The 55,595-nt window shown below is 65.3% G+C and carries 60 protein-coding genes (1 of these 60 running past the window's edge); 20 read left to right on the top strand and 40 right to left on the bottom strand.

Features of this window, described 5'->3' with window-relative positions; translation table 11 throughout:
• A protein-coding gene (locus tag ACGFK1_RS29615) for a protein kinase (protein WP_393438192.1) crosses the window boundary here: on the top strand, positions 1-613 show its end. The gene continues 1,163 nt to the left of window position 1, outside the view; the window shows 613 of its 1,776 coding nt (coding positions 1,164-1,776); its start codon lies beyond the left edge, outside the window; it ends in the stop codon at positions 611-613.
• The gene (locus tag ACGFK1_RS29610; RefSeq protein ID WP_393438189.1) at positions 610-1,074 is read left to right on the top strand and encodes a nuclear transport factor 2 family protein; all 465 of its coding nucleotides are present in this window, start codon (positions 610-612) and stop codon (positions 1,072-1,074) included. The genes ACGFK1_RS29615 and ACGFK1_RS29610 overlap by 4 nt, the downstream gene beginning before the upstream one ends.
• On the opposite strand, the gene ACGFK1_RS29605 is transcribed toward ACGFK1_RS29610, so the two are convergent.
• From ACGFK1_RS29605 to ACGFK1_RS29545, 13 genes are read right to left on the bottom strand one after another with little or no spacing between them, the layout of a single operon-like run.
• Positions 1,031-1,516: an NUDIX domain-containing protein gene (locus ACGFK1_RS29605; protein WP_393438186.1), complete on the bottom strand. Its 486-nt coding sequence runs from the start codon at positions 1,514-1,516 to the stop codon at positions 1,031-1,033. The genes ACGFK1_RS29610 and ACGFK1_RS29605 overlap by 44 nt on opposite strands.
• Positions 1,516-2,535, bottom strand: a complete 1,020-nt coding sequence (locus ACGFK1_RS29600) for an NADP-dependent oxidoreductase (RefSeq protein ID WP_393438183.1) — start codon at positions 2,533-2,535, stop codon at positions 1,516-1,518. Before ACGFK1_RS29600 ends, ACGFK1_RS29605 begins: the two co-directional genes overlap by 1 nt.
• Before the next feature lie 19 nt (positions 2,536-2,554).
• Positions 2,555-3,592: an isopenicillin N synthase family dioxygenase gene (locus ACGFK1_RS29595; RefSeq protein WP_393438181.1), complete on the bottom strand. Its 1,038-nt coding sequence runs from the start codon at positions 3,590-3,592 to the stop codon at positions 2,555-2,557.
• Positions 3,589-4,110 (bottom strand): hypothetical protein, encoded by a 522-nt coding sequence (locus ACGFK1_RS29590; protein WP_393438178.1) that lies wholly within the window; start codon positions 4,108-4,110, stop codon positions 3,589-3,591. Before ACGFK1_RS29590 ends, ACGFK1_RS29595 begins: the two co-directional genes overlap by 4 nt.
• A complete protein-coding gene (gene alc, locus ACGFK1_RS29585; RefSeq protein WP_393438175.1) occupies positions 4,107-5,111 on the bottom strand; it encodes an allantoicase in 1,005 nt (334 codons plus the stop codon). Before alc ends, ACGFK1_RS29590 begins: the two co-directional genes overlap by 4 nt.
• Positions 5,108-5,860, bottom strand: a complete 753-nt coding sequence (locus ACGFK1_RS29580) for an aspartate/glutamate racemase family protein (protein ID WP_393438172.1) — start codon at positions 5,858-5,860, stop codon at positions 5,108-5,110. The genes alc and ACGFK1_RS29580 overlap by 4 nt, the downstream gene beginning before the upstream one ends.
• Positions 5,857-7,155, bottom strand: a complete 1,299-nt coding sequence (allB, locus tag ACGFK1_RS29575; RefSeq protein WP_393438169.1) for an allantoinase AllB — start codon at positions 7,153-7,155, stop codon at positions 5,857-5,859. The genes ACGFK1_RS29580 and allB overlap by 4 nt, the downstream gene beginning before the upstream one ends.
• On the bottom strand, positions 7,155-7,961 hold the full coding sequence (locus tag ACGFK1_RS29570; RefSeq protein ID WP_393438166.1) for an N-acyl homoserine lactonase family protein: 807 nt from the start codon (positions 7,959-7,961) through the stop codon (positions 7,155-7,157). The genes allB and ACGFK1_RS29570 overlap by 1 nt, the downstream gene beginning before the upstream one ends.
• Positions 7,962-7,965: 4 nt before the next feature.
• Complete coding sequence (locus ACGFK1_RS29565) at positions 7,966-9,543, bottom strand: ABC transporter substrate-binding protein (protein ID WP_393438163.1); 1,578 nt, start codon at positions 9,541-9,543, stop codon at positions 7,966-7,968.
• Positions 9,540-10,190 carry a cysteine hydrolase family protein gene (locus tag ACGFK1_RS29560; RefSeq protein ID WP_393438160.1) on the bottom strand — a complete coding sequence of 217 codons (651 nt, stop codon included), beginning with the start codon at positions 10,188-10,190 and terminating at the stop codon, positions 9,540-9,542. Before ACGFK1_RS29560 ends, ACGFK1_RS29565 begins: the two co-directional genes overlap by 4 nt.
• Complete coding sequence (locus tag ACGFK1_RS29555; RefSeq protein ID WP_393438288.1) at positions 10,190-11,194, bottom strand: ABC transporter permease; 1,005 nt, start codon at positions 11,192-11,194, stop codon at positions 10,190-10,192. The genes ACGFK1_RS29560 and ACGFK1_RS29555 overlap by 1 nt, the downstream gene beginning before the upstream one ends.
• Positions 11,195-11,202: 8 nt before the next feature.
• On the bottom strand, positions 11,203-12,069 hold the full coding sequence (locus tag ACGFK1_RS29550; RefSeq protein ID WP_393438157.1) for an ABC transporter permease: 867 nt from the start codon (positions 12,067-12,069) through the stop codon (positions 11,203-11,205).
• Between the two features lies 1 nt (position 12,070).
• A complete protein-coding gene (locus ACGFK1_RS29545; RefSeq protein WP_393438154.1) occupies positions 12,071-14,020 on the bottom strand; it encodes a dipeptide ABC transporter ATP-binding protein in 1,950 nt (649 codons plus the stop codon).
• A gap of 170 nt (positions 14,021-14,190) precedes the next feature.
• Here ACGFK1_RS29545 and ACGFK1_RS29540 point away from each other — a divergent pair, with 170 nt between their 5' ends.
• Positions 14,191-14,868, top strand: a complete 678-nt coding sequence (locus ACGFK1_RS29540; protein ID WP_393438151.1) for a TetR/AcrR family transcriptional regulator — start codon at positions 14,191-14,193, stop codon at positions 14,866-14,868.
• On the opposite strand, the gene ACGFK1_RS29535 is transcribed toward ACGFK1_RS29540, so the two are convergent.
• The 3 genes from ACGFK1_RS29535 to ACGFK1_RS29525 are packed head-to-tail and all read right to left on the bottom strand — an operon-like array spanning position 14,865 to position 17,275.
• On the bottom strand, positions 14,865-15,056 hold the full coding sequence (locus tag ACGFK1_RS29535; protein ID WP_393438148.1) for a hypothetical protein: 192 nt from the start codon (positions 15,054-15,056) through the stop codon (positions 14,865-14,867). The genes ACGFK1_RS29540 and ACGFK1_RS29535 overlap by 4 nt on opposite strands.
• A 33-nt stretch (positions 15,057-15,089) precedes the next feature.
• Positions 15,090-16,400, bottom strand: coding sequence for an NAD(P)/FAD-dependent oxidoreductase (locus tag ACGFK1_RS29530; protein ID WP_393438146.1), 1,311 nt, complete (start codon positions 16,398-16,400; stop codon positions 15,090-15,092).
• Between the two features lie 17 nt (positions 16,401-16,417).
• Positions 16,418-17,275, bottom strand: a complete 858-nt coding sequence (locus ACGFK1_RS29525; protein ID WP_393438143.1) for a hypothetical protein — start codon at positions 17,273-17,275, stop codon at positions 16,418-16,420.
• 68 nt (positions 17,276-17,343) lie between these two features.
• Here ACGFK1_RS29525 and ACGFK1_RS29520 point away from each other — a divergent pair, with 68 nt between their 5' ends.
• The 5 genes from ACGFK1_RS29520 (at position 17,344) to ACGFK1_RS29500 (ending at position 21,225) form a co-directional block, all read left to right on the top strand.
• The gene (locus ACGFK1_RS29520) at positions 17,344-17,952 is read left to right on the top strand and encodes a TetR/AcrR family transcriptional regulator (protein WP_393438140.1); all 609 of its coding nucleotides are present in this window, start codon (positions 17,344-17,346) and stop codon (positions 17,950-17,952) included.
• A gap of 14 nt (positions 17,953-17,966) precedes the next feature.
• Positions 17,967-18,773, top strand: coding sequence for a hypothetical protein (locus ACGFK1_RS29515; RefSeq protein WP_393438137.1), 807 nt, complete (start codon positions 17,967-17,969; stop codon positions 18,771-18,773).
• 307 nt (positions 18,774-19,080) lie between these two features.
• A complete protein-coding gene (locus ACGFK1_RS29510; RefSeq protein WP_393438135.1) occupies positions 19,081-19,386 on the top strand; it encodes a hypothetical protein in 306 nt (101 codons plus the stop codon).
• Between the two features lie 75 nt (positions 19,387-19,461).
• Entirely contained in the window at positions 19,462-20,412 is a 951-nt protein-coding gene (locus ACGFK1_RS29505; RefSeq protein ID WP_393438133.1) for an ankyrin repeat domain-containing protein, read from the top strand.
• A gap of 9 nt (positions 20,413-20,421) precedes the next feature.
• A complete protein-coding gene (locus tag ACGFK1_RS29500; protein WP_393438131.1) occupies positions 20,422-21,225 on the top strand; it encodes an SGNH/GDSL hydrolase family protein in 804 nt (267 codons plus the stop codon).
• On the opposite strand, the gene ACGFK1_RS29495 is transcribed toward ACGFK1_RS29500, so the two are convergent.
• The 4 genes from ACGFK1_RS29495 to ACGFK1_RS29480 all read right to left on the bottom strand — a co-directional run bounded on the left by ACGFK1_RS29495 (position 21,189) and on the right by ACGFK1_RS29480 (position 23,219).
• Entirely contained in the window at positions 21,189-21,554 is a 366-nt protein-coding gene (locus ACGFK1_RS29495) for a DUF732 domain-containing protein (RefSeq protein ID WP_393438129.1), read from the bottom strand. The genes ACGFK1_RS29500 and ACGFK1_RS29495 overlap by 37 nt on opposite strands.
• 11 nt (positions 21,555-21,565) lie before the next feature.
• The gene (locus ACGFK1_RS29490) at positions 21,566-22,129 is read right to left on the bottom strand and encodes a hypothetical protein (RefSeq protein WP_393438126.1); all 564 of its coding nucleotides are present in this window, start codon (positions 22,127-22,129) and stop codon (positions 21,566-21,568) included.
• Positions 22,130-22,196: 67 nt separating this feature from the next.
• The gene (locus tag ACGFK1_RS29485; protein WP_393438123.1) at positions 22,197-22,379 is read right to left on the bottom strand and encodes a hypothetical protein; all 183 of its coding nucleotides are present in this window, start codon (positions 22,377-22,379) and stop codon (positions 22,197-22,199) included.
• A 39-nt stretch (positions 22,380-22,418) separates the two neighbouring features.
• Positions 22,419-23,219, bottom strand: a complete 801-nt coding sequence (locus ACGFK1_RS29480; protein WP_393438121.1) for a nuclear transport factor 2 family protein — start codon at positions 23,217-23,219, stop codon at positions 22,419-22,421.
• A 107-nt stretch (positions 23,220-23,326) separates the two neighbouring features.
• Here ACGFK1_RS29480 and ACGFK1_RS29475 point away from each other — a divergent pair, with 107 nt between their 5' ends.
• On the top strand, positions 23,327-23,728 hold the full coding sequence (locus ACGFK1_RS29475; RefSeq protein WP_393438118.1) for a hypothetical protein: 402 nt from the start codon (positions 23,327-23,329) through the stop codon (positions 23,726-23,728).
• Positions 23,729-23,877: 149 nt separating this feature from the next.
• Here ACGFK1_RS29475 and ACGFK1_RS29470 read toward each other — a convergent pair whose 3' ends face one another.
• The gene (locus ACGFK1_RS29470; protein ID WP_393438115.1) at positions 23,878-24,876 is read right to left on the bottom strand and encodes an esterase family protein; all 999 of its coding nucleotides are present in this window, start codon (positions 24,874-24,876) and stop codon (positions 23,878-23,880) included.
• A gap of 158 nt (positions 24,877-25,034) precedes the next feature.
• Complete coding sequence (locus ACGFK1_RS29465) at positions 25,035-26,246, bottom strand: lipocalin-like domain-containing protein (RefSeq protein WP_393438112.1); 1,212 nt, start codon at positions 26,244-26,246, stop codon at positions 25,035-25,037.
• Positions 26,247-26,308: 62 nt separating this feature from the next.
• On the opposite strand from ACGFK1_RS29465, the gene ACGFK1_RS29460 reads away from it, so the two are divergent.
• Positions 26,309-27,766 (top strand): aldehyde dehydrogenase, encoded by a 1,458-nt coding sequence (locus tag ACGFK1_RS29460; protein WP_393438109.1) that lies wholly within the window; start codon positions 26,309-26,311, stop codon positions 27,764-27,766.
• On the opposite strand, the gene ACGFK1_RS29455 is transcribed toward ACGFK1_RS29460, so the two are convergent.
• From ACGFK1_RS29455 to ACGFK1_RS29435, 5 genes are read right to left on the bottom strand one after another with little or no spacing between them, the layout of a single operon-like run.
• Positions 27,763-28,188, bottom strand: coding sequence for a MaoC/PaaZ C-terminal domain-containing protein (locus ACGFK1_RS29455; RefSeq protein ID WP_393438107.1), 426 nt, complete (start codon positions 28,186-28,188; stop codon positions 27,763-27,765). The genes ACGFK1_RS29460 and ACGFK1_RS29455 overlap by 4 nt on opposite strands.
• The gene (locus ACGFK1_RS29450; RefSeq protein ID WP_393438285.1) at positions 28,185-28,658 is read right to left on the bottom strand and encodes a MaoC family dehydratase; all 474 of its coding nucleotides are present in this window, start codon (positions 28,656-28,658) and stop codon (positions 28,185-28,187) included. Before ACGFK1_RS29450 ends, ACGFK1_RS29455 begins: the two co-directional genes overlap by 4 nt.
• Positions 28,659-28,711: 53 nt before the next feature.
• Positions 28,712-29,125, bottom strand: coding sequence for a nuclear transport factor 2 family protein (locus ACGFK1_RS29445; RefSeq protein ID WP_393438104.1), 414 nt, complete (start codon positions 29,123-29,125; stop codon positions 28,712-28,714).
• Between the two features lie 15 nt (positions 29,126-29,140).
• Positions 29,141-30,700, bottom strand: a complete 1,560-nt coding sequence (locus ACGFK1_RS29440) for an AMP-binding protein (RefSeq protein ID WP_393438101.1) — start codon at positions 30,698-30,700, stop codon at positions 29,141-29,143.
• The gene (locus tag ACGFK1_RS29435) at positions 30,700-31,821 is read right to left on the bottom strand and encodes an aromatic ring-hydroxylating dioxygenase subunit alpha (protein ID WP_393438098.1); all 1,122 of its coding nucleotides are present in this window, start codon (positions 31,819-31,821) and stop codon (positions 30,700-30,702) included. The genes ACGFK1_RS29440 and ACGFK1_RS29435 overlap by 1 nt, the downstream gene beginning before the upstream one ends.
• Before the next feature lie 105 nt (positions 31,822-31,926).
• On the opposite strand from ACGFK1_RS29435, the gene ACGFK1_RS29430 reads away from it, so the two are divergent.
• Positions 31,927-33,168, top strand: coding sequence for a cytochrome P450 (locus tag ACGFK1_RS29430; RefSeq protein ID WP_393438096.1), 1,242 nt, complete (start codon positions 31,927-31,929; stop codon positions 33,166-33,168).
• Between the two features lie 83 nt (positions 33,169-33,251).
• On the opposite strand, the gene ACGFK1_RS29425 is transcribed toward ACGFK1_RS29430, so the two are convergent.
• Positions 33,252-35,522 (bottom strand): CoA transferase, encoded by a 2,271-nt coding sequence (locus tag ACGFK1_RS29425; protein WP_393438093.1) that lies wholly within the window; start codon positions 35,520-35,522, stop codon positions 33,252-33,254.
• Between the two features lie 88 nt (positions 35,523-35,610).
• Here ACGFK1_RS29425 and ACGFK1_RS29420 point away from each other — a divergent pair, with 88 nt between their 5' ends.
• Together ACGFK1_RS29420 and ACGFK1_RS29415 are read left to right on the top strand one after the other, a co-directional pair.
• On the top strand, positions 35,611-36,420 hold the full coding sequence (locus ACGFK1_RS29420; protein WP_393438090.1) for a FadR/GntR family transcriptional regulator: 810 nt from the start codon (positions 35,611-35,613) through the stop codon (positions 36,418-36,420).
• A gap of 10 nt (positions 36,421-36,430) precedes the next feature.
• Positions 36,431-37,159: an SDR family oxidoreductase gene (locus ACGFK1_RS29415; RefSeq protein WP_393438087.1), complete on the top strand. Its 729-nt coding sequence runs from the start codon at positions 36,431-36,433 to the stop codon at positions 37,157-37,159.
• Here ACGFK1_RS29415 and ACGFK1_RS29410 read toward each other — a convergent pair.
• The 4 genes from ACGFK1_RS29410 to ACGFK1_RS29395 are packed head-to-tail and all read right to left on the bottom strand — an operon-like array spanning position 37,137 to position 40,090.
• A complete protein-coding gene (locus tag ACGFK1_RS29410; RefSeq protein ID WP_393438084.1) occupies positions 37,137-37,562 on the bottom strand; it encodes a hypothetical protein in 426 nt (141 codons plus the stop codon). The genes ACGFK1_RS29415 and ACGFK1_RS29410 overlap by 23 nt on opposite strands.
• Positions 37,540-38,697, bottom strand: a complete 1,158-nt coding sequence (locus ACGFK1_RS29405) for an amidohydrolase family protein (RefSeq protein ID WP_393438081.1) — start codon at positions 38,695-38,697, stop codon at positions 37,540-37,542. Before ACGFK1_RS29405 ends, ACGFK1_RS29410 begins: the two co-directional genes overlap by 23 nt.
• Positions 38,694-39,737: an amidohydrolase family protein gene (locus ACGFK1_RS29400; protein WP_393438079.1), complete on the bottom strand. Its 1,044-nt coding sequence runs from the start codon at positions 39,735-39,737 to the stop codon at positions 38,694-38,696. The genes ACGFK1_RS29405 and ACGFK1_RS29400 overlap by 4 nt, the downstream gene beginning before the upstream one ends.
• A complete protein-coding gene (locus ACGFK1_RS29395) occupies positions 39,734-40,090 on the bottom strand; it encodes a Rieske (2Fe-2S) protein (RefSeq protein WP_393438282.1) in 357 nt (118 codons plus the stop codon). The genes ACGFK1_RS29400 and ACGFK1_RS29395 overlap by 4 nt, the downstream gene beginning before the upstream one ends.
• Positions 40,091-40,179: 89 nt before the next feature.
• On the opposite strand from ACGFK1_RS29395, the gene ACGFK1_RS29390 reads away from it, so the two are divergent.
• Positions 40,180-41,379, top strand: coding sequence for a cytochrome P450 (locus ACGFK1_RS29390; protein ID WP_393438076.1), 1,200 nt, complete (start codon positions 40,180-40,182; stop codon positions 41,377-41,379).
• A gap of 2 nt (positions 41,380-41,381) precedes the next feature.
• Positions 41,382-42,539, top strand: coding sequence for a Zn-dependent alcohol dehydrogenase (locus ACGFK1_RS29385; RefSeq protein WP_393438073.1), 1,158 nt, complete (start codon positions 41,382-41,384; stop codon positions 42,537-42,539).
• On the opposite strand, the gene ACGFK1_RS29380 is transcribed toward ACGFK1_RS29385, so the two are convergent.
• Positions 42,536-43,600 (bottom strand): amidohydrolase family protein, encoded by a 1,065-nt coding sequence (locus ACGFK1_RS29380; protein ID WP_393438070.1) that lies wholly within the window; start codon positions 43,598-43,600, stop codon positions 42,536-42,538. The genes ACGFK1_RS29385 and ACGFK1_RS29380 overlap by 4 nt on opposite strands.
• Before the next feature lie 35 nt (positions 43,601-43,635).
• Here ACGFK1_RS29380 and fadD1 point away from each other — a divergent pair, with 35 nt between their 5' ends.
• Positions 43,636-45,222, top strand: coding sequence for a fatty-acid--CoA ligase FadD1 (gene fadD1, locus ACGFK1_RS29375; RefSeq protein WP_393438067.1), 1,587 nt, complete (start codon positions 43,636-43,638; stop codon positions 45,220-45,222).
• 50 nt (positions 45,223-45,272) lie between these two features.
• Here the strand turns inward: fadD1 and ACGFK1_RS29370 are convergent, their stop codons facing one another.
• Genes ACGFK1_RS29370 through ACGFK1_RS29340 form a run of 7 tightly spaced genes read right to left on the bottom strand, consistent with a single transcriptional unit; the run spans position 45,273 to position 51,032 of the window.
• Positions 45,273-46,757 (bottom strand): AMP-binding protein, encoded by a 1,485-nt coding sequence (locus ACGFK1_RS29370; RefSeq protein WP_393438064.1) that lies wholly within the window; start codon positions 46,755-46,757, stop codon positions 45,273-45,275.
• On the bottom strand, positions 46,758-47,624 hold the full coding sequence (locus tag ACGFK1_RS29365; protein ID WP_393438061.1) for an enoyl-CoA hydratase/isomerase family protein: 867 nt from the start codon (positions 47,622-47,624) through the stop codon (positions 46,758-46,760).
• 8 nt (positions 47,625-47,632) lie between these two features.
• Positions 47,633-47,869, bottom strand: coding sequence for a lipoyl domain-containing protein (locus tag ACGFK1_RS29360; protein ID WP_393438058.1), 237 nt, complete (start codon positions 47,867-47,869; stop codon positions 47,633-47,635).
• On the bottom strand, positions 47,862-48,866 hold the full coding sequence (locus ACGFK1_RS29355) for an alpha-ketoacid dehydrogenase subunit beta (protein WP_393438055.1): 1,005 nt from the start codon (positions 48,864-48,866) through the stop codon (positions 47,862-47,864). The genes ACGFK1_RS29360 and ACGFK1_RS29355 overlap by 8 nt, the downstream gene beginning before the upstream one ends.
• A gap of 11 nt (positions 48,867-48,877) precedes the next feature.
• Complete coding sequence (locus tag ACGFK1_RS29350; protein WP_393438280.1) at positions 48,878-49,816, bottom strand: thiamine pyrophosphate-dependent dehydrogenase E1 component subunit alpha; 939 nt, start codon at positions 49,814-49,816, stop codon at positions 48,878-48,880.
• Positions 49,817-49,854: 38 nt separating this feature from the next.
• Positions 49,855-50,163: a hypothetical protein gene (locus ACGFK1_RS29345; protein ID WP_393438053.1), complete on the bottom strand. Its 309-nt coding sequence runs from the start codon at positions 50,161-50,163 to the stop codon at positions 49,855-49,857.
• A gap of 2 nt (positions 50,164-50,165) precedes the next feature.
• Positions 50,166-51,032: a mycofactocin-coupled SDR family oxidoreductase gene (locus ACGFK1_RS29340; protein ID WP_393438050.1), complete on the bottom strand. Its 867-nt coding sequence runs from the start codon at positions 51,030-51,032 to the stop codon at positions 50,166-50,168.
• Positions 51,033-51,187: 155 nt separating this feature from the next.
• On the opposite strand from ACGFK1_RS29340, the gene ACGFK1_RS29335 reads away from it, so the two are divergent.
• Genes ACGFK1_RS29335 through ACGFK1_RS29320 form a run of 4 tightly spaced genes read left to right on the top strand, consistent with a single transcriptional unit; the run spans position 51,188 to position 55,484 of the window.
• Positions 51,188-52,330 (top strand): acyl-CoA dehydrogenase family protein, encoded by a 1,143-nt coding sequence (locus tag ACGFK1_RS29335; RefSeq protein WP_393438047.1) that lies wholly within the window; start codon positions 51,188-51,190, stop codon positions 52,328-52,330.
• The gene (locus ACGFK1_RS29330) at positions 52,327-53,403 is read left to right on the top strand and encodes an acyl-CoA dehydrogenase family protein (protein ID WP_393438044.1); all 1,077 of its coding nucleotides are present in this window, start codon (positions 52,327-52,329) and stop codon (positions 53,401-53,403) included. The genes ACGFK1_RS29335 and ACGFK1_RS29330 overlap by 4 nt, the downstream gene beginning before the upstream one ends.
• Positions 53,400-54,620, top strand: coding sequence for a CaiB/BaiF CoA transferase family protein (locus tag ACGFK1_RS29325; protein ID WP_393438042.1), 1,221 nt, complete (start codon positions 53,400-53,402; stop codon positions 54,618-54,620). The genes ACGFK1_RS29330 and ACGFK1_RS29325 overlap by 4 nt, the downstream gene beginning before the upstream one ends.
• 9 nt (positions 54,621-54,629) lie before the next feature.
• Positions 54,630-55,484 (top strand): enoyl-CoA hydratase/isomerase family protein, encoded by an 855-nt coding sequence (locus ACGFK1_RS29320; RefSeq protein ID WP_393438040.1) that lies wholly within the window; start codon positions 54,630-54,632, stop codon positions 55,482-55,484.
• Positions 55,485-55,595 lie beyond the last annotated feature (111 nt).

The following is a 55,595-nucleotide window of genomic DNA, read 5'->3' as shown; positions in this document are numbered from 1 at the left end:
AGCGTTGGCGAAGAATCCCGCCGAACGCTTCGGGCGTTGTGTCGACTTCGCTCATGCACTCACCCACCGACTCGACAACGCGACGACAACTGACGCCGACACCCATCTGGTCACTGCTCCCCCGGCACGGAAACGCTCCTTGGCACGACCGAGCGTCCTGGTTCCCGTGGTTCTCGTTGTGCTGCTGATCGTCGCGATCACTGTGGCTGTCACCGAGTTTCGGCGGGCTGACCGACCGCAGGACGGCACGGCGACCGCCACTTCGACGACGACAAGCAGTCCGGTGGTCACACCAGTGCCTGCACCACCGGAGCCAGTGGCCCCGCCCACCGTGACTGTCGTTATCGGCGCCAACTGCACACCCGTCGGCAGCACGGCGACGACTGCCGAGGGTGCCGCCGCATACTGCGCGACTCTTCGGCCCAGCGGAACCACGGTATGGTCGTTGCAACCCGGAGATATCGAGAGTCCAACGGTCACAACAGAACCCACCGATACTCCGCTGCCGACCGAAGATGAGTCGCCGATCCGCATGTGCATGCAGCAGACGGGCAAAACACGCATCCAATGCTGGGAAGAGATCCGGCGCAGCAATGGTCGTCGGGTGCCGTGAGCCTCAACGCATCCGACCGACTGGCGCTCACCGATCTGGTGCACCTGTACGCGTCCGCTGTCGACGACCGCCGCTTCGACGACGTCGTCCAGTTGTTCACGCCGACAGCGGAGTTGCGGCTACCCGACCCGCCACGATCGCTGGACCCGGTGCGCCGTCACCATGGCCACGACGGGGTGCGCACAGCGATGTCGGGGCTGGCCGCGGTCATCCGCACCGAACACGCGATAGTCGGCGAAGTCTATGCCCCCGGTGACGACCCGGACTACGCGCTGGGCCGCATCACCTGCATCGCACACCACTGGACCACCGATGCGAACCAGGCCACGGACCTGGTGTGGCACCTTCGCTACGACGACGAGTACCTGCGCACCCGCGCCGGTTGGCGCATCCACGGCCGCGCGCTGACCATCAACGCTATCGAGACCCGTCCTGTCCGCCGTCTTCGAGGGCGACCATGAGCCGATCGAGCAGCGGACGCTGGCCCTTCAGCAGTTTCACTGTCGCCTCCGCGACGGAAAACCAACCGACCCTGTCGATTTCGGGGTACTGGCGAACATTTCCCGACCCCTTCGGCCACTCCAGCTCGAACGTGTTGCTGAACGTTCCTTCGAGGTCGAGGTCGCCGCGAACGGCGAAGGCGGTGATCACCTTTCCGCTCGGCTGTTTGATCGGAGTGAACGCGATGCGGGGACCGTCCGGCGGCTTCTTGCCGAGTTCCTCCTCGAACTCACGTTGCGCGACAGTCCACGGGTCTTCCCCTTCGAGGTATTCGCCCTTTGGAATCGACCACGCACCTTCGTCCTTGCGCGCCCAGAATGGGCCGCCCGGGTGGCCGATCAGCACCTCGACGCTTGCCTCGGTGATCCGGTACAGCAGCAGGCCCGCGCTCAATCTGGGCATCAGGCCGCCGTTGGCTCGCTGAGCTTGACCAACGTCTTGCCGATGTTGGCGCCGGTGAACAGCCCGTTCAGCGCGTCGACACACGACTCGATGCCCTCGAAGATGGTCTGCCGGTGTACAAGACGGCCGTCGGCCTCCCACTGCCGCAACGACGCGAACGCCTCGTCGAAGCGCCCCCACTCGTCGAGCGCGTTGAACCCCTGCATCGTCGCCGTTTTCGACAACAGGTTGACGTAGTTTGCTGGGCCGGGGTGCTCCCCGCTTAGGTAGCTCGAGATGACGCCGCAGAGCACCACACGCGCCTTCGGCGCCAGCCGGCCGAGCACCGCGTCGAGAATCGGACCGCCGACGTTGTCGAAGTACACGTTCACGCCCTTGGGGCAGTGCTCCTTGAGTGCGGCGCGAAGGTCATCCGACTTGTAGTCGATGCAGGCGTCGAAGCCGAAGTCCTCGACCACGGCCTTGCACTTGCGCGGCCCGCCCGCAATGCCGACCACCCGCGCACCGGCGATCTTGGCGATCTGTCCGGCCACCGACCCGGTGGCGCCTGCCGCGGCGGAGACCACCACGGTGTCCCCTGCTTGCGGTCTGCCGACGTCGGTCATGCCGAAATACGCGGTCGCGCCCGTCGGGCCGTAGACGGACATGATCGCGAGTTGGTCGGTTTCACCGGGGATCGGTGTGGTGAAGATGTCGTCGCGGATGAGCACGTACTCCTGAAATCCGGTCAGGGTGGTGACGACGTCACCGACGGCGTAGGCCTCACAGCGTGTCGCCACCACCTCACCGATTCCCGCGGCCCGGATGACGTCTCCCAGTTGGAGCGCCGGCAGGTAGCCCGGTTGGCCGTCGAGCCAGGTGCGTGCCGCGGCGTCGATCCCGACGTACGTGGTGCGTACCAACGCCTCGCCGTCGGCAGGCTCGGGCGCCGGCTTGGTGACCAGTTCGGTGTCGTCGGGTGCCACCAGCCCGTGCGGGCGGCGGCGCAACAGGATCTGGCGGTTCGTCAGCTCGGCCACATGGCGAACCTACCGAAGATCAGCCCCGCTTCTGCAATGCTTCCTGACCAAACTGGCCGACCGCCAATGAACCGTCCGGCAGCACCACCTCACCCGCCTCGACCCGCTTCCGCAGGTAGGCGAACGTCTGCGCGGTTTGCGCGAACAGGTGCTCGCCTGCGCGCAGCGCGGGTCGCTGTTTGCCATCGCGGGATGCGAACTGCGGCAACGGCTTCACCTCGGTGTCATAGTCGACGTTGAAGAACAGCGGGAACGAATAGCGCTCCTCTTTGACCTTGCGCACCCGATGGCTGGTGGCCACGTAGGTCCCGTTGGTCCACAGTTCCAGCATGTCGCCGATGTTGACGACGAACGTGTCGGGCAGCGGCGGCACATCGATCCAGCGGCCGGCACCGTTGAGCACCTCGAGCCCGGGAGCGGTGGGCTTGAGAAGCGTGAAGCATTCGTAATCGGTGTGCGCGCCGATGCCCGCGGCGTCGACGGCGTCGGGGTTGTACGGGTAGTGGATGAGCCGCAGCTGGCTCGGCGTCTTGGTGGCGTGCCTGGAGAACGTGTCGGGGCGCTCCCCCAATGCCACCGCGAACGCCGACAGCAGCCGGTGGCCGACGTCGAGCACCGCCCGGTAGTACGTGGTCACCGCGTCGGCGAAGCCGGGGAGGTCCGGCCAAGTGTTTGGACCGAGCATCGGATTGCCGGCAAGGTAGTCGGGGTCGTCGGCGGGCAGGTCCAGCGCGGTGTCGTAGGCCTCCTTCACCTCCGGCGTACCGGTGCCCAGCCCCTCTTCTCCAGGAGGCACGTAGCCGCGGTGACAGTTGGACAGGCCGATGTAGTACCGCATCTTCTCCTCGAGCGGAAGCGCGAAGAACTGCTTCGTGGCCGCCAGCATGCGCTGGAACACCGCGTCGTCGACGCCCGCGCCGCTGACGTAGAAGAACCCGATCTGGCCTGCCGCAGCACCCAGTTCGGTTGCCACCCGTTCACGCTCGGCTCGGTGCTGAGAGCACAGCCCGCTGATGTCTATCACCGGCACCGACGTGAATGACGTTGCGCCACTCATAAATCCACTACTCCTTCGCTGTCCTCGATGTGCCGCCGGACGCCGTTGGCCACCAGCTCATCATCTGTAATGCGCAAATCGAGGGCCGCCCAACGTGGGTCGCCGACCACGCCCAGCACCACACCGCGCTCATCCGCCCAGCCGTACCTCTCGCCGACGCACACCAGGATGGCGTCGGTCGCGAACAGCGCCCAGTTCGGTTCGGAGTCGCCATCGTGCCGGACCCAATGCTCGACGTAGGACTCGTGCACGCCTTCTTCGATCAGTGTGGCGTTCTCCCAACGCATCCGACCGGCGTCGGGGAATGGGCCTGGCGGCGCCACATCGACCAGTCGCTGCCATTCGAAGACGTCGTCGTGCTGGCTGAGCCGGCCTGCGAAACCACGGGTATCCACATACCCGGTGATCCCTTGCAGCCATGCGACACCTGCGCTGGTGTCCCGAGCCCCGTCGCTGTCTATCAGCAGGGTGCGCCGCCACAGTCCACTGCAGTGAGTCATCAGCACTCGGGTGCTCACGCTGAGGCCTCCCACAGGGTTTTCAGCAGCTCGGTGCCGTGGTCAGTCGGCCTGCCGAACGCGCGGACACGCGCGAGTCCACCGTCGGGATAAGCCTGGACGCGCAGCGCGGTGATGTTCGCCGCGTCGACGATGAATACCTGTCGGGCGTCGGCGGCGATCCGAGTACGCGCCAGCACCTCGACGTCGAAGAGAACCAGCGCCCAGCCGCGGTCACCGCATGGGCGAGCGGTGCTGCCCAGCACCGCGACCTCGGGTGAGGCGTTGAACACGAACCGGCTGGTGTCGATTTCGATGCGTTGTAGATCTGCAGGCACAGCGAACGAGATCATTGCAGCGTCGTGGGTATCGGGGCCGACATCACGCCGCCGCCTGGTCTCCCAGCCGTCGCCCATCGTTCGTGGCCGGTCGGCCGCGATCAGTGATCGCGCGTCGGAATAGAAGCTGTCAGAGGACCATTCGACGCGGCCGCCCTGTTCGACGCTTGACACCTCGACGGTGACGTCGGCCCAGATGGCCGGATCAGGAATCACGGTGCCGTAGACCCGCAGCCGCGCGACGCCGCCGTCGGAATTCAAATGCAACCGGATGTGCGTGTAGCGCCGTCGGTCATCGACTGCGAACAGATTGTGCGAATCAGGTTTGAGCGGGCTCGGGTGGATCACCGTGCTCCACGGCACCTCGGCGGCGGTCGGATCACTGACCGTGTCCAGCACACAGGCATCAATGCGGCACCCGGTCGGCTGATTGCCCGAGAAGAACCGGGTGTCGACGTCGATGGCGCGCAACCGCCCGCCGACGCCGAGCCGCACGATCACCCAGTCGCCGTCGGCGTGCCTGCGCGTCTCCCAGCCGTCGACCACCTCGCCGCGCAGATCGAATGTTCCTGGGACGAAGGCGGGTTCACTCGGATCGATCAGCCGTTCCTTGAATCCGAACGACTCGTCGCTCGCGGCGACCACGCTGCCGCCGAGGACGCGCGACGCCAGGTCGACGTTCACGTCGGCAACCCCAACGCCGCCGACAACGGCCAGTGGCTGCGCGGGTTGTCCGGCCCAGGGGCGTAGGCGCCGACCTTGCTGGTGGTCAGCCCCAGTCCGACCAGCGCCTGCGCCACCGCGACCGCGGCGGCGACGCCGTCGACGACGGGCACGCCCAGCTTGGCGGTGATCTCAGCGGTGACACCCGCCATCCCCGCGCACCCGAGGCAGATCACGTCCGCGCGGTCGTCGGCGATCGCCCTGGCCGCTTCGTCGACTATGGCCTGCACTGCGCCCGCTGGGTCCGCATCCACCTCTGCGGTACCCAAACCACAGGCCCGCACCGACGCGCAGTGCGTATGGAGACCGGCGAGCAGCAATCTGTCCTCGATCGCCGGTATCGACCGGGCCAGCGTCGTCACCACGGAAAAGCGCCTGCCGATCAGATGCGCGACGTGTGCGGCGGTCTCGGCGATGTCGAGCACGGGAACCGGCAGCATTTCTTGCAGGGCATCTTTGCCGTGTTCGCCGAAACCGGCGAAAATCACTGCCTGGTAATCGAATTCGCCCGCTGCCAGCTTCACGGCCACCAGATCCATCACACCGACCGCGGACAAATGACTCTCGGCCGCCGAGTCGATCGCCGTCGCGCCGAAATGCGGATGACAGGACACGATTTCGGTGCCGTCTGCGGCCACCGCCGCGGCGGCAGCGGCGATCTGGGCCGTCATCGCCTCCGATGTATTCGGGTTGAGCAGCAGAAGTTTCATGCCGGCTGGCCAATCTGGTCGTAGATGAGGCGGCCTGCGCGCCAGGTCTGCAGCGCAGCGCCCCTCAGCACCGCACCGTCGTACGGCGTCGTTGGGTGCCTGTGCCGCAGCGTCGCGGCATGCACCGCCTGTTCGGCATCCGGGTCGAACACGCAAAAGTCGGCCCGCTGTCCGACCGCGATCCGTCCCCTGTCTTGGAAACCGGCGAGGGCCGCGGGCCGTTCGGACATCCACCGGCACAGTTCGGTCAGCCCGAAATCACGCTCGGCGGCCTGTGTCCACGCGGCGCGCGGGCCGACCTCGAGGGAACTGATCCCGCCGAACGTCAGGCCGAAGTCACCACCGGCCTTCATCGACGGCCCACACGGCGAGTGGTCCGACACGATCATGTCGAGCACACCGTCGGCGAGGCCATGCCACAGCAGTTCGCGGTTGTCTGAGTCACGGATCGGCGGACACACCGCGAACTGCGTCGCGCCGTCAGGGATTTCTTCGGCTACGAAGCTCAGGTAGTGCGGGCAGGTTTCGGCGGTGATGCGCAGACCGGACCGCTTGGCTTCGGCCAGCATCGGCAGCACGCGCGCGCTGGAGACGTGCACCACGTGCACCCTGGCACCGGTTCGCTCGGCGGTGTCGATGACCAGCCTGACTGAGTCTTCCTCACAGACATCCGGCCGCGACGACAGGTACTCCGCATACCTGCGGCCACACGGTGCCGGACTTCCAGCGATGATTTGCGCGCTCTCGGCATGCACGAGCAGCACCGTGTTCAACGCGGCGACACGTGCCGCCGCGGCACGGAACTCCTCAGCGTCAAGCGCGGCGAAGTTTGGGTTACCGGAATCGGTGAGGAAGCACTTGAAACCGCGGACGCCCGCATCGGCCAGTCCGCTCAGCTCGTCGACATTGCCCGGCACCACGCCACCCCAGAATTCGACGTCCACCTCGCAGTTGTCCTGCGCGGCTTGGCGTTTGCATTCCAGTGCGGCGACTGTGGTGGTCACCGGATCGCTGTCCAGCGGCATATCGACCAGTGTGGTGATGCCCGCCGCGACGGCGGCCGACGTCGCGGTGGCGAAACCCTCCCAGTCGGTGCCCGGCTCATTGATGTGCACGTGGGTGTCGACGAAGCCGGGCATCAGGACCGCCGAGCCGTCGAAGCGGATGTGCTTGATCGCCGCACACTCCGTGTCTATCGCGTCGACGGCCACGATCACGCCGTCGGCCACCGCGACCACCGCCGCGCGCACCTGCCCCTCGATCACCGCCTTCTCAGCGCGAATAATCAGGTCCACTAGGCGAATCTGTCGTGGAAATGCCGGGTCAGCTCCGGCCATACGTGCGGATCATGGCCGGGGATCAGTTGATAGCCCTTGTCTTTGGCCAGCCTCTTGAGCTTGCGGATCGGTTCGATCGTCTCCTCCGGTTCGACGCCGATGTAGCCGCCGATCGGGAGTTCGTGTTCGATGTTTTCGGTCAGGTCGGCAGCATCGAACGCGAACACGAAGCCGTCGCCACCGACGGACTCATCGAGTTCGACGACGAAGCTCTGATGCCCCGGCGTGTGCCCGTAGGTGGGTACCGCGGTGATGCCCGGCGCGATCTCGGCTTCGCCATCGGCCAGTCGCCATTCGATGCGTGGGTCGTCGAAATCGATTCTCGCGATCGCATTGTGCTCGGGTTCCGGATGGTTGGACAGCCCGTACTCGAGTTCACGCCGCTGGGCGTGCACCGGCACCTCACCCGCGAACAGTTTCAGCCCGCCGGCATGATCGTGGTGAAGATGGCTCACCGCGACGGTGTGGATATCGTCGAAGTCGACGCCGATGTCGTGCAGCGACTGTTCGATCGGCTCACCGGGACCCGGCAGCACCGGAATGTACTCGACCGAGGGGTAGAACCGCCGATACAGCGCCGGATCCCGAATCAAAGCGGTGTTGAACCCGGTGTCGAGCAAAACCCAGCCACCGTCGGTCTGCAGCAGCACACCCGGTACCGGTTCGCGCAGTCGCTGTTCGGGAGGAGTGCCGTATACCGACACGGCCTTCGGCAACTCCTCCCAGCCGAGTGTCAGCAGGACGATCCGATGAACTTTTCCCATCGCATCACCCTACGGACAGCGCCGCGATCCGAAGCGAGTTCGGGTTCGACAGCGCATGCGCCTGTTCAACGCCCTTCAACCACGGCTGGGCGACGACGAAGTCGTCGATGTCCGCGATGTTGAGCCAGCATCCGGTTTCCTCGGCGGCCGCGCCCGCATCCGAGAAGGGTTGTGGCTGACCACCCGGAAGGCCTTGGGTCAGGGCTGAACTCACTCGCGGCGACGAGCAGCCCAGGTAATTGATCCCGCCGTCTTTGTCCCAGGAGATGTGTCCCCAGGTGTAGGGTGTCGGCGAATCCGGCCACACGGGATTGACGAAGACCTCGGGCGCCGCCTGCATATCGGTGCCGACCCAGCCGTAGATCTCCGAAGTCGGGTAGCCCTGCACCTTGGCGGTCAGGCCGGCCGCAGCGAGTTGGGTCTGCACCAGGTTGCTGATCAGCTGCATGTCGGGGTTGCTGGTGTCGTAACCGATGGTGATCGACTTCTGGTCGGCGGGCAGCCCGGCCGCGATCTTGGCCAGCGCCGAGGCGTCGTGCTTCAACGCCTGCTTGGCGTAGTCGGCGGCCAACACGTACGGCGGGTACATCTGGGCGCCGATCTTTCCGCGGCCGAAGTACGTCTGCTTGACCAACTGGTCGACGTCGATGGCGTCCATCACCGCGGTCCTGGTGGCCTGGTCTTTCATGACGCCCTTGTTCGGGTTCGTGTACAGGAAACCCGCCATTATCGTCGGCAGCGAGTAATGCGCGTATTTGGGGTTGTTGAGGTACTGCTCCACCGCAGATGACGGCAGGTCGTGCAGGATCGCCGCGAGTTGACCGTTGTTGAACTGCAGTTGTTGCGCGGAGCTGTCGGTGATCACCGGCATCTCCACTTTCTCGAAGTACGGCTTGGGGCCCCAGTAGTCCGGGAACGACGCCATCGAATAATGTGATCCCACTTGCGCGTCGGTCAGCGTGTACGGCCCGGTACCGAGGTCGTGTGTGGTCAGGTAGTTCTGTGCGAAGTCGGAGCCGCCGTTCTTCTGCAAACCGGTCGGGCTCATCATCCGCGGACCGTACGCGGACGCGAGATAGTCAAGGAACTCGAAATTTGGCGACTTCAACGTGATCGTGACTCCGTAATCACCCTGTGTGGTAACGGATTCGACATCTTTGACCATGTACGCCGGGCCGCCGTTGACGGCCAACCGCCGGCCGAACGACGCTTTCACCGCGTCGGACTTGAACGGTGTCCCGTCGTGGAATTTCACGCCCTCGCGCAATTTGAAGGTGAACACCTTGTTGTCCGGCGAAGCGGTCCACTCGGTGGCCAGCAGGGGCTGTAACTGCCGCTTGTCGGTGCCGCCCTGGTATTGCAGCAGCCCCTCGTACAGGTTGGTGGTCAGCAGCAGGCCCTGGCCCGCGTAGTAGACGTCGGGGTCCGGCGGCTGGCCGGGGTCCTGGAGGAACGACAGGTGCAGCACCTTGTCGGTGGGTGCGGCGTTGGGTGTGCTGGAGCCGGAATCCGAACTACAGGCGGACAGGGTCAGTACCACGGCGGCACCGGCCGCCGCGAGAGCCAGTAGTCGGTTGGTCATCGTGGTGCTCCTTCGAGGACGGGTTGTTCGCGTTCTTTTTCGGAGCCGCGGAGGCGGCGACATTCAAAGGCCGTGAGGATCTCGTCGGTGGTGCGGCAGGCGCCGGTCTGCAGGTACTCCATGGCGGCCAGCGCCGCGTCGTGCAGGTATTGCGATGATCCGCCGACGCAGTCGGTGACGACGCGTACGTAGTAGTCCCGCTGGTGCGCGTCGGCGAACGTGTAGTGCACGCAGACGTCGGTCAACCCACCGATCAGGATCAGCGTCGACGCCCGCAAGCCGCGCAGCACGATCTCGAAATCCGTTCCGATGAAGCCGGAATACCGCCGCTTGACGATGTGGAATTCGTCAGCCAGCGGCTGCAGTTCGAGGTCGGTGCCTGGCTGACCTTCGACGCAGTGCACGCCTTCGGTGCCGTCCAGTTCGCGACCGAAGTCCACCCCGCTTGGCCGGTGCACCTCTTGGAAGAAGACCACAGGGACGCCCGCGGCCCGCGCCGCCGCCACCAGCTTCTCGGCACGTGCCACGCGGTCGGCATGCCCCGGCATATGCGGAATGCCGACGTCTGCCAAGGGCATCCCGCCGCTCTGCTGGATGTCGACGACGACCAGCACGGGGTTGCCCACGATCATTGGTTGTGTTGGCACTAACTTCCTCCTACCGCGATTCGTGGATCGGCCGCCGCCTGTAGCAGGTCGACCGCCGTGTTGATGGCGACGTAAAGGACACCGAGCATCAAGGTGACGCCCGCGATCGCGGGGAAGTCGGCGACCGGAATGCTCTGGGCGATGTACTGACCGATGCCGGGCCAGCCGAAGACCTGCTCGATCACCAGCACGCCGGAAAACATCAGGCCCACTTGCAGACCCGTCATCGCCAGCGCGCCGCCGACGCAGTTGCGCAACACATGGCCGACCATGATGCGCCCCTCCGAAAGCCCTTTGGCGCGAGCAGTTCTCGCATAGTCGCTGTCGCCGTCGGTCAGCAGGCTTGACCGCAGCACCCGGCCGATCGCCACCGCAGGACCCAGCGCGATCACCACCGCGGGAAGGACGAGGTGGTGCAGTGCGTCGGCCACCACGTCGATGCGCCCTGCGAGTAGCCCGTCCACGGTCAGCAATCCGGTGGGTCCTGTCGGCGGATTGGCAACACTGATGCGGCCGTTGGCAGGCACCCAGCCCAGCTTCTGGTAAAAGACGATCAAGCCGAGAATGCCGAGCAGGAACATCGGTGCGGACGCTCCGGTGAACAGCACCGCCCGCAACACCGATGCGCCCGGCCACTTCAATGTTGTTCCGAATGCCAACAACCCGGCAAGGATCAGCGCGAGGCCGAGCCCGTAGAGCGCCAACTCCAGTGTCGCAGGAAAGAAGTCGCTCAGATCGCTGCTCACCGCGTGCCTGGTCCGATACGACTGGCCGAGGTTGCCCTGCACCGCGCCCGTCAGGTAATGCCAGAACTGGTTGATCATCGGTTGGTCGAGGCCGAGGGCATGTTTGCGGGCCGCGACGGCATCCGCGGAGGCGTTCGCCCCGAGCTGTGCCTTGACCGGGTCGAGCGGCGAAATATGTTGCAGCACAAACATCACCGCGATCAACGCGACCAAAATCGCCACCATCGCGACCAGCCGGTACAAGATGAACTTCTGCATGGCCACGGTTAGCTCGTCCTCATCAGGTTGCGCAGGCCGTCGCCCGCGAGATTGGCCGCGAGTGCAAGTACCAAAACCGCGACGCCGGGCATCACCGGAATCCACCACTGCTGCAGGAAGTAGGTCAGGTTGCGGGCGGTGTCGGCGCCGAGTTCGGGTGCAGGCGCTGCCTGACCAAGCCCGAGAAACGAGAGCGCCGCAAGCGTGAGGATCAGGTTGCCGATGTCGAGGCTCGCGGCCACCAACGCGTTGGGCACCGCCCCGGGCAGCAGATGACGGTTGGCCAACCGGATCGGGCCCACCCCGGCCAGCCGGGCAGCCTCGACATGTGGACGGGCGGCCAGTCGGGCGACCTCGCCCCGCACCAACCGGGCATAGAACGGCCACCACACGATCGACACCGCGATCAACGTGTGCACGAAGCCTGGACCGAGCGCGGCGACAACGGCGATCGCCAGCACGGGTGCGGGCAGCGACAGAAACGCATCGGTGATGCGCATCAACAGGCTGTCGAGCCATCCGCCTGCCGCACCCGCGATGAGCCCGACCAGTCCGCCGATCAGCAACCCGACCGCGACCACCACCAGTGCGGCGAACCAACTCGCCCGTACGCCGTACAGAACGCGGCTGAGGATGTCGCGGCCGATCGCGTCCGTTCCCAGCAGGAAGCCGCTCTTGCCGGGGGCCTGCAGCGGCATTCCCGCGGGTACCAACGGATCGTGTGGCGAGATCAGTGGCACCGCGACTGCGATCACCGTCACGATGACGACGAGGCTGACAGCGGCCCAATTCATCACCATGGGAGACGAATTCGGCAACGACGGGAGTCGGAGCCGACCTCTGGTCACCGCGCCCGCGGGTAATGCGATCGCCATCTCAGCTCGCCTTCCGCTCGATGCACGCGACCTGATGGGGGTGTCCGGGCTCGCCCTCGAGCCTGACGTCAAGCTGGCTCTCGGCGCACGTGTCGATCGCGATCGGGCACCGCGGGTGAAATGAGCAACCGGTGGGCGGCGACAGCGGGCTGGCGGGTTCGCCTGGCAGCACGCGTGATTCGCGACCGAGATCGGGAATCGAGTCGACAAGCGCCCTGGTATAGGGATGTACGGGGTCGTTGATGACGTCGTCGGCGGGCCCGATTTCCACGATGCGGCCCAGATACATCACCGCGATCCGGTCGGCGACCACCCGGGCCACCGAAAGGTCGTGCGTGACGAACACCACGGACATGTCGAGGGTGCGGCGAAGGTCGCCGATCAGATTGAGCACCGAAGCCGCCAGCGAAACGTCGAGCGCGCTGGTCGGTTCGTCGCACAGCAGCACGGACGGCGGCACCACCGTCGCCCGCGCCAGCGACACCCGCTGCCGTTGTCCACCGGACAGTTGGCCTGCGCGGGACTTCGCGATATCCAGCGGCAGCCCGACGCGCTGCAGCACCTCGGCCACCAGATCCTGTCTTCGGCTGCGGGACCTCCCGTTTGCACGCAACCGTTCGGAAATCAGCTCCCCGACCGAGAGCCACGGCGTCAGCGAGGCGCCGGCATCCTGGAACACCATCTGCGGTCGCTGATCGCCGGCCAGCGCAACCGATCCCGACGTGGCGTTCTCGAGTCCCGCGATGACGCGCAGCAGCGTGGACTTGCCCGATCCGCTCTCCCCGACCAGCGCGACCGATTCGCCGTGCCCGACGGTCAGCGAAATCCCGCGTAGCGCTTGCAGTTTGCCGAACGCCTTGACCACATCATGCAGCATCACCACGGGCGGCTCTGCCGACTCGGTGGCTGCCGATTGCTCGTCGACGTCATCTGTACTCGTCGTCAGCCTCGACCCGAGCTCGGCGGTGACGGTGGCGAACGGCAGGATGCAGGCGCTGACGCGGTCCGGCGAAACGGCAACAGGTTCTGGAGGTGTTTTCTCGCATGCCGTGGTGGACAGCACACAGCGCGGAGCGAACGCGCATCCCGGCAGCGGAGCGACCGGGCTTGGCACCGACCCGGCCAGTGCGGCGAGCTTGCGATGCCTCGCGGTGTTCAGGGTCAACCGTGATCGCAGTAGTCCGTGCGTGTAGGGGTGCGCGGGTGTGCCCAGAACGTCGGCGGTCGGCCCGATCTCGGCGATGCGACCGGCATAGAGCACCGCGATGCGGTCCGAAATCTGCGCCGCCACGCCAAGATCGTGGGTGATGAACACGATACTGCAACCGATTTCATCACGTAGTCGCAGCAGCAACCGCAACACTTGCGCCTGGACGGTGACGTCGAGCGCCGTGGTCGGCTCGTCGGCGATGATCAATTCCGGGTCACCGGCGATCGCGATCGCGATCATCACCCGCTGGCGCAGCCCGCCGGACAGCTCGTGCGGGTACGCGCGGAAGCGTCGCTTCGGGTCCGGGATACCGACGGCGGTCAGCAGCTTGAGCGCTTGTTCGTTGCTGCCGGCGGCCTCGGCCACTTGCCTGCCGATTCTCATCGTCGGGTTCAGCGACGTCATAGGGTCCTGGAAGACCGCGCCGAGGTCAAGGCGGCGCACTTTACGCAACGTCTTCGCATCGCCGGTCACCATGTCGCTGCCCGTGACGACCACCGAGCCTTGCACCCGCGCATGTGACAACAAACCCAGCATGGTGAAACCAAGCACGCTCTTACCCGACCCCGATTCGCCGACCAGGCCCAGGATTTCACCCGGCGCGATGTCCAGCGACACGCCGCGCAGCGCATGCACATCCCGGCCGTTGCGGCGAAACGTGACGTGCAGGTCGGTGATCGCCGCCACCTGCGCATGAGCTGTCGACGACTGCGCGTCGACTTCAGACACTGCGCTACTCATCCACCGCTCCTAGCACCCCCGGCCTGTCACTTGACAGTTTTCAGTGCGGCCTGAGGCGGTGGGTGTCGCCTGCGTAACCAAAACCCGGCGCCACGTAACCGATTCGTGTCGCGCGTTTCTGTCGTGTGACAGAAACGCATATCCGCTGTTCAGTGGGTCACGATGGGACCATGGCGATGACTCGCGCCGGCAGGCCGCGGCTGACGACCCAGCGACGGCCCGGGTTGACAGCGCGGGACGAGATCCTCGATGCCGCAGGCGAATTGTTCACGACTCTGGGCTACCTGGGGACGTCGACGCGCACCATCGCCGAGGCGGTGGGCATCCGGCAGGCGTCGCTCTACCACTACTTCAAGACCAAGGACGACATCCTCTGCGCGTTACTGAGTCAAACCGTGACGCCGACCTTGCTACTCGCCGACCGCTTGTCGGCCGCCAGGCCAACCCTCAGCTCAGCCGAGCACCTGCACTCGCTCGCCCTGTTCGACGGCCGTCAGTTGTTGGAGGGTCGGTGGAATCTGGGCGCGTTGTATCTGCAACCCGAATTGCGAGGAGCTCGACTGGAGCCGTTCTGGTCGGATCGGGAACGGCTGCGCCTGCATTACCTGGCCGTGAGTAAGTCCATTGTCGTGGACACCGGAGTGGATGAGGCGGCCGCCGACCTACCCTTCCGATTGGTCGAGTCGTTGGTCAACATGTGGAACACGCCGCCTGGTCATGAGCGCACCCGCCTTCCCGACCATGTCGCAGATGCGTGCATCAGGGTGCTGGGCATGCCGGACAGCGCGGCGCCTGCATTGCGCGCGCGAAGTCAGCTGGAATTGGCGCGGCACGCGGATACCGGCTAGTACTTGCGGTCGCCCTCGCTGTCATCGAAGAACGCCCAGTGGCCGTCGTCAGCCTTGACTTCCATTCGCCAACCCAGTTCCGGATTGGCCTTCTGGTCGACGAACCAGGCATGCGCGTCGTCGGCGCTCTCGATGTCCTTGGTGTCGACGACCTCACCCTTCGGGTTCAACACACGATACGTAGCCATGTGCGTAGCGTTCCCAGCCGCGGGTGAGTTGAATCAATCCACTTTGGGCATCGGAATGCCCTCACTGGCGGAGAACTGCGCATCCTGCTCCGAGGCGAGGCCCATCGACACCACCGAGCGGTCGAAGAACACGTCGGTCAGGTAGGCCAACGACACCGCCCAACGGTTCACGAATCGGGGAATCGCATACAGGTGGTAGAGGCGGGTGACGGCCTTCGCCGGAAATCCGGACAGCTGGATGTTGAGGGGGTTCGCGACGGCCCGATGGGGGCCGAGGTCGACCACCAATCCCATGTTCCGGTGCTTGTAGGTCTTCATCGTGCCGTAGCCCAGGCTGGCAGCGACGTTGTGCGCCAACACTTTTCCTTGCCGGGTGGCATGTTGTGCGGTCGGCGGGGTGATCTTGCCCGGTTGAGTGACATCGGGCACCGCCGCCGCATCACCGGCCGAGAACACACCCGAATGGTCGAGCACCTGCAACTGGGTGTCCACCTTCAGCCTGCCCTTCTCGGTCGGCAGGCCCAGCTTTTCGATCAACGGCGCACCGGTCACGCCGGTAACCCACGCGACGGTGTGCGTGCGGACCAGCGAATCATCGCTGAGCACAACATGTTCGGGATGCACTTCCTTCAGCGTGACACCAAGCCGGACGTCGATGCCGCGCGTTTGCAGCACACGCTGTGCCGCGGCACCCAGTTTCTCGCCCACCTCGGGCATCACCTGCTCGGCGAGGTCCAGCAGGATGAACTTGACCGACGCGGGGTCGAAGTTGATCTGTTTGGCCGCGGAGTCGGCAAGGGCCCGCAACTGGACCGCCAATTCGGTGCCCGAATACGACGCCCCGACCACCACGATCGTGCGCCGTGCCGCGGCCCGGCCGGGATCGTCGTCGACGTCGGCCAGTTCCAGTTGCTCGAGCACGTGGTCGCGCAGATACAGCGCCTCGGCCGTCGATTTCAGCCCGCGTGCGTGCTCGGCCAGACCCGGCACGTCGAACAGCCTGGTCACCGAACCCGGCGTGAGGACCAAGCGATCCCAAGACAGTGTGCGAGCACGTTCTTCAGGGTCGGTGAACGTCACCGTGCGCTGATCGAAGTCGACCTCGTCGACCCGGCCGCGGATCTGCTGAACGCCCCGAAGCGCGTTGGCGAGCGGGATCGCGACGAAGCGCGCATCCACCAGACCTCCCGCGACGTCAGGCAGCAGCGGGGTGTAGAGCATGTAGTCCACCGGCGAAATGATCGATATGTCCACCGACGGGTCGTGTTTGCGAAGCTTTCTGGCCAGATGACGGGCGCACTCGAAGCCAGTGAACCCGCTGCCGACGATAACCACAGACGTCACCGCCCCCACATTACGTGTCAGGGGTTGTACAGCAGCGTGCCGAACTTCATCGCCAACCACGGCCTGCGCCCACCTGGACGAAGCTGGCCGCGAAGCACCGGTGACAACTGCCCGATTCGGCCGTAGCCGAGCAACAGGAAGGCCACCGGGTCCGCCGTGATCACGCAATCGGCCCGCGGCCCTGCGGCGCTGACGACAGCCTTACCGCCGTCGACCGCCATCCGGTAACTCGGCCCGCCACGCATCCGCAACTCGAAGCTGGCGTGCACGCCTGCCGCGCGCCGCGGCCGCAGATAGTGCGGCATCACAGCCAGCGCGCCGGGAAACACCAGAAGCGCATCGGCCGTGGCGATCGGCCACTCAATCCCGGCAGTGCGTGCGATGTCGAGGCCGTGGATCAGTTGCTCGCCCAGCAACAGAGCCGCCATGGTCGGCGGAGCGATCACCAATCCGTTGGGCGTGGCGATCTCGGCATGGGAGTCGGCGCTCGACGCGACGTTCAGGTAGGCGTCGGTTGCCGCCTCGAGTGTGTCGGCGAGCCGGTGCAGGTTGCGCTCGGGCACCTCTTCGAGGTGCCGGGCGTTGACCCGGGCGCTGAGCGCCGATGGCGATTCCGTCGACGGATTGGCGTGGGTCATGTAGCCACCGGCGTGCCGTGTCAGTGCCTGGGCGTAGTCACGGAGGTCCCCGATTACGTGTGCAGCCGTCTCGGCCGCGGTCCAGGCCAGGCCGGGTGCGGGTGAGTCGGGCGTTTCGACGTGTCGCCAGAGGTCGGCGTTGCGCGCCACCGCGGCGCGCAACGCGGTGAGGGTGGGGCCATAGGCCCGACGGGCATCTTCGGCCGGCCCGCGCAGATCGAGGGAAGCGGATGTCATAGGGCAACTATTTCACATAATGGCACTATGTCAATAGATTGTTGTCGTTGTGAAGATGAGGAGCAGACATGTCAGACCAGCCCGCCTCGCTGCGCGCCGAACAGGTCGCGCAGACGCGGGCCGCGCTGGTCGCGGCCGGCCGCAAGCTCTTCGGTGAGAACGGCTTCCGTGCCACCTCTGTCGAGGACCTGGCCCGCGAAGCGCGCGTCACCACCGGCGCGCTGTACCACCACTTCCCCACCAAGACAGCGCTTTTCGAGGCTGTCTTCCTCGACGCGCATACCGACCTGATGACCGCGTCCACCAGCGCGGCGCAAGGTGCGTCAGACGGCATCGATGAGCTGGCCCGCGGCTTCGACGCTTTTCTCGACGGTGTGCTGCAACCGGATATGCAGCGCATCCTGATCGTCGACGGGCCCGCGGTGCTCGGCCTTGCCCGCTACACCGAACTCGACGAACGGTATGCGCACAAAGTGATCGTGCACGCCCTGACGGCAGCCGCGGAGGCAGGCACGATCACCATCGACGATCCCGAGACCGCCACCCGGCTGTTGCTCGGCGCCCTCACCCGCGGCGCGATGCTGATCGCCAACTCGGCCGATCCAGTTGAAACGCGGCACGCGGTCGCCAAGTCGATGCGAGCGTTGCTGTCGAGCTTCACTCCGTCGCCTGGATGAGGGAGGCTGGGCGCATGACGCGTCCGCTGCGCGGGTTCGACCCGTTCCGGCCGCTCGACATGTTGGCGTCGCTGTGGTCGACAGCGGCAGTCGCGCCGGTGAGTACCGGAGCGGCGGCCGCTTACCGCACGTTGTTCATGACCGTGCGGCGATTGGTGGTTGGACGGCGGCTGTCCGTCCGACTGGATGACGGCGACCTCACGCTGACGATCACCGAGTTCGATTCACGGCTCGATGTGCGCGGGCTCTCCGTCGGCCAACTCAACGACGTCCGGCTCGGGTCGCGCGATATCTGGTGGAACGACAGCCATTTCGACCGGGCCACCGCGGTGCTGCACAACGTGCACATGAAGCCGACAACCCCGCCGGTGCTGGTGGCCGCCCCCGTCGAGCTCACGCTCGAGATTCCGGCGCCAGTGCTTGACGAGTTGTTCCGATGGGCGGCCCCGCGACTCGCAGGCGACATCGGTGCCGATGGCGTCGCACGGCTGCGCCTGGCCGCCAGACCCCTGCTCGGCAACGTCGAGGTCGATGCGCACCTCGACGGCTCGACGCTGTGGCTCAAGCCGCGCGGCCTGGTGATTCGCCGGTCGCGCATGCGGTTGCCTGAGCGCGCACCCGCGTATCCGGTGCGGCTTCCGCAATTGCCGCACGGACTGATCCTGACCGGCATCAGCTTCGCGCCCGGCGTAGTGCGCCTGACGGGCACGCTGACGGAATGGCGAATGGACATTCCGCGAAAACGCCTGGAGGACATCCTCAATCAACTCAGCGTCGTTGGTGTGCCACTGAACCTGACCAGGATCGGGCGGTTCTTCTAAGCGCACGCGCACTCGCGGCCAGGGCGTCGGGTACCGCAGCGTCACGGTGTCGAATGTCACTACACCAATGTGCATGCGGGCCAGGCGGTCTCGGAAACTCATGGCTCTGTCTGGTATCCCGGTCCAGCGCACATCTCACACATCGGCCCGTTGTCGCGTCTACGAAAGGTGAAACCTCGCCGCCTATCTATCAGTGAACAGCGCGGTCACCGATCGGCCGTGATGGTCATCACGAACGGGCAGGAAACGGAATCAAATGGCTGACCTGCCAGTTCAAAGGTCTAGACATAATACGAAAGGACCCACGATGAAGAAGTTCGGAATTGCCGCTTCGATCGTCGGCGGTACTGCCGCCGCGATCATCGGACTGGCAGCTCCGGCAGCCGCGGCGCCGTCAGGTCCTGGCAGCGCTGCACAAACCATCAACGAACTACAGGCAGACGGCTATACCGTGATCGTGAACCGGATCGGCACCACCCCGTTGGATCAGGCCACCGTGGTGGCCGTTCGGCCCGGTCAGACGTTCTCCCGCACGGACACCGGGGTCGCGGGCGCGGGCAACGACATCTTCACCACCGTCACCGACAAGACGGTCTACGTCGACGTCAAGTGAGATCTTCGCGAGGAGGGGCGCCCGATCGGGTGCCCCTCCTTTGTGTTTGGGCATGCTTGTGGACATGCTGAAGCCGTGATCGAACTGGCGCGCTACCAGGAGGGCCAGGCGAGCGTGACGGTTTCGCGCGACGGCGATGCACTGGTGTTCTGGTCGTCCTACACCGACGGTGGCAAGGCAATCACCGAAGAGTCGCGCATCGCCGTCGTCGACTTCGTCGCCAAGGGTCAGGGCCCGTGGCCGTGGTACGACCTCGGCGACAAGCGGGCGGGCGCACTGATGGTGCTCAGCGCTCTGGGTGTCGACCCGCCGGCCTGGACGACTCCGCTGCCGACCGAGGTTCTCGATCTCTTCCGGCGGGCGTGCAGCGGCAGCACGGAAGTGATCGAGCTGCTCGCCTGGGGCGCTGAGCCCGATCCCGTCGATCCCTGTGGCGCCTCACCGCTTTGGTACGGTGTGCGCTCGTCAAGCGCGGGCATCGTCGTCGCGCTGATCGATGCGGGCGCCGACCCGGGCCGGCGCATCGAACTGTCGGCTCGCGGCGAGAGGTTCACGACGATCCTGCATGAGATCGTTCGGCTCGGCCGCACCGTCGCGCTCGCGCACGCACTAGCCAAAGGCACTCGCCCTGACCTCACCGACTCCGACGGTGCGTCACCGCTGCACGTGCTCGACGGCAAGAACGACAACGTGAACGCTGAACTCGTTCGTGCGCTCGTGCACGCGGGGGCCGACATTGATGCCCTGACCACCAGCGGCGGCCGGCCGATCGGGCACGCCGCCCGGAGGATCCTGCCCGCTACGGTGGCCGCGTTGGTCGAGCTCGGCGCGGACGCCAGCGCCGGCCTCGACGCGCTGCTGCCCTGGTGGGCGGCCGTCGGCGCGCGCTACTGCGGGTATCGCGCCGATGACGTCACCGACGTCATCGACATCCTGCGCGCCGGAGGAGCCGTGGTGACGGACGGGCACCGCAGATCTGCAGCCGACGCCGGGGCGGCGCAGGTAGAAGCCGCGCTGCGCGGTTAGAGTCGCGGTGTGCCGAGGTATTCGCGTTATGTCGCGATGGGTGACAGCCAAACCGAGGGACTCTGGGACGGCGACGATGCGGCGGGATTGCGCGGGTTCGCCGACCGGCTCGCAGCACTCATCGACGGCCACTACCCCGGGCTGGCCTACGCGAACCTCGCGGTGCGTGGCAGGCGGATCCGCGATCTGCTGGACGACCAGCTTCCCGAGGCGCTTGGCATGAACCCCGACCTCATCACGGTCTGTATCGGGATGAACGACGTCACCCGGCCGGGACCGCATTTCGACCCCGCTATGAACGAACTCAGGGAGCTCTACTCGCGGTTGGCAGTGTCGGGTGCGACCATCGTCACGACGACCTTCCCGGACATTCCGAAGATCATTCCGATCGGCAGATTCCTCGCGTCGCGCGTATTGCGCATCAACGCTGAAATCAGGACAGCCGCCGGGCGGTACGGATTCCGGCTTGTTGACCTCTACACCGCGCCGTCGATGACGAATCCAGACACCTGGAGCGCAGACCGTGTGCACGGCTCCCCCAAGGGCCACGAACTGTTCGCCGCGGCGGCCGCCGAAGCCTTGAAACTTCCTGGCAGCAACCATGATTGGGCAGGGTCCGATGGCGGCCCCAGCCGTCAGACAGTCTGGTCGCAGGCGCGTTCTCAGGCGCTGTGGACGAACAACATGCTGATGCCGTGGCTGTGGCGGCACGTGCGCGGCCGGTCGTCGGGAGATGGCCGCGGCCCCAGACGCCCGCGACTGGAACCCGTCGTGGGTCAGAAGCCCAGCAGTCCGAGCGGAATCGGCGGCTGACCGTTGGCGATCGACGACACCGCTGTCGGGCAGAACAACGAGATGGCGATACCGGTGAACATGGTCGCCGGGCCCAGCGACATCCCGCCGGCATCGGCGACCTTGGCGGCGACGTCGGCGGCCGTCTGACCGGGCTGGGCAAGCATCGGGCACACCTGTTGCCCCAGTGCCTCGGCATTGGCCGGGTCGGCAGCCCCGATACCGGCGTCGGTCAGCGCGGACAGAAACGAGTCATCGGGCGTGTCGGCCTGCGCAGGCGCGGCGCCCACCAACCCGGAAGCCAACACACCGGCGGACAGGGCAAGGACGGTTCGTCTGCGCAGCACCAAGGCAGCGTACGTCAGACGCCGGTCCAGGCCGCATCGATGCTGGTGGCGACGTCGATGACCTTGGCCTGTTGTGATTCGGGGCTGTCGATCTCGCCTGACACGTGGGCGGCGATGAATCGCTTGATCTCGGCGTCGATGTTGCCGAGGATGCGCACCAACTCAGCGCGCAGCGACTTGGACGTGACGTGAATGGAGATGTCCGATGATCGCGGCTTCTCGACGTCGAGAATCAACAACAGCGGCTCGGCTGCCCGCGCCGTCGCGCGCAGCGTGATCTCGCCGAACACCATGAACTTGGGCCGGTCGATGCGCAGGTCGACAACCATGTCGATCTCCAGCGGAATCCGGATGTCGAAGGTGATCAACTCGGCCACCGTGCGCTTGACCCGGGGATCCATGATCCTGACTTTGGCGGTGACCTTCGCGATCTTCCCGGGGCCCTGCCCCATCGGCCCCATTTCGAAAGCGTCTCCCGCGATCGCGGCGATCGCTCCGCAGACCCGGTCTTCGCTGACCGCGGTTTCGAAGAACTTGCGGCCGAACTGTTCGTAGGTCATGTAGTCATCGGCGTCCATGGTGCTGTAACCGTCTCACGTCCGTCGACTCAACGGCGACAACACCACCGAATCGAGACGACGGCGACTAGCCGTGCTGCTCGCTGCGCGCCTCGGCACCTGTTTCGCCGGCGTCGATCGCGTCGTCGGAACTTGTCCGGCCCACGTAGGTGCCGTCGTCGTCGTCACTTTTGCCGGCGCGGGAAGCGGCGACCCCGTCGTCATCGGCGACGTCCTGTTCGCTGTCGTCATCGTCCTTGTGCCGGATCATGCGCACCGGTCTACCCCGGCAAGTAATCGGTGAAACGAATCACGCCGCCTCGCTGAACACACGGATCCGCGTGATGGCAACGGGTTCGCCTGCCACTTCGGCGAAGACGACGCTGCGCTGCCCGGCCCGCTCAGTGGCCGCGACGACGGAGTTACCGGATCCGATGAGCTTTCGCCACCGCGCCCCCGACAAATGCCGCAGCAGGTCGCCTGCGCTCAACGCCATGTCGTCGCCGCTGGTGATCCGGACCTGGCCGGCGAGACTCCTGCGCATGCCCACTTCGTCGCCGGCGCAGGCCGCATCCAGAAACCGCGCGACCACTGCCTTGGCGCCGCCGCTCATCCCTCGCAGGCCGCCAAGGAAGCCGAGCGTGCCGACCAGCCCCTGATTACTGATCAACAGCTTCGACAGTTGAAGGCCTGCGGGTACCGCCCGGACGCCGCCGCGCAAAAACTGTCCCACCATCGCGGGAAGCTCCCAAAAAGCTGACAACGCAGTGAGTTTCAGTTCTCCGCCGTCGTCCTTCATGTCGTAACGGATGTAGACCGGCACGTTGAGGGTCAGCGTCGAGGCCATTGTCACTTCCAGTTCCCCGTCCCGGACGACAGTGCGGCCGACGACGATGTCGACGTCCGGGTGGAACCTGATCACGCGTGGGCCGATGAACGTGTCGTAGAAGCGCCCGATCGCGCCGATTCCCAGATGCGGCGCGGAGCCGACCGGATCCTCGACGCGCCCGTCCGTGGCGAAGAGACCGACCCAGGCCTCGCGGTCGCGCGCACCGGCGGCCGCAGGGGAACGCTCGGCGGCCGCCAGGATGTCGGCGCGCGTGAATGCCATATGGGTTGCCTACCACCCGGCGCTGGCCTCAGTCGACTACTTCGCCCAGCGCAGGCACACTGGGGTTACCGCAACGCTGCGGTGCATAGCTGGCAGGAGGAACCACAATGAGCAGCAACGGACCCTTCGGGATCGACCCCGAGGAATTCGACCGGGTGGTCCGTGAGGCGGGCGAAGGGCTTCGCGACGCGCTCGACGGAGTCAGCAGGTTCTTCACCACATCCGGTGAGCGGGCAGGCTGGGCCACTCTGTTCGAGGAGTTCACCCAGCAATCGCGGCGCAGGACAGAACCGGAGACCACCGGCGAGACCGGTGACGGGGTTTGGGCCATCTATACGGTCGACGACGACGGTGGCGCACACATCGAGCAGGTTTATCCGACTGAACTGGACGCGCTTCGCGCCAACAAGACCAACACCGATCCGAAGCGCAAGGTGCGCTTCTTGCCCTACGGCATCGCGGTCAGCGTGCTGGACGCCCCCGACACCCCTTCCGACACAGCCGAGTAGCTAGCCGAACCAGTCGCGCAGTCGCACCCGTGGGAACTGACGGGCCTGCGCTGTCAAAGAACCGTTGTTCGGCACGTGCAGGCGCGCCGCATAGTTGTGTCGTAAACGTAACGGGCCCAACGCGATACGGTCGTGCGTCATCCAACGGGTTACGACTGTGCGGCAGGTGACGCGCCGAGCACTCGCTGAATATCGGGCTTCATCTGTTGCAGCTGCTGGCCTGCGTAACCCCAGGCGTGGATGCCGTCGGTGAAGTTGAACACTGCGTTGTTGCCGCCTGCGGCGATGTAGGCGTCAGCGAACGTGTGGTTGGAGTCGATCGCCATCCCCTCCAAGAAGCCCAGGCCCCCGATCGGCGCGTCAGGGCTGGCCAGCGCCGGGTCGGTCGGCGTTCCGCTGCCGCAATAGATCCACAGCCGGGTGCCGTTGGCGGCCAGCCTGCCCGCTTGCACCGTGGGATCGTTGCGGGCCCAGGCGGGGTCGCCCGGCGCGCCCCACATCGCCTCGCGGCTGAAGCCGCCGTTCCACATCATCGCGATGCCCACCTGTCCAGGGTCGGCCGACAGGTTCAAGAAGCCCGAAAGCGACCCGGCGTAGGCGAACTGTTGCGGATGGAAGGCGGCCAGGATCAGGGCCGAAGACCCGCCCATGGAGAACCCGACGACGGCGTTTCCGGTCTGCGGCGTGCCCTTGTTGGCCGCTAGCCACGCGGGTAGCTCCTGGGTGAGGAAGGTTTCCCACTTGTAGGTTTGCGTTCCGCCGTTTCCGGCGGCGGGCGCGTACCAATCGCTGTAGAAACTGGATTTGCCGCCCACCGGCAGCACCATCGACAGGCCCGAGCCGTTGTACCAGTCGAACAGATTGGTGTTGATGTCCCAGCCGTTGAGGTCGTTCCCGGCCTCCATGCTGTCCAGGACGTACACCGCGCGAGCGGCAGGACCGCCGCTCATGAACTCGACTTTGACAGTGCGGCCCATGCCCTGCGACGGCACCTCGAGATACTCGATGGGCAGCCCGGGGCTGGAATATGCCCTCGCCGCCGCGGTCTGGCCGACCGCCCCGACCAACCCAGGCATCAGCGCCGCCGCGAACGCGGTGACCGCGAACCGTCTGACCCAGCCGCTGACCTCTCCCGCCAGGATCGCCATGATCGCCCCCCTGATCTCAGCCCCGAACCCGGATTCAGCGGACGATACGCGTTACAGAGATGTCACCTGCCATTTTTCGCAGACAGTTGGCAATCATCGTAAAAACAACAAGAATGGCGGGTTATGTGGGAGGAGGCGCTGCCCCGCCGAACGTGAGGCTATGCGCGAGATCTTGCGATCTCTTCGAGCACGAGTTCACGTTCGGCGGGGTTTGCCGCCGCGGCCACCTCGGCCAGTTCCCAATCGCGGTACAGCGCGAGCGATCGCTCGTAGAACGCGAAGCCACCGACCGGTTGACCGCGATGCGTGCCGCGATACCGAAACGGACCTTCCATGTATTCCAGCGGCAGCCCGTGCGCCGGCGCGGGCACCAGCGGTTCGCCGACCAGATCCAGGTCGAGGCGCTGCGACGTCAACCTGTGTCGATCTGGCATGTAGCGCACCGCCGACGGCGGCGGCACCAACGTCGTGACGTGGTCGGGCCAACGGACATAACTGTCGATGGTGACCTCGATATCGTCGGCGTATTCCGGCGCACCGTCCGGGGAGCTCGTCGTCGCTCCTGAAAATGGTTGCAACGCATTGTGATCGGTGCGGTCGAATTGCCGCCAGACAGACAGGTCCACACCGTTGTCGAGGTTGATGGTGCGCCACTCGTGCGCCCGGGAGCGGATGTCACCTGTCGGTCCGCCGTCGTTGGCCACCAACGGGAACCACTGCCGGTCGACGTGGCCGGTGTGGCCGGTCACCGGCTCGTCGACCGCGCCCCAGCGCAGCCTTCCCGTCATCGTCATCCGGGTCTGAAAGTAGGAGTACGTCGCGGCCTGGCCGAAGCATTCGACCTTGCCGTTGTACGCGGCCGCACCAAGGGGAACGGGGGCGCGAGACGGGGTGACGTGCAGCTCAAGTCGCATGGCCTCGCCACGCGCGTCCACCCCGGTCAGGCTGACGTCGTAGGTGTACGGAATCAGCAGGCCGTGCCGATCGCGACACGTCCGCCACACCGCGCGGCCAGCGCTGCTGTCATACGTCAGGTCGAGATGCCCTCTCGCGGCGGCCAGCTTGGGTTGCGCCCCCTGAATCATATTGGCGGGCGGCATGTCGTAGTCGGTGAAGGTGTCGTACTCGCCGCTGTCCAAGTCGAACAGCGCGAAGGTGTGAAAGTCGGCGACGATCGTCCCGCCCGGCCGGTTCTTGTTGAAGATCGTCAAGAAGGCGAAGTGTCGCCCGCCCTCGGAGGTCAGCTCACCCGCGATGAACCAGGTGTCGGATTCGAAGTCGTCGTGATTGCCTTCGGCGGCCGGAAACGACAACTGCGGGTCGCCCGGCACCAGTTCGAACGGGTACCGGTGCCAATCGGTGGAGTCCACGATACCTGCCTTTTTTGCTATGTTTGCAGCAATAGCAACTTTAGCGGCCCGGAGGCTCATCCGTGGAATCCCTTGTCTACGACAAGCTGTACATCGGTGGCCAGTGGCAGAAACCAGCCACCGATCGGCGGATCTCGGTGATTTCGCCGCACTCCGAAGAATTAATCGGCGAGACGCCCGGCGCGTCGGCCGCCGACGTCGACAGGGCGGTGACTGCGGCCAGGAGAGCATTCGACGAGGGACCGTGGCCACGGCTGACTCCGGACGACCGGATGGAGAAGATCGAGAAGCTTGCCGCCGTGTACAGCGGCCACACCGATGAGATGGCCGACCTGATCACCGCTGAGATGGGCTCGCCGCGCAGCTTCAGCAAGCTCGGCCAGGCCGCAGGCGCGGTGGCGCAGATGCATCTGAATCTCGCGACGGCTCGCGACTTCCCATGGGTCGAGCGGCGGCAGGGTTTGTTCGGAGAGGTGCACGTGCGCCGGGCCCCCGTCGGGGTGGTCGGGGCGATCGTGCCGTGGAATGTCCCGCAATTCCTGATCATGCCCAAGCTGATTCCCGCGCTGATCGCCGGCTGCACCGTCGTCGTCAAGCCTGCACCCGAAACACCGTTGGACGCACTGTGGTTGGCCGAGATGCTGGACCAGATCGACCTACCAGAAGGCGTCGTATCCATTCTTCCCGGTGGCCGCGAGACCGGCGAGGCTCTCGTCTGCCACCCCGGAGTGGACAAGATCTCGTTCACCGGAGCGTCGTCGACGGGCAAGCGGATTGCCGCGTTGTGCGGCGAACAGCTCAAGCGGGTGAGCCTGGAGCTCGGGGGCAAGTCGGCGGCAATCATCCTCGACGACGCCGACATCGACCGTACCGTCAAGCATTTGAAGATGGCGAGCTTGATGAACAACGGGCAGGCCTGCGTGGCGCAGACCAGGATTCTGGTCAGCGAGCGTCGTCACGATGAGCTCGTTGACGCGCTGGCGGACATGATGGCCGGTTTGCAGGTGGGTGATCCCGCCGACGACGACACCGATATCGGACCCTTGGTCGCCCAGCGGCAGCAGGACCGCGTGCGGGGCTATATCCGCAACGGGCTCGATGAGGGCGCGCGAATCGTGTTGGGCGGCGCGGAAAAACCACGCGATCGGGGCTGGTATGTCCAGCCGACGCTGTTCGCCGATGCGACCAACGAGATGCGCATTGCGCGCGAAGAGATCTTCGGTCCGGTGCTGACCGTGCTGTCGTACTCCGACGAAAAGGACGCCATCCGCATCGCCAACGACAGCGATTACGGGCTGGCGGGCTCGGTGTGGACGAACGACGTCGCACACGGCCTGGAGATCGCTGCCGAGATCCGCGCGGGCACCTACGGCATCAACATGTACACGCTGGACACCAGTTGCCCGTTCGGCGGATTCAAGCAGTCCGGCATCGGGCGCGAGTTCGGCGCAGAGGGGTTGTCGGAGTATGTCGAACTTCAGTCGACGGTGAGTGCAGCCCAGCTGCCGGCGCTCGGCTAGCCCGAAATCTCCACGGTAACCTCTGCGGGACAACACAATTCGTCGCGCTGGTTGAACACCGCGATCTCGAGGTCGACCAGGAGACGCGGCGACTCCCCCGCGGTGTCGATGCGCTTGCCGACTACTCGGCCACGCGCCACCATCGAATCACCGGCATAGATCGACCCCAGAAGTGACACCTTTCGTCGCACCACCCTGCTCGTCGGCCCGCCGAAGTCGGTGGCGATCCGATCGATGAACCCGGCCAGATGCATGGTGTTGACGAAAATCGTTGGATGCCCGTGGTCTTCGGCGTATTCCGGGTCGTAATGCCACGGCACATAATCCCACGTGCTGCCGGCGTTCATCACCACGCGCTGGTAGCTGATCCGGTCCACGACCTCAGGAAGTTGTTGAGGCACCGCCACGTCGGCCCACTTCATCGGTGCCCCGCAGGTGTATACCGGAACAACGTGTTGGTGCAGAGCGCGACGACGACACCGTCGCCACGCGAGTAGGTTTCCCTGGTCTCGATGAAGTGGCCTGCACCGACGCGGGTGGTCTTCTCCTGCGACACCGAGGCGACCTCCTCCACCACACTGAGCATGTCGCCCTCCAGCACAGGATGCCGGAACTCCGCGTCATTGGACGCGTTGATGATCGCGATGCCTGGCAACGGAACCCGGACCGCGATCGACGCCGTCGGCGGTACGCCGCTGGGCACCCACGGTGGCGGAATCAACAGCCCGGTCAGCAGTGCAGGCGGAGCCACCAGACCGCCCCACACCGACGTCGCGAAATCGGCATCCCAGTACGACGGGTTGGGGTCGCGCACCAGCGAGGCGAAATGCTGGATGCGGGCCCCGCTGACGGCCGTGCCTGCGAACCGCGGCGCCGTTTTGGTGCCGACCATCAGCAGTGCGTCCTGGTAAGTGCCGAACGCGAATTCGTAGCTGAGGTCTGCTGTCACACCGGCAGCGCGCTAACCCGCGGGGCGAGGTCCCAATGAAGTTCGCGCGATGTGAAGTACCAACCGCCGCGCTCGTAGACGAGCGCGTCGGTATACGTCCCAGTGGCGTGAAGTTCGGCTCCGACGAACACCAGCCCGACGCACCGTTGCCTCGCCTCCACCCCGTCGACGGTTATCTCATGGTCCACGGTGACAAGCCGCCTGCCGCCGCCGCCGTTGAAAGCCGCACGCAGATCGGTGAATTCCTCGCCCTCCCGTACCACCGTCGCACCGGAGTGCCGAAACGTCTTGATCCAACCCTCCAGATCGCCCGCCGAATACGCCCTGTTGTACCGCGCGTTCAGGTCGAGTATTGCGGCCCGCCCCGCCAACCCGTCCAGCACGAACTGCTGTTGGTACGTCAACGTCATGCCGTTGTCTCCCTTCTATCGGGTCAGCACGTAACCGTGCGCTTCGCGGTCCCACGCGGCCTCACCCGGGCCCCTGTCGCGCAGCACGTCCTTGCAGACGCGCCCGATGACGTTCTTCGGAATCTCGGCGACCACCTCGAGATATCGCGGCACACAGAAGTAGGGCATGCGGGCAGAACAGAAGTCGAGCAACTCTTCGTGGTCGACGACCGCGCCGGGCCGCGCCGTCACCACGACGAGGATGTCGTCCTCGCCGAGTTCACTCGGGACACCGACGGCCGCGGCCTCCGACACCGCGGGATGGCGCATCACGGTCTGTTCCACTTCGACAGAGGAGACGTTCTCGCCGCGGCGCCGGAGCGAGTCTTTGACCCGGTCGACGTAGGTCAGGGTGCCGTCGCTGTCCAGTCGGCATAGGTCACCGGTTCGAAACCACTCAGAATGGGAGTTGACCTGCAAAGAGGGCCCGCCGGACGCCGACGCCACATACCCCTCGCTCATCGCATGCGGTGACCGCGCCCGGCAGGCAAGTTCTCCCACCATACCCTCGGGTACGGGTTCATCAAGCAAATCGACAATGCGAACCTCGAAATCGGGGTTGACGTGCCCAGACGTACCCGGTACGCCGTCCTCTGAAACGGTTTTGTAGGCGATCGGGAAGGCCTCCGTCAGCCCGTACATCGTGACGACGCGGCAACGGTAACGCTGTTCGAGGGCGTGATACATATCGGCCGCGATCGGTGCCGCCGAGATGAACCGCAGTCCGGTCTCCGCGTCACCCGGGTTCGGCGGCAGATTGCACAGCATCGACACCATTGCCCCCGCGCCGGCGAACCCGGCGGCGCCGCAGGCCCGAATCTCGGCCAAGACCTCGCTGGGATGAAATGCCGCAGCCAGCACCGTGGTGGCACCAACCAGCATCGGCGCCAGCACGGTGGGTGCGGCGCTCAGATGGAACAACGGCATGGCGGTCCACAGCACCTCACCCGCGCCCAGCTCCCACGCCTTCGCGACGGTCCCCGCCGCGGTGAACAGGTAATGCCATGTGGTCACGACGGCCTTCGACGGTCCCGTGGTGCCCGACGTGAAGAACAGGGCGACATCGAGAGGGTCTGCGCTCGCACCCGGCGGCGGCTGAACCGACGCCGAGTCGAGCGCATGTGTCAACGAATCGCCCTGAACCAACGTCGACCTCAGCGTGACCACGTCATCGGCCACTTCGGCGAGGCGCGCATGGCGGTCGGCATCGGTGATCGCGACCGCGGCACGCGACAGCCGCAGCGCATGCCGCAGGAACTCCCCCTTGCTGGCCGCGTTCACCGCCGCAGGCACTGCTCCCAGGCGTGCCGCACCGAGCCAGAAATACACCCATTCCGGGCACGTTCCGGTGAACAGTGCAACCGTCTCGCCACGCGTGATGCCCAGGCTCGCAAGCACGTTGGCCGCTGCGCAGGAGCGGTCGCGCATCTGCGCGAAGGTCACAGGCGTGCCTGCGATCGACATCATCACGCGGTCGCCTACCTGCTGCGCGCGTCGGTCGAGCACCGCTGGAACGGTGAGGTCCCCGTCGGGCATCACGCCCTCGCTGCCGCCGGGTCGGGCTGACCGTCGGCGGTGTACCCGAAATCGTCGGCAGACGGTTCCTCACCGGGGTAGAACCGGTGTGCCCACCGCCGCAATGCGGCGTAGTCCCGCGCCTCCTCCGGGGCGAGGTTGGGCTTCTCCAGGTACTTCATGTTCTCCCACGTGAAGAAGTCCTGTTTAATGACTTCCTGTTGCAGCGCAAGGAACTTCGCGGCACGGCCGGTCGGCTTGTCGCCGGCGTCGCCGGGTTCCCGGACGGAGGCTTGTGTGTAGAAGTAGTCGGTGTAATCCTCGTCGACCGGGGTCTGGCCCGTCACCTGAACGGTTGCCACCAGATCCGACGGAAACCGGACCACGCCGAGCCCGAGCGAATAGTTGTCATAGATGATCTTGGCCTCGACGGGCCCGTTCGGCGTGAGCCAGGTCTTCGCCCGGCCTCCGCCGAAATCGGCGTTCACCGTCGCGTGCAGGTGGTGTCCGCTCACCTCGAAAGAGGCTGTGTTCGCGGGGTTGGCCGCCTTGTGCACATATTGCACGTGATACGGGTCGGCCGCGTTCTCGATGATCATCTGCGCGTGCACCTTGACCCGGTTGACCATTCGCGTGTGCGGGTGCAGCGGGTAGTACTCGTCGGTCTCCAACTCCGGCAGCACCGGCGGTTGCCAGTACGGCGCGCGACCGTGCCGCTCATGCCACACCACGATCAAGCCGTACCACTCCGCCACAGGATACGACTTGATGCGGACGTTCTGCTTACAACCGATCTTGCTGTACGGGATCAGTGCATTCGTGCCGTCGCCGTTCCAGTGCCAACCGTGCCACGGGCACACGATCCGCTCACCCTCCACGGTGCCGCCGACGCCCATGTTCGCGCCCAGGTGCTGACAGTAGGCGTCCAGGACGTTGATCTGTCCGGACGTGGTCCGGAAGATGACAAGTTCCTCGCCGAAGTAGTGCGCCCGCTTGACCTGCCCGGCCGCCAGTTCGGACGCGAACCCGACGATGAACCAGCCCGTCGGGAAACGGTATTTCGAGAGGCTGATGCCGCTGGGCCCGAACTCGCGCTCCGACGCGTCGGGGGCGGACGAGGTGTCCGCAACCGTGTCCGCCACTACTCTCTCCGTCCGCGCACCAACGGGGCAGGTCAGGACCTGTCCGTTGCCTATTTTTACTATTTTAGGCATTCTAGGTCAAGGTCAGCGAAGCGAGGAGCCTGCATGCCCATCACGACTCCGGTTGACTTGTCGGATTCATCGTTGTGGCAGAACGGTTTTCCCGACGGTCTGTTCGCACAGTTGAGGCGCGACCGGCCGCTCTTCCACCACGAACTGACCGATGGCGTCGCCAGGACGGTCAGACGCGACTTCTGGATGACGACCAAGCACCGGCACGCGCAGCGGATCCACCGCGACACCGACTCGTTCACCGCCGCGGATGGACCGTTGATCCAGCCGATCGGTGTGATGACGGATTTCCCGACCATCATCCACATGGACCCGCCCGAACTGACCAAGCGGCGCAGGGTGATGTCCCACGCATTCACTCCGAAGGCGATCGGCAAGCTCGAGGACGGCATCCGCACGCGTGCGGCGGCATTGATCGACCGCCTGCTGGAGGCGCGCGGTGGGGACTGGATCGACGATGTCGCCGATGTACTGCCCATGACGGTCATCGGCGACATCATCGGCATCCCCGACAACGACCGGCCAGAGATATTCGACACCTTGGACAAGATTCTGAAGACCGCGAATGCGCCGGACGCGGGGGCGACCGAACAGGAACAGCTCGACTTGTTCGGGAAGATCTTCACCTACGCCCTCGAACTCACCGCACAGAAGCGGCGCCATCCGGTCGACGACATCTGGAGCACGCTGGCCACCGCCGTCGTCACCGACGAGACCGGTGAGCAGCTGTCCATCCCGGCCAACGAGCTCGAAATATTTTTCTACGTGCTCACTTTCGCGGGCAGCGACACGACGAAGAACGCATTGGCGTCGGGACTGCAGGCGTTCGTCGCCAACCCAACCCAGATCTCGCGGTATCGCGCCGACGAGGCGATCCGGTCAAGTGCCGTCGAGGAAGTGCTGCGCTGGGCGACTCCGGTGGCGTTCTGGACGCGCACCGCCAAGGTCGACGTGGAGATCGACGGTGTCGTCATTCCGAAGGGCGATCGGGTGGTGTCGATGCTGCGCTCAGCCAATCGGGACGAAGACGTGTTCGAGGATCCGTTCGCATTCGACATCGGCCGCACCGAAAACCAGCACGTGACGTTCGGTGGTGGCGGGCCGCACCATTGTCTGGGAGCGATGTTGGCGCGCGCTGAGATACGAGCCGTACTCGATGAATTACTCAGTCGCGCCGATGAAATCACGCTCGGCGCGCCGACTGTCAGCCACCCCAATCTGACCAACAACATGTCGATATTCGACGCGCTGCCGATTTCGGTGCGGGCGCGCTAGCCGACCGGCGCCTCCGCCGAGATCAGGGTTATCACACGCGAAATGGCATCACTGCGTACCGGAACTTTATTTTGGCGCGAAGGTCAGAGGCCCCTTGGGCGGGTGCCGATCACACCTTCACTGGCCAACCGCGCCAGTTCGCTCGCGGTGAGCCCGCACAGTTCGGTCAGCACCTCGCTGTTGTGCTGCCCAAGTGTGGGCGGTGGACGATGCAGCCATTTCGTGGCGTCGTCGAGGAGCGCGAACGGTGGTGTGGGGTAGAGCGTCTGACCGGTACTCGGGTGGTCCAGCTGTTCGAAGAAACCGCGGTGGTTCAGTTGAGGGTTCTCGACGACCAGCGACGGTGAGATGACCGCAGCGGCAGGAATCCCCGCACCGGCAAGCATGTCAACCACCGCATCGCTTTCCTGGCTGCTGAGCCATGAGTCGACGTCGGCGCCACCGGTCAACTCAGCCAACATTTTTCGCTGTTCGTCGGTGTGCGCGCAGATCGCAACCCAGTTGTCCTCCCCCGCGCATCGGTACACATCCTGCACCGCATCCCGCTGGCCGCGGTTGCCCCGGCGCGCCAGGATGTCGCCGAACACTTCGAATTCGATTGTCTGCACCGCGGTCACGTTGAGCACGGTCTCGATCATCGGCACTTCGACGAGTTGACCGCGTTCCGTGTGGTCGGCGAACTCCAGCGCAGCCAGCAACGCGAAGGCGGCGTGCGCACCGGCGAGCGGGTCGCACGCACCGCGCGGCGGCACCGGCGGGCCTTCCGGCAGCCCAGTCACCCACGCCAGACCCGCGATCTGCTCCATGGTCGGCGCGAACCCGACACGATCACGCCACGGCCCGGTCAACCCGAACGCGGGCATACGGACCACCACCAGGTCGGGTTTGAGATCGAGCAACGTGTCTGCGCCGAGCCCGAACTGGTCCATCACCCGCGGTGAGAAGTTCTCGATCACCGCATCTGCCTTGCTCACCAACCGCTTGAACAGCCGAACGCCGTCATCGGAGTCCAGATCCAGCGTCACCGACCGCTTGTTGGTGTTCATCGCATGAAAGACCCAGCCGTACTCCCACCAGTCGTCGACGTCGCTGCGCATGCCACCCGAGTAGCGGATGCCGTCGGGACGCTGGATCGACTCGATCTTGATGACGTCGGCACCGAACGCGGCCAACGCATGGGTCGCCGCCGGGCCTGCCCAGAATGCCGTCAGGTCGACAATGCGGACGCCGGCCAACGGCAAACCTACCGGCCCGGCCGTTGGTGACTCCCTTGACTCCCAGAGCCTTTCGCCGTCGGCGTCCCCGACTTCCGGCGCAGGCCGCACCAAGGCAGGCGCCGCATCCGACATGAGCCAGGGTGGACGCGGTTGACGGAAGCCCGCGGGGCTGTCGATGTACACGCCTCGCTCGCGCAGATGGTCCATCTGCGGAATGGTCGAACCGTTGCCAAGCGGGGCAATCGGCAGCCGGAACAGTTGACCGAGTTCGACGATCTCCTCGACGGTGTGCTCGCGCATCCACGGCCCGATGCGTTCGTGGATCCAGTCGCGATGATCCCAGCGGCCGATCTGGAAACGCAGATCGGCGATTTCGGTGAATTCGGGGCAATCCACCATCGCGGCGAAATCCAGCCACTGCTGCCCCGTCACCATACTGATGCCCACATAACCGTCGGCCGCTTCTTCAATCGAGGGCACCTCGATCGAGCGGCGGATCGGGGGCACCTCCAACAACTGCGAATGCAACCACTCGCTGGATTGCATCAGCGTGATCGCTTCGAGCAACGACATGTCGAGAAGGCCGCCGGGCCCGCCGTTTCGCACCCGGCGCCGCATCGCCAACGCACCGTAGGCGGCGCAGGCCCCGCCCATGTACTCGCCCAACTCGCCGCCGATCGAGATCGGCGGTCCTGCCGGATCTCCGCGGAAACCGGTCAGCCCCGAGGCGGCCTGCAGCGTGAACTCGGTGGCGGCGCGCCGCGACCACGGACCCGTCAGACCGAAATCCGAGATCGCCACCACGATGCACCGCGGCGATTTCCCGATCAGCGACCGCGGATCGTTCTTCTGCGTGGTGATCACGATATCGGCCCAGGCCATCAGCTCATCGGACGCCGCTGTCAGGCTGCGCTTACCCGCATTCAGGTAGCTGAAAAGCGGCGCATCGGCGCCGTCCTTCGGCACCGCGCCGGTTGCGGTGAAGCGTCGCAACGGATCTCCCGAAACGGGTTCGACCTTCACTACGTCGGCTCCCGCATCGACGAGCAGCTTGCCGCAGTACGCTCCTGCGATCCGGTCGCTGATCTCGACGACGCGCACATCGTCCAGCGGGGTGGGCGCGCCGCTCAACCGCACATCCTCCTCGGTTTCTTTGCCATCTTAGTAACTTTTGACGGATAGCGGACGCTGCGAGCAGGCCAATCACTGTTAACATTGCCACGACATGACAACACTTGGAATCGGCCCTGAAGCCCGCCGCAGGCTGTCGGCGCGACGGACGGCCGAGATCGTGGCCGACGAGCTTCGCCGACAGATCATCGACGGTGAACTCTCCGACGGTGACCTGCTGCCGCGTCAAGAGGTGCTCGTCGAGCAGTTCAACGTCAGCCTGGTGTCATTGCGGGAGGCGTTGCGGATTCTCGAGACCGAGGGCCTGGTTTCTGTGCGCCGCGGCAACCGCGGCGGCGCGGTCGTCCACGCGCCCGCGAAGGCCAGCGCCGCCTACATGCTCGGCCTGTTGCTGCAAAGCGACTATGTGCCGCTCGCCGATCTCGGCACCGCTCTTCAGGAACTCGATCCGATGTGTGCCGCACTGGCCGCCAAACGTCCTGATCGCGGTGGGACGTTGGTTCCCAAGCTCAAGGAACTCAACGAGACCATGGCCGAGCACATCGAGGACGGAGCACGGTTCACCGAGATCGGCGGTCAGTTTCACGACGAAATCGTGCGCGGTTGCGGCAATCACACGATGATCGCCGTGGTGGGGAGCCTGGAGACGCTGTGGAGCAGCCACCTGCAGTGGTGGGCCGACGAGACCGCGGCCAAGGGAGAGTATCCGGCGCTGAGCAAGCGTCGCATCGCGCTGAGCATCCACACCAAGATCGCCGACGCGATCGAGGCCGGCGATGCCGAACGCGCCCGCAAGCTGTCGGCACGCCACTTGGCCGATACCCAGGCGTACTTCATGGCCGAAGATCCCGAGCGGCGCATCGTCGCCCTCTCGCCGCAGGCGCTGGCCCGCCGTCAACGCTGAAAGGTGTTGCGTGCGTACGGCCTTGATCACTGGCGGTAGCGGCGGCATCGGCAAAGCCTGTGGCCGCAAACTAGCCGGACTCGGTTACGACGTGGTGCTCACCGCGCGCCGCGAGCAGCCTTTGCGCGCCGCCGCAGGCGAAATGGGCGCACGCTTTGTCGTCGCCGACGCGACCGACCCAGCCACCTTCGAACCCGCGGTGCAGGCGGTCGGTGAGATCGACCTCGTCGTGCACGCCGCGGGCATCCTCGGCGGGACGTACGCTCGCAAACAAACTTTCGACCAGTGGCGCGCGACGATGTCGGCGAACCTCGACTCCTGCTTCGTCGTCACCTCCGCTGCGCTGCCCCGCATGAAGGCCGGCTCCCGATTCGTGTTCATCTCCTCCTCGGCCGCCCATGAGCCGATGCCCGCGCGCACCGCGTACTCCGCGTCGAAGGCCGGCATGAATGCGTTTGCGCTGGCGTTGGCGCAGGAGGTGGACCGCGACGGAATCAACGTGCACCTGGTGACGCCGGGCCCTGTCGAAACCGACATGCTGCAGGACGTGCCGTTCGAGATGTACGCGATCCGCGCCGCCGACGTCGCCGAGGCCGTCGCGTGGCTGGACTCTGTCGACCCGTCCGTCGACGTGCCGGAGATCCGGCTGCACGCGATCACGCGAGGACCGTCAGCGCGAGAACCGGTGGTGCCCTTGGAAGTCGAGCGCCGTGGCGCTACACCCCTTCGCCGTCACTGAGGTAAACCTCGGACTCCATCTGATGGAAGATCCGCAATCGCTCGTCACGGCGGACGAGCAACCACGTGATCCAGCTGGCGCCGGAGCGTTCGACGTCTGATTCCCTTCCGGTCAACCTCCAGCGGCTCAGCACCACGGCCCTAACCACCGTGTCGTCTATGACATCGCACTCGTGCAGCACGGAGGCCACCGACGCCCTCTTGAGCCTGCTCGCGACCCGACCCCAATGCCGGTCCAACGCGTCGACGCCGACGAGCGGGACGGCGTACTCGTCACCGACGTAGATCGGCCGCGGGCAATCACGTACCCAGAGACCAGCAACACCAGCGAAATCCAGGGCCGACCAGAGCTCGTCGTACTCCCCAACCAGTTCCGTGACCTCAGGCTGAACGCGATTGTTCACCCGGCAACGCCTTGACCGTCGACGGCAACCCATACAGCGCGGTTGCGTTACCCCGCATGATCCGCTCCCGCTGATCAGCTGGGAACCGCCTGATCGCCCACTCAGGCGAGTCGTAGCTCCAGTGCGGGTAGTCGGTCGAGAACATCAGGCAGTCACCAAGATCCATCATCTCCAGGTAGTCGCGATACATCGCGACGTTGACATCCTCGAGCGGCTGGGTCGTGAACCGGACGTGTTCGCGGACGTACTCGGAAGGTCTACGGCGCACGTGCGGCAGATCGGCCTTGCGCTGCTCCCAGATCCGATCCATCCGCCACATCACCGGCATCGCCCAGGTGAACCCCCCTTCGACGAACACGATTCGTAACTCGGGATGCCGGTCGAAGGCGCCGTCGAACACCAGGCTCATCAGATGCGACACGTAAAGAAGCGGCCAGGAGGCGAAGAAGTCGTGCCAATGCGCGGGGTTGCCGACCGGGTAGATCGGAATCAGCTCGAACGGCGTCTGACCCATCAAGTGCGTGGCAACCGGAAGCGCGTGACGCGCCGCGGCTTCGTACAACGGATCGAAATGCGGGCTACCGAACGGGATCCCACGGGTCTGCGGGGTCATCAACACTTCCGCCATGTACGGATGGCCCGCCCAGCGCTCGACTTCGCGAGCGGCGGCGATGGGGTCCTGCGCGGTGACACTGATGGCTCCCCGCCAGCGCCCGTGCCAATTGGCGTCTCCGAGCCAGACGTCGGCCAGCCAATCGTTGTGGGTGCCCTTCAGCACGTGCTCGGCTTGCGGAAGCTGCGCATCGCACATCGGTTCCAGCATCGCGATGCTCACCCCGGCGTCCACCAGAAGTTGCTTCGCCGCGAACTCGGGGTCGCTGCCTGCGACTCCACCGTTGGGCGGGGCGGCGTCGACGCGTAGCGACATCGTCTTGTAAGAGTCAGGCGTGTCGTAGAAGTGCGGCACCGGCGAGACGGCATTGCCCGTCGGCCACAGCTTGTCCTTCCACTCCGCCGGCGCGTACGACTTGAGCACCTCCGTGGACACCGGGAGCGGATGCACGTCGGTGTCGACGATCGTCACGGCGATGTCGTGCGCCGCGAACTCGGTCGTCCGTTCTCGCGCAGTAGTCATAGAAGACTTCCTTCTGTGACCCCGTACAGGTCACTTGCGTTGCGCCACAACACCTTCTCCCGCTGCGACTGGTTCAGGCCCGCGGCCGCGGCCTCGGGCTTGGTGGTGGACCAGTGCGGGTAACTCGATCCATACATCAGCAGGTCTGCCTTATCGGTGAAATCCAGCCAACGCGCGGCCAACCCAGCGTCAGTCGGCCCGTCGAAAGCCGACGAGCAGAACCGGACGTGGTCGGGCAGGTATTCGCTGGGATAACGGTCGACCCACGGGGTTTGGTCCCGCATCGACAGCCAGAACGTGTCGAGGCGCCATATCAGCGGCGTGAGAATGTCGTAGCCACCGTCGGCGAAGACGAATTGCAGGTTCGGGATTCGGCCGAACGTGCCTTCGATGATCAGCGTGACGAGGTGCACGAACGAGTTGAGCGGCATGAACGCCGCATACCCGGGATAGGTGTAGGCGTGGCCGGCGAAGGTGGGCGCGTGGTCGACGCCATTGCCACCGTTGATGTGCACCGCCACCGGCAGGTTGCGCGCTGCCGCGGCTTCCCAGATCGGCTCGAACATCGGCTTGCCGTACGGTTCTCGTGACTGCAGCGGAACGCCGACCTGCACCATCTTCGGATGGTCAGCCAGTCGCTCGATCTCGGCGACCGCACCTTTGATGTCCTCGGGGTTGACCCGGATGGTGCCGAGGAACCGGCCCGTGTGGTCGGGTTCCAGCCAGCGAGCCAGCAGCCAGTCGTTCACCGCAGCACAGATGCGACTGTTGAGCAGATAGTCGGCGATGTTGCCGCGTGTCAGCGGATTGAGGATGGCGCGGTCCACGTCGCCCTCGTCGAACAGGTGCTGGGCGACGGTATCGGGATCGGACCCCGGATACCCGTCACCGTACAGGTCCTGGCGGTAGTCACCCCCCGGCGCCTGATACCACTGCTGTTCGACGTCGGGGATCGACCGCAGTTTGTGGGCAGGCCCAAGAAACTTCCGGATTTCCGAGTTGTAGCGGAAATGCGGTTGGACGTTGGTATCGATGATCATGCCCGCAGGTACACCTGCCCATCGCTCACGTCGACCTCGTAGGTGCGGACGCGCTTCTGCGGATCGGCGACATTCACCCCGGTGGTGATGTCGAACTCCCAGTTGTGCCACGGACAGCGCGCAATTCGGCCCTCGCGCACGCGGCGCAACTGACCGGGAACATCAGGTGCAAATTCGTTGGTGCCCACCACATAACCGGCGCACAACGGGGCGCCCTCGTGCGAGCAGTAATTGGCGATCGCATACAGCGCGCCGTCGATGTTGTACACGCCGACACCGAACTTGCCGGCCTGGACCAGTTTCATGCTCCCGGGAGGCAGGTCTTCGATTGCACACACCGGTCGGCGCTGCATCATGTCCCTTCGGTTTCCTTGACCTAGAATACCTAAAATAGTAAAGATAGGGCGACAGAGCCGCTAGATGCTGCTGCCGGGAGGCACAGGTGACCACCAGCACCGATTCGCATAGCGCACCAGATCTTGCGAGCGATCCGTACGCATTTTTCACCTACATGCGCAATACGGCGCCGGTATGGCGTGGCACGCTCATGGAGAGCGACTTGATGCCCGAAGAGCTCAAGAATCCTGAGAACTGGACCCTCTTCGACTTCGAGAGTGTGTTCACCGCGTTCCGCGAGGACACCGTGTTCGCCTCCGAGATGTACAACCAGACGATCGGCCTCGTCTTCGGTCCGACGATCCTCGGTATGGCGGGCAAGCAACATCACGACCATCGCAGCCTGGTCAGCAAGGCATTCAAGCAGAGCGCTCTGACCCTGTGGGAACCCGAGGTGATCGACCCGATCTGCGACCAACTGGTCGACGAGTTCAAAAACGACGGGGAAGCCGATCTGGTCAAGGCGCTGACGTTTGAGTTTCCCACCAGGGTGACCGCGGCACTGCTGGGTCTGCCGCAGCAGGATCTGGAGATGTTCCGGCGGCTGTCGCTGGATCTGATCTCGATCACCGACGACATCGAGGCCGGGCTCAACGCGTCCGTCGAACTGGGCACCTACTTCCAGGAGCAGTTGGACCAGCGCCGCCGCAAGATCACCGACGACGTCATCGGCGACCTCGTGGCCGCGGAGATCGACGGCGAGAAACTGACCGACGACGCGATCATCTCGTTTCTTCGGTTACTGCTGCCCGCGGGGCTCGAAACCACGTATCGGTCCTCGGGAAACTTACTGCAGCTGCTCCTGACTCACCCCGATCAACTCGACGCGGTGCAGCGGGATCGCAGTCTGATCGCGGCCGCGATCGAGGAGGGCATTCGCTACGAGACACCCTTGGTTCTGGTGACACGCAACACCACCCGCGATGTCGAGATGCACGGCGTCACGATTCCCGAAGGGGCACAGGTCAATCTCTGCATGGGTGCAGCCAACCGCGACGACAAGCGCTGGGAGCATCCCGACGTGTTCGACATCCATCGGCCGCGGCGCGCGCACATCTCGTTCGCGGGCGGTATCCACAGCTGCCTCGGCATGCACTTGGCCCGGGTCGAGACCAAGGCAATGCTGACCAGCCTGTTCGATCGGGTTTCCGGTTTGCGGCTCGTGGAAGACGACGACACCAAGATCACCGGCATGCCGTTTCGATCGCCCAAGCATCTGCCGGTGACCTTTCGCCCGGTCGCCTGAGCATGATCAGTCGCGCGGCGATCCTGCACGACATGGGTCAGCAGTGGTCGGTCGAAGACTTCGAGCTCGATCCGCCCAAACGCGGTGAAGTCCTGGTGGAAATGGCCGCCGCCGGGCTGTGCCACTCCGACGAGCACATCCGCAACGGCGACATGTCGGCCTCGAACGAAGTGATGCAGGCTTACGGTCTGCCGTCGATGTTCCCGTTGATCGGCGGGCACGAGGGCGCGGGAGTGGTACGCGAGGTCGGTACCGGGGTCACCGATTTCGCGCCCGGTGATCACGTCGTCACGTCGTTCGTCGCGGTCTGCGGCCGCTGCCGATGGTGTAACTCCGGGATGGAATACATCTGTGATAAAGGAGCCGAGGTGATGATCCCCGGTATGCCGACGGACGGCACCTTCCGTCATCACACCGCCGACGGTAGAAACCTCGGCCATCTGTCGAAAGTCGGCGCCTTCGCCAAACACACTGTCGTTGCTACGGATTCGATCATCAAGATCGACCGGCACCTTCCCTTGCTGCCGATGGCGCTGTTGTCCTGCGGGATTCCGACAGGCTACGGGTCCGCCGAGAATCGGGCGAAGGTCCGAACGGGTGACACCGTTGTGGTCATCGGTGTCGGCGGCATCGGCGCCGGCGCGATCCAGGGTGCGCGCATCAATGGCGCCGCCCAGATCATCGCCGTGGACCCGGTCGAGTTCAAGCAGAAGTCAGCGCTCGGATTCGGTGCAACGCATAGTGTCTCGACCACCGAGGAAGCCGCCGACCTGATCCGTGATCTGACCGGCGGGGTGATGGCCGACAGTGTCATCGTCTCGCCGTCATTGATCTCGAAACACGATGTGCAGGCGGCGCTGAGCCTGACCCGCAAGGGCGGCACGTGCGTGCTGACGGGGATGACCAAGCAGACCACGAGTTCCGTCGTGATCAACCTGCAGGAGTTCATCCTGTGGAACAAGAATCTCGTCGGCACGGTATATGGGTCGTGCAATCCACGTGTCGACGTTGCCCGATTCGCCAAACTCTACGAAACCGGCCAGCTGCAACTCGACGAGATGATCACCAGACGATATCCGCTCGCCGGCATCAACGACGGCTACCGCGATCTGCTCAATGGCGAAATCATCCGCGGCGTCATCGATTTCGACCTCGGCTAGGTCAGGTTGTAGAACCGCTTGGCGTTCTCTGCGCCGATCTTTGCCCGGGAGTCGTCGCTGAGGTCCTTGCGGCCGCGCAGATGCTTGGTGCTCTCCGGCCATTCGCCGTCCCAGTGCGGGTAGTCGCTGGCGAACATGATGAAGTCGTCGCCGAGGACGTCGATGACGCCAGGCAGGATCGGCTCCTCCGGTTCGCAGGTGGCGAAGATGTTGCCCGCCCGAAGGTAATCCTGGGGATCGCGTTTCCACCCGTCGGTGATCCAGTCGCCGCGCTTCTCGAAGTGCTCGTGCAGGCGGTCGATGAAGAACGGCACCCAGCCGACACCGGCTTCGAGGAACGCCACGCGCAACGCCGGGTGCCGGTCGAAGACGCCGCCGGAGATCATCGCCGTCATCGCCGTCATCTGGTCGAACGGGAAGCTGATGCAGTGCACTTGGATGTAGTTCGTGAATCGGTCGACACCGATTTTCGGTAGGTGCATGCCCGGCGCGCCGTGGATGCCCAATGGCATGTCCATTTCTTCGGCGGCGGAGTAGAACCGGTCGAGATCGGGGTGATCGAGGTTGCGTGTCTTGAGCGCGGGCGGAATGTGGGTGGCGACCAGTCCGAGATCCTTGGCCTCGCGCATCACGTCGACGGCGACGTCGCCGTGCTCAATGGGAGTCACCGCGATGCCCCGCAACCGCCCGTCGGACTCCGCGCAGTAGGCCGCGATCCACTGGTTGTACAGCCGCGCGAAACCTGCTGCCAATTCCGGGTCTTCCAGACTCGGCACGCACAACCCGAGGCTCGGATAGAGCACCATCGTGTCGATGTGGTCGCGGTCGGCATCGCCGAGCACGCCCTGTGCCGACGAGTAGGCGATACCCTCGGCGCCGCTCAAGCCGTGCTCGCGCGGGCACCCGGCACCGGGCCCGTCGGCCTCGGGATAATTGCGTCCTTCGATGACCAGGGCGCTGCCGTCCTCGCGGGGCACCACGCGATCCGGCCAGCGCCGCATCGCCTCGACGGCGAGCGACGGACCCTCCGCGACGTGCCCGTCGGCATCGATGATCCGCATGCCTCACCTCCCTGCCTATTTGCTAAAACTAACGGGTGCCGCGCGACACCATCCAGCAATTGCTGCGAGAACATGCAGCGTCCGACGCGATCGCAGTGAAATACGGAGACCGGCGATGGACATGGCGCGAGCACTTGACGGAGGCATCGGCGCGCGCCGCCGCACTGCTGGCACTCATGGACCGCGGACGACCCGTCCATGTGGGTGTACTGCTGGGCAATACGCCTGAGTTCCTGCACCAGATGGCTGCCGCGGGTCTCGGTGGTTATGTGCTCTGCGGGCTCAACACCACCAGGCGCGGCGCCGCCCTCGCCGCTGACGTCCACCGGGCGGACTGCCAGATCGTGGTGACCGACGCGGAGCACCGCGCCCTGCTGGACGGGGTGGATCTCGGCGACGTCAAGGTGCTCGACTCCTCGAGTGCGCAGTGGACTCGCCTTCTGGAGTCTGCCGGCGACCTGACGCCGCACCGGGAGGTCGAGGCGCTGGACCCGTACATGCTCATCTTCACCTCGGGGACCAGCGGTGACCCGAAGGCCGTGAAGGTGTCGCACTTCATGGTCCTTATGTCGGGCGCGAACCTGGTGCACAAATTCGATGTCACCGCCGACGACACGTGCTATCTGTCGATGCCGTTGTTTCACTCCAACGCGCTGGTGGCTGGCTGGGGTGTGGCGGTCTCCACCGCAGCGGCGATGGTGCCCGCGAAGTTCTCCGCATCGGGATTTCTGGACGACATTCGCCGTTACGGCGCCACCTACATGAACTACGTGGGCAAGCCGTTGGCCTACATCCTGGCTACGCCTGAACAGCCCGACGACGCCGACAACCCGCTTCGTGTCGCGTTCGGCAATGAGGCGAGCGACCGTGACATCGAGGATTTCCAGCGCCGGTTCGACACTTTGGTATGGGACGGCTTCGGCTCCAGCGAGAACGCCGTCATCATCACCAGGGAGGAAGGAACCCCGAAAGGCTCGCTCGGCAAGGGTTTTCCCGGCGTGGCGATCTACCACCCGGACACCCTCTCGGAGTGTGCGGTCGCGCGGTTTGACGCGGACGGCGCCCTGATCAACGCCGACGAAGCCGTCGGTGAGTTGGTGAACACGACGGGCGCGGGCTTCTTCACCGGCTATTACAACAGCGACGAGGCCACCGCCGAGCGCATGCGGGGCGGCATGTACTGGTCGGGTGATTTGGCCTATCGGGACGCCGAGGGATGGATCTATCTGGCAGGCCGCACCGCAGACTGGATGCGGGTCGACGGCGAGAATCTGGCGGCGGCGCCGATCGAGCGCATCCTGACACGGCTGCCAGAGATCAGCCGCGTTGCGGTGTATGCGGTGCCGGACGAGAACGTCGGCGATCAAGTCATGGCCGCGGTGGTACTGCGCGACGGGTCTGCGCTGACTCCAATAAAATTCGAGGCCTTTCTGGCTGCTCAACCGGATCTCTCGCCGAAGGCATGGCCGCGGTATGTGCGGATCGCCACGGACCTACCGACCACGGCGACACACAAGGTGCTCAAGCGCGAGTTGGCCGCGCAAGGCGCCTCCGCGGGTGACGACGAACTGTGGGTGCGGGAACCGCGCGGCACCCGTTACGAGCGGCGAGTGGGAAGTTGATGCACGCTTTTCATCAAATCGCGTGTCAAAACTGGCCACTGGGCGACAGATCACACAATCCGTGACGTCCGCCCCTGCCAATACCGCTCTCTGATCTGCCGCTTGTAGAGCTTGCCATTCGGATCTCGGGGTAACTCGGGATCGAAATCGACTGTGCGTGGGCATTTGTACGACGCGAGGTGTGCCCGGCAGTACGCGATCAGTTCGGCCGCCAACGCCTGCCCGCCTTGTACCCCGTCGGCCGGTTGCACGACCGCCTTGACCTCTTCGCCGAATTCCTCGTTGGGAACTCCGAACACGGCGGCGTCGACGAGCTTGGGATGCATGATCAGCAGATTCTCCACCTCCTGGGGGTAGATGTTCACCCCACCCGAGACGATCATGAATGTCGACCGGTCGGTGAGATACAAATATCCGGCCTCGTCGAGGTAACCCATGTCCCCCAGCGACCGCCAACCCAGTTCATTGGACACCGAGGCGGTCTTCTGCGGATCCTTGAAGTACTCGAACGCCGGCCCTCCTTCGAAGAACACCTCACCCGACTCGCCGACTGGAAGCTCGGCGCCGTCATCACCGATGACATGCACGGGACTGAATGGTTTGCCGACCGAACCAGGATGGGCCAGCCACTCCTGCGGGCCGATCGCTGTGCCCGAGAATCCCTCTGTGCCGCCGTAATACTCGTGGATGATCGGCCCCAGCCATGTCATCATCCGGTGCTTGACGTCCACCGGGCAGGGCGCCGCGGCGTGGATCACACACTCCAGGCTGGACAGGTCGTAGCGGTCACGCACGGTGTCGGGCAGTTTGAGCATCCGCACGAACATCGTCGGCACGAACTGCGCATGAGTGACGCGATGTGTCGCGATCAGCCGCAGCACCGCCTCTGCATCGAACTTTCCCATCACAATCGCGGCCGCGCCGACACGCTGCACGGCCATCGTGTAGTTGACGCCCGCCGCATGGTAGAGCGGCGCGGGCGACAGGTACACGCTCGACGACGTCATGCCGTAGCGTTGAATCAAGCTGTATTCCAAGACTTTTTGCGCCCACGACCCGGCACCGTCCTCGGGCAGTGGTCGTCGGACGGCCTTCGGCCTACCGGTGGTACCGGATGAGTACAGCATCTCGGAGCCATCGCAGATCGGCGGTGGATCGCCGGCGCTCGCCAACGCATCCTCGTACCGGCGTAGCTGACCGCCGACACCCACCCGGACCTCGCCATCTGCTTCGTCGAACACCGCCTTGGCCTCACAATCGGCGATCACATAGGCCACCTCGTCGGCGGTGAAGTGAATGTTGACCGCGCTGTAGTACAGCCCGGAAAGCTGGCAGCCCCAGGTGATCTCGAGAAACTCCTGCCGGTTCGGCAGTACCAGTGCGACCCCGTCGCCGCGGCGCAGGCCGGCCTCGTAGAGCAGCGCCGCGACGTGCCGGCTACGCGCGTACAACTCGCCGTACGAGAGCGTCGGTCCGTCCGCGACGATCAGTGCCGGTGACTGCGGGGCGTTGACCGCGTGGTCGCCGAGGTGCACCTACGTCGCCGCTTTACCGTCCGCAGATGCCGCCGCCTGCCGCTTGGCCATTTCCGACGGCAGGATCTTGTCCTTGAACACGCGCTGGATGAGGTCCTGCACATCCCTGCTGACCGACGCCAGCGCGACCAGGTCGTTGGAACTCTGCCAGTGCACCCGCATGCCCATCATCTCCCAGGCCCGCTTGATGTTGGCCTTGGTGGCCAGCAGTGTGGTCAGCGGAGCCTGGGCGATGTGCCGGGCGATCGCCGCCACCCGCGCGTCCAGATCTTCACGCTTGACCACCTCGTTGATGAGGCCGTACTCGAGCGCCTTGTTCGCGTCGACGGTTTCGGCGGTGTACAGGTAATACGATGCCCTCCGCCAGTTCATGAAAACCCATGGCTCGATCGAACATTCACCGGACGGCATACCGAAGCCCTGCAACGGCGGATAGGAGAAATACGCGTCTTCAGAGGCGATGACGATGTCGGTGGTCAACCCGTAGTGGGTGCCGCCACCGACGCAATAACCATGGACCTGCGCGATCGTCGGTTTCGAGAACTCCCACAGGTTCAGGATCGGCTTCACGAACAAATCGGTCTGCGGCTTCCACGGCATGCCGGTGGCCTTGAATCCTTCGACGAACTCCGGATAATCGACCGCGTTGTTGCCGATCGCATGCCCCGAGCAGAAACCCGGACCGTTGGCCTTCATCACCAGAACCTTGATGTCGTAGTCGCGGTCGGCGTCCCGCAGTGCCTCGTCGATCTCCTCGACCTGCTTCTGATCCTGGGCGTTCGCCTTCTCGGGCCAGTTCAGTGTGATCGCCGCGACCGGACCGTTCTTCTCGTAGATGATCCGTTCGCGAGTCTCGTTGAGATCCATTCCCTCTCCTATGCCGTGATGACGCCGATCTGGGCGCCGATGTCGTAAACCGTTCCCGCTTGACCTGTCCATTGGACGGTGCCTGACGCACCGGCCTCGATCTCCTGCTCCACTTTCTCCGTTGCGATCACGTAGATCGGCGCGCCCTCCTCGACGTGCTCACCGTCCTCGACGAGTAGCTCGATGAGCTCCGCTTCCGAAACGGCGACCGAGACACGCGGGATGCGAATGAGGAAATCAGCCATGCGCATCCGCGACGGACGCTTGGATGGTGCGTTGTACGGCCGCGACGATGCGGGCCGGCGACGGGTACAACTGGGCCTCGAGAGCAGCGGCCGCTGGCGTCGGGACGAACCTCGCGGCAACACGTTCGATGGGGGCGGTGAGCTCGTTGAAGCACTCGGCGTGCAGCGTCGCGACCATTTCGGCTCCCGGACCGGCGAACTGGACCGCGTCGTGGACCACGACGGCACGCCGCGTGCGCCGCACCGAGTCGACCACGGTGTCGACGTCCAGCGGCACCAGGGTGCGCAGGTCGATCACTTCGGCGCTGACGTCCTCGCGTTCCAGCGACTCCGCGGCGGCCAGCGAGTCGAGCACGCTGCGCCCGTAGCTGACGATCGTGACGTCGGAACCCCGCCGCTTGACGTCGGCTTTTCCGAGCGGAATCGAGAAAGTCGGATCCGTCGGCACCGAACCTCGTTGGCTCTGCAACCGAATCGTCTCGACGAACAGGCAGGGGTCGTTGTCGAAGATTGCCGACGTCAGCAGCCCCTTGCCGTCGCGCGGGGTGGACGGCACAACGACCTTCATCCCCGGGATGTGCATGAACCAGGCCTCGAGCGACTGGGAGTGCGTCGCTCCGGTGGCCAGCCCGCCGTACACCTGGGTGCGCACCGTGATGGGCGCCGTCGTGCGACCCGCCGTCATGAACCGCAGTTTCGCTGCGTTGTTGACGAGTTGGTCGGCGGCGATACCGATGAAGTCCATGATCATGACCTCGGCGACGGGCAGCAGGCCGTCGATCGCCGCGCCGACCGCGGCACCGAGAATCGCGGCCTCGGAGATCGGGGTGTCCAGGACGCGGTCGCTGCCGTACTTCGTCGACAAGCCGGCCGTCGGACCGGTGGCGCCGGGATCCGCGATGTCCTCGCCGAGCAGGAACACCCGTTCGTCGGCGGCCAACGCCTGGTCCAGCGCGAGGTGCAGTGCCTCGCGCATCGTCATGTCCTTCTCATCCATGCAAGTCGTCCTCAGACCGGGTAGGAGATGGGGATCGCATACACATCGCGTTCGAGTTCATCGATCGATGCGGTCGCGGCACTCATGACGGTCTTCAGCGCCATCTCGACTGCGGTCAGCGCGCCTTCGTCAATCCGGCTGAGTTCCTCATCGGTGGCCACGCCGGTGTCGGTGAGCCTGCGGCGGAACCTCGGCACCGGATCGGCCTCCATCGCCTGTGCCAGTTGATCTTTCGGGATGTACGGCATCCGGTCACCGAAGTAGTGCCCGCGGAAGCGAAACGTCAGGCATTCGACGAAGGTCGGCCCGTCCCCGCGGCGGGCGCGCCCCAGCGCATCGTCCAGCGCGGCGGCCACCGCCAGCGGGTCGTTGCCGTCGACGCGGTCGCCAGGCATCCCGTACCCGGCCGCCCGATCCGCAACCCTGTCGATCTTCATCGTGTCGGTGGTCGGCGTCATCTCCGCGTACTGATTGTTCTGGCACACGAACACGATTGGCAGATCCCACAACGCGGCCATGTTGGCCGCCTCGTGGAACGAGCCGGTATTGGTCGCGCCGTCGCCGAAGCTGACCACAGTGACGCGGTCAAGGCCTTTACGCTTGGCCGCCAACGCCAGCCCGACCCCGACCGGCACTCCGGCGCCGACGATTCCGGTGGACATCATCACGCCGACCTCGGGCTTGGCGATGTGCATCGTCCCGCCCTTGCCGCGGCTGGCACCGACGGTTCGGCCCATCATCTCACCGTAGATCTCTTCCAGCGGAACGCCTTTGCCGATCAGGTCATGCAGCCCCCGGTAGGTCGTCACCAGCTGGTCGTCGGCTCTCAGCGTCACACCCATCCCGGCGGCAACGGCCTCCTGACCGCGGGACGGCCAGTACACGCACATGAACTCGCCGGTGGCGATGCCCTTGGACAGTCGGTCGTCGGCGGCCTTCATCAACACCATCAGCGCGTAGAGGCGTCGTTGGACGGCTGCGGAATACCTCACGGGCCGAGCGATCCGATCTCTCGGTATACGTGCGGAATCGGCTTGGGATCCATAGCGATGTTGTCGAGGCCGGTCAGATTGACTTCGCGCATTCGCCGCGCGGCGGCATCGAGGTCGTCGCAGTCGAGTTCGTAGATGGCGATGAACGGGCCGTTGCCGTTCGTGGGGGCGAATCGGCGTGCCGACACGATGCCGTCCACCGAGAGTATCTGCTCGAGATGCGTGTCGTTGTACCACTTGTGGTACTCCGCTTCCCGGTCAGGCGAGGCTGGCATGGTCGCCACATAGATGATCCCCTTGGGCATGGTCAAACCCCCGACCACGGCTTGATTTTCAGGAAACCGCCGGCATCGACGCGCAACTGCTGACCGGTGACGTAGCGGGCGGCGTCGCTGGCGAGGAACAGCACCGCCTCGCTGATGTCCTCGGGTTCGACGTAGGGAATCGGGAAACCCTGAATCATCGGGAAGACGACTTCGGCTTCCTCCCTGGTCGGGTTCTGCAGGTCCGGCCGGAACGCCTTGTACATCGGCGGACTGTGCAGCATATCGGTGTTGCAGTTGGTCGGGTGGATCGCGTTGACGCGGATCTGCTCGGGAGCCAGCGTCCGGGCAAGATCATTGACATAGTGCGCGACAACCTGTTTGGCGAACGCATACCCAGCACCGCCGGGCCCGCCGTCCATCCCCGCGGTGTTGACCGCCGTCGCCATGAACGCGGCCACCGAACCCGTCGCGATGATCGACGCGCCCGCGTGTAGGTGCTTGATGCTGGCGTGGATCAGGTTCATCACGCCGAGCAGGTCGACATCCACCGCATCGACGAACGCCTGCGGCGGTAGACCAGCGGTCATCGGGCAGATGCCGGCGTTGGCGACCACGATGTCGAGCGTGCCGAACGCGGCGACACCGCGATCGATGGCGGCGGACAGGGCGGCGCGGTCGCGAACGTCGGCGATCTCGGTGTGGGCGCGTTGGCCTTCCTTCTCCACCAGGCGGGCCGTCTCGTCGAGATCCTCCGGACGCGCGAGCGGGTACTCGTTGGTCTCGATGTCTTGGCAGATGTCCACGGCGATGATGTCGGCGCCCTCGGCCGCAAGAAGCCGCGCGTGTGACCGGCCCTGGCCGCGCGCCGCACCGCTGATCAGCGCCACTTTGCCCGTCACCCTGCCCATGGCCCGCCCTTCCTCGCGATGATTCGCGGCATGCGGACGACTCGGCAGCACAGCCGGTTTGGGCGCCGCGACATTGCAGCCAACTGTAACTGGTGCGTGGCTATACTACCTAAAATTATAAAGAAACCAATTCAGACCGATCCCGACAGGACGCTGTGGATTTTTCGTACCCTCCCGAGGTTCAGCAGTTCCGAAAGGAGCTGCGCGCCTGGTTGGCCGCGAACCTGACCGATGAGGTGGTGGCCGCCGGTCGCCGACGCGACCGCGACGCGGATACCTTCGCCACGTTGCGTGCATGGGACGCCGCATCGGCCGACGCGGGGTGGGGCGCGGTGTCCTGGCCGCAGGAGTACGGCGGGCGCGGGGCAGGCGTACTCGAACAACTTGCCCATGCCGAGGAGACAATTCGTGCGCGAGCGCCCGTGCCGCTCAACGTGATCGGGATGAACAACATCGCGCCTGCGATCATGCAGTACGGCAGCGACGCCCAGAAGCATGCGCTGCTCGCCCGCATGGTGCGCGCCGACGATATCTGGTGCCAGGGCATGTCCGAGCCGGAGGCAGGCTCCGACCTGGCCGCGTTGCGCACCAGGGCGGTGTTGGACGGCGACCATTATGTGGTCAACGGCCAGAAGATCTGGACATCGCTTGGGCACAAAGCCGACTGGTGCCAGCTGTACGTGCGCACCGACCCCGAGGCGCCCAAGCACAAAGGCATATCCTGCTTGATCGTCGATATGACGCTGCCCGGCATCGAGGCGCGCCCGCTGGTCACGATCAACGGGGCAACGGATTTCGCGGAGGTGTTCTTCAACGACGTGCGGGTGCCCGCCGGTGCGATGCTCGGCCCACTCAACGCGGGGTGGCAGGTCGCCACCACCACGCTCAGCCATGAGCGGGCAGGCGCGGGGCGACTGTATGCCCAACTCGAGGTGCAGCTGAGCGATCTGGTTGCCGACCTGGCAGCTGCCGGATTGCTCGACGACAGTGCGGTGCTGCGCCGCCTCGGCGAGATCGCGGTGCGGATCAAGTACCTCGAGGTGCTGTGCCAGCGGTCCATCTCGGCGACGCTGCACGGCGGCGACGCGCTCGGCTCGGCCAGCCTGGCCAAGAGCGTATGGGCCGACGTGGGTCAGCGGCTGGCCGAGTTGGCGTTTGACGCACTCGGTCCGCTCGACGACCATCGACGTTGGCAGGAATACCGGCTGACGTCGCGGTCGCTGACGATCGCCGGCGGCACGACACAGATCAACAAGGGCATCACCGCGACGCGGGTGCTCGGGTTACCGCGCAGATGAATCTCGAACTCACCGACGAACAGGTGGCGCTGCGTGACACAGTGCGCCACTTCTTGGCCGAAAAGGCAAGCTTGGCAACACATGTCCGACCCATGCTCGGGCATCCGACCGGCACCACCGAAGACGTCTGGCACGGGCTGGCCGATCTCGGCGCCACCGGTGTGCTGGTGCCGCAGGAACACGGCGGGTCCGGCATGACGATGGCCGAAGCCGGCGTGGTGGCACAGGAACTCGGCGCCGGACTGTACCCGGGGCCGTGGTTGTCCACGGCTGTCGCCGCGACGCGGGCCCTGACCCGGATGGGCGCCCGAGCCGACTCGCTGCTGAACGGCATCGCCGACGGCTCCGTCATCGCGACGGTTGGTCCGTTGGCGGGCCCGTGCCCGGTGGTCGACGACGCGGCCCTCGTCGGCGACATCCCCTCGCTGCCCGACGCCGCCGCCGCCACCGCACTCCTGGTGCTGGCCGAGGACCGCGCGGGCGCGGCACTTTTCGCCGTCGACGCGGCCGCGGTGGGGATTTCGATGACCGAGCGAGCACACGTCGATCCCACCCACAAGCGATACGACGTCCGATTGGACGGGGTGCCTGCGGAGCGGGTCGCGTCCGCATCGGCCGGCGACATCGAAGGACTCCGGGACGACGTCCTGATCGCCTACGCGGCCGATGCGTTGGGTGCCGCGACCGCAGTTTTGAACCTCGCGGTCGACTACGCCAAGGTGCGACGGCAGTTCGGCCGGCCGATCGGAAGTTTCCAGGCAGTTCAGCATCTATGCGTCGACATGTACGAGACCGTCGAACTCGCGCGCAGCGGTGTGCTGCACGGGCTGTGGGCGGCCGACGCCGCGCCACCAGAGGAGCGTCACCTGGCCGCGGTGCGGGCCAAGGCGTTCGCGGCACAACTGGCCACTGTCGCCGATACGGCGATTCAGGTGTTCGGTGGCATCGGCTACACCTGGGAGCACGACGCGCACTTGTATCTGAAGCGTCTACTCGGGTGGAGCGCATTCCTCGGCGGCTCCGACGCCTACCTGAAAGAGGCCGCAAGGGCAGTCAGAAAGGCTGTGCGATGACCGAAGTGTTGCGCGGAGTGCGTGTCGTCGAACTCGCGTCATGGACATACGTGCCGTCTGCCGGTGCGGCGCTGGCGGATTGGGGCGCAGACGTGATCAAGGTCGAGGACGTCAAGGGTGGTGACCCCGGTCGCGCTCTGGTGATCGGGGGCTTCACCCGCCAGAACGCGCGGGCCGACGTCGACTTCATCCTCGAGATCGGCAACCGCGGCAAGCGCAGCATCGCGATCGACATCAAATCCGAAACGGGCCGCGAATACCTCGGCCGCCTGTTGGCCACCGCCGACGTGTTCCTGACCAACTGGCTGCCCGGCGCGCTTGAACGCGCCCGTTTGACGGTCGACGATGTGCGGGCGTTCAACCCGAACATCATCGTCGCTCGCGGCACCGGCACCGGGGTACGCGGACCGGATGCCAACAAGGGTGGATTCGACGCCGCCACATACCTTTCACGCGGCGGGGTGGCGTACACGATGACGCCGTTCGGTACCGAAACGCCCGCCGTGCAGGGCCCCGGTTTCGGCGACCTGCAGGGCGGCATCACGCTGGCGGGCGGCGTCTGCGCGGCGCTGTTCCATCGGGAACGCACCGGTGAACCGTCCGTCGTCGACTCGTCACTGCTGGCTCAGGCGATGTGGTCGATCGCGCCGTCGATCTCGGTGGCCGACCTGTTCGGCATCGACGGCATCCCCGGCGCTCCTCCGGGGCTGGCGATCAATCCGCTTGTCAACCGCTACAAGACGCGTGACAACCGATGGATTCAAATGGTCTTTCTGCAGCCCGACCGGTTCTGGGCCGGGTTCTGTGAGCGGATCGGCCTGCCGGAACTCGCGACCGATGAACGCTTTGTGCCTTCGAGCAACCTGATCGCCAACGCCGCAGAGGCGTGCACGATCGTCGGCGACCGGATAGCGAGCGAGGACCTGGAGCACTGGCGCAAGGCACTCGCCGACGAACCCGGCGTGTGGGCAGCGCTGGCAACTCCGAAGGAGACGTTGCACGATCCACAGGTGGAGCCGAACGGCCTCACCGTCGTCAATCTCGACGACCACGGAGTCGAATATCAGATCGTCGCTGCACCAGTGCAATTCGACGAAGCCGCACCAGCGCCGGCGCGCGCGCCCGCGTACGGACAGCACACCGAGGAAATCCTGCTGGAACTCGACTTGGACTGGGAGGACATCTCGGCGGCCAAGGACAGCGGCGCGATCCTGTAGGAGGGGTCAATGGGAGTCGAGCGGCGCAACCTGGAATCGGTGATCTACGAGCGCGAGCCGCCAGTAGCGCGGATCATCCTGAACAGGCCCGAGAAAGCCAACACCAAAGACGCGGAGCTCGTGAACGAGGTCGACGCCTGCCTGCGCGAGGCCGACCGTGACCGCGACATCAAGGTCGTCATCCTCAAGGCCAACGGAAAAGGTTTCTGCGGAGGGCATGTAGCGCGCTGGGGCCCCGACGAGAACCCGTATCCGGACTTCGGCGAGACCTTCGAAGACCTGTACAAGGGCACCGCCGACCTCTTCTTGTGGCCGACGTTGTATCTGTGGGAGTTCCCGAAACCCACCATCTCGCAGATCCACGGCTACTGCATGGGCGGTGGCATCTATCTGGGGCTGCTGACCGACTTCTGCGTCGCGTCGGAAGACGCGTACTTCCAGATGCCGCTCGCACAGAGTCTCGGCGAACCCGGCGGGCACACCATGATCGAGCCGTGGCTGATGATGAACTGGCATCGCACCATGGACTGGTTGCTTTTGGCGCCAACACTTTCCGCGCACGAAGCGCTCGACTGGGGACTGCTCAACAAGGTGGTACCGCGCGAGCAGTTGGAGGACACCGTCGAGGAGATGGCCCGCAAGATCGGCCAGATCCCGCTGACCACGCTGATGGCGGTGAAGAACAACGTGAAGCGGGCCTGGGAGTTGATGGGCATGCGGGTGCACCTGCAGGTCAGCCACATCCTGACCAACATGGTCGGCGCGGCATCGGACGTTCAGGAGCGACGGCGTCAGCTCATCGACTCCGGTATGAAGCCGAGGGACTTCGTCGAGGACAAACAGTCCCCTCGCGAGCAGACGTAAAACTGTCCAATTCTGGCGGCGGTTTCTAGCGCTCTATGCAACAGCGGTCGGTGTGGACGGGTTGGAGAGTAGTTCGTCGAGGGCTTCGGCGGGTGTTTTCCAGTCCAGTGT

Source organism: Mycobacterium sp. NPDC048908 (assembly GCF_043197955.1).
GTDB lineage: Bacteria > Actinomycetota > Actinomycetes > Mycobacteriales > Mycobacteriaceae > Mycobacterium.
This window is presented reverse-complemented; position numbering and strand designations above follow the sequence as displayed.

Bases quoted from the DNA above. Each gene is read 5' to 3' on its own strand.
- ACGFK1_RS29605 (WP_393438186.1), bottom strand. From the start codon at position 1,516: ATGCCCAGATTGAGCGCGGGCCTGCTGCTGTACCGGATCACCGAGGCA.
- ACGFK1_RS29595 (WP_393438181.1), bottom strand. From the start codon at position 3,592: ATGAGTGGCGCAACGTCATTCACGTCGGTGCCGGTGATAGACATCAGC.
- ACGFK1_RS29580 (WP_393438172.1), bottom strand. From the start codon at position 5,860: ATGAAACTTCTGCTGCTCAACCCGAATACATCGGAGGCGATGACGGCC.
- ACGFK1_RS29570 (WP_393438166.1), bottom strand. From the start codon at position 7,961: ATGGGAAAAGTTCATCGGATCGTCCTGCTGACACTCGGCTGGGAGGAG.
- ACGFK1_RS29565 (WP_393438163.1), bottom strand. From the start codon at position 9,543: ATGACCAACCGACTACTGGCTCTCGCGGCGGCCGGTGCCGCCGTGGTA.
- ACGFK1_RS29555 (WP_393438288.1), bottom strand. From the start codon at position 11,194: ATGCAGAAGTTCATCTTGTACCGGCTGGTCGCGATGGTGGCGATTTTG.
- ACGFK1_RS29550 (WP_393438157.1), bottom strand. From the start codon at position 12,069: ATGGCGATCGCATTACCCGCGGGCGCGGTGACCAGAGGTCGGCTCCGA.
- ACGFK1_RS29545 (WP_393438154.1), bottom strand. From the start codon at position 14,020: ATGAGTAGCGCAGTGTCTGAAGTCGACGCGCAGTCGTCGACAGCTCAT.
- ACGFK1_RS29540 (WP_393438151.1), top strand. From the start codon at position 14,191: ATGGCGATGACTCGCGCCGGCAGGCCGCGGCTGACGACCCAGCGACGG.
- ACGFK1_RS29535 (WP_393438148.1), bottom strand. From the start codon at position 15,056: ATGGCTACGTATCGTGTGTTGAACCCGAAGGGTGAGGTCGTCGACACC.
- ACGFK1_RS29525 (WP_393438143.1), bottom strand. From the start codon at position 17,275: ATGACATCCGCTTCCCTCGATCTGCGCGGGCCGGCCGAAGATGCCCGT.
- ACGFK1_RS29520 (WP_393438140.1), top strand. From the start codon at position 17,344: ATGTCAGACCAGCCCGCCTCGCTGCGCGCCGAACAGGTCGCGCAGACG.
- ACGFK1_RS29515 (WP_393438137.1), top strand. From the start codon at position 17,967: ATGACGCGTCCGCTGCGCGGGTTCGACCCGTTCCGGCCGCTCGACATG.
- ACGFK1_RS29510 (WP_393438135.1), top strand. From the start codon at position 19,081: ATGAAGAAGTTCGGAATTGCCGCTTCGATCGTCGGCGGTACTGCCGCC.
- ACGFK1_RS29490 (WP_393438126.1), bottom strand. From the start codon at position 22,129: ATGGACGCCGATGACTACATGACCTACGAACAGTTCGGCCGCAAGTTC.
- ACGFK1_RS29485 (WP_393438123.1), bottom strand. From the start codon at position 22,379: ATGATCCGGCACAAGGACGATGACGACAGCGAACAGGACGTCGCCGAT.
- ACGFK1_RS29480 (WP_393438121.1), bottom strand. From the start codon at position 23,219: ATGGCATTCACGCGCGCCGACATCCTGGCGGCCGCCGAGCGTTCCCCT.
- ACGFK1_RS29475 (WP_393438118.1), top strand. From the start codon at position 23,327: ATGAGCAGCAACGGACCCTTCGGGATCGACCCCGAGGAATTCGACCGG.
- ACGFK1_RS29470 (WP_393438115.1), bottom strand. From the start codon at position 24,876: ATGGCGATCCTGGCGGGAGAGGTCAGCGGCTGGGTCAGACGGTTCGCG.
- ACGFK1_RS29455 (WP_393438107.1), bottom strand. From the start codon at position 28,188: ATGAAGTGGGCCGACGTGGCGGTGCCTCAACAACTTCCTGAGGTCGTG.
- ACGFK1_RS29450 (WP_393438285.1), bottom strand. From the start codon at position 28,658: ATGGTCGGCACCAAAACGGCGCCGCGGTTCGCAGGCACGGCCGTCAGC.
- ACGFK1_RS29445 (WP_393438104.1), bottom strand. From the start codon at position 29,125: ATGACGTTGACGTACCAACAGCAGTTCGTGCTGGACGGGTTGGCGGGG.
- ACGFK1_RS29440 (WP_393438101.1), bottom strand. From the start codon at position 30,700: ATGCCCGACGGGGACCTCACCGTTCCAGCGGTGCTCGACCGACGCGCG.
- ACGFK1_RS29430 (WP_393438096.1), top strand. From the start codon at position 31,927: ATGCCCATCACGACTCCGGTTGACTTGTCGGATTCATCGTTGTGGCAG.
- ACGFK1_RS29420 (WP_393438090.1), top strand. From the start codon at position 35,611: ATGACAACACTTGGAATCGGCCCTGAAGCCCGCCGCAGGCTGTCGGCG.
- ACGFK1_RS29405 (WP_393438081.1), bottom strand. From the start codon at position 38,697: ATGACTACTGCGCGAGAACGGACGACCGAGTTCGCGGCGCACGACATC.
- ACGFK1_RS29400 (WP_393438079.1), bottom strand. From the start codon at position 39,737: ATGATCATCGATACCAACGTCCAACCGCATTTCCGCTACAACTCGGAA.
- ACGFK1_RS29395 (WP_393438282.1), bottom strand. From the start codon at position 40,090: ATGCAGCGCCGACCGGTGTGTGCAATCGAAGACCTGCCTCCCGGGAGC.
- ACGFK1_RS29385 (WP_393438073.1), top strand. From the start codon at position 41,382: ATGATCAGTCGCGCGGCGATCCTGCACGACATGGGTCAGCAGTGGTCG.
- ACGFK1_RS29380 (WP_393438070.1), bottom strand. From the start codon at position 43,600: ATGCGGATCATCGATGCCGACGGGCACGTCGCGGAGGGTCCGTCGCTC.
- ACGFK1_RS29365 (WP_393438061.1), bottom strand. From the start codon at position 47,624: ATGGATCTCAACGAGACTCGCGAACGGATCATCTACGAGAAGAACGGT.
- ACGFK1_RS29360 (WP_393438058.1), bottom strand. From the start codon at position 47,869: ATGGCTGATTTCCTCATTCGCATCCCGCGTGTCTCGGTCGCCGTTTCG.
- ACGFK1_RS29355 (WP_393438055.1), bottom strand. From the start codon at position 48,866: ATGGATGAGAAGGACATGACGATGCGCGAGGCACTGCACCTCGCGCTG.
- ACGFK1_RS29350 (WP_393438280.1), bottom strand. From the start codon at position 49,816: ATGGTGTTGATGAAGGCCGCCGACGACCGACTGTCCAAGGGCATCGCC.
- ACGFK1_RS29345 (WP_393438053.1), bottom strand. From the start codon at position 50,163: ATGCCCAAGGGGATCATCTATGTGGCGACCATGCCAGCCTCGCCTGAC.
- ACGFK1_RS29340 (WP_393438050.1), bottom strand. From the start codon at position 51,032: ATGGGCAGGGTGACGGGCAAAGTGGCGCTGATCAGCGGTGCGGCGCGC.
- ACGFK1_RS29330 (WP_393438044.1), top strand. From the start codon at position 52,327: ATGAATCTCGAACTCACCGACGAACAGGTGGCGCTGCGTGACACAGTG.
- ACGFK1_RS29325 (WP_393438042.1), top strand. From the start codon at position 53,400: ATGACCGAAGTGTTGCGCGGAGTGCGTGTCGTCGAACTCGCGTCATGG.
- ACGFK1_RS29320 (WP_393438040.1), top strand. From the start codon at position 54,630: ATGGGAGTCGAGCGGCGCAACCTGGAATCGGTGATCTACGAGCGCGAG.